The 55,720-nt window shown below is 73.7% G+C and carries 53 protein-coding genes and 1 pseudogene (1 of these 54 cut by a window edge); 24 read left to right on the forward strand and 30 right to left on the reverse strand.

What is annotated here, in order from left to right; all coding sequences use genetic code 11:
• Positions 1–429: 429 nt before the first annotated feature.
• Entirely contained in the window at positions 430–1,266 is an 837-nt protein-coding gene (locus tag K1Y72_RS27285) for a nitroreductase family protein (protein ID WP_308287251.1), read from the forward strand.
• On the opposite strand, the gene K1Y72_RS27290 is transcribed toward K1Y72_RS27285, so the two are convergent.
• Positions 1,207–2,031, reverse strand: coding sequence for a putative RNA methyltransferase (locus K1Y72_RS27290; RefSeq protein ID WP_220169346.1), 825 nt, complete (start codon positions 2,029–2,031; stop codon positions 1,207–1,209). The genes K1Y72_RS27285 and K1Y72_RS27290 overlap by 60 nt on opposite strands.
• A gap of 30 nt (positions 2,032–2,061) precedes the next feature.
• Positions 2,062–2,415, reverse strand: coding sequence for a thioredoxin family protein (locus tag K1Y72_RS27295; protein WP_220169347.1), 354 nt, complete (start codon positions 2,413–2,415; stop codon positions 2,062–2,064).
• A 132-nt stretch (positions 2,416–2,547) separates the two neighbouring features.
• Between K1Y72_RS27295 and K1Y72_RS27300 the strand changes: the two genes are divergently transcribed.
• On the forward strand, positions 2,548–3,552 hold the full coding sequence (locus tag K1Y72_RS27300; RefSeq protein WP_258573919.1) for a sigma-70 family RNA polymerase sigma factor: 1,005 nt from the start codon (positions 2,548–2,550) through the stop codon (positions 3,550–3,552).
• A 132-nt stretch (positions 3,553–3,684) separates the two neighbouring features.
• Positions 3,685–5,034, forward strand: coding sequence for a class II 3-deoxy-7-phosphoheptulonate synthase (locus K1Y72_RS27305; protein WP_220169348.1), 1,350 nt, complete (start codon positions 3,685–3,687; stop codon positions 5,032–5,034).
• Positions 5,035–5,098: 64 nt separating this feature from the next.
• Here the strand turns inward: K1Y72_RS27305 and K1Y72_RS27310 are convergent, their stop codons facing one another.
• The 3 genes from K1Y72_RS27310 to K1Y72_RS27320 all read right to left on the reverse strand — a co-directional run bounded on the left by K1Y72_RS27310 (position 5,099) and on the right by K1Y72_RS27320 (position 8,106).
• The gene (locus K1Y72_RS27310) at positions 5,099–5,467 is read right to left on the reverse strand and encodes an ATP-binding protein (protein ID WP_258573921.1); all 369 of its coding nucleotides are present in this window, start codon (positions 5,465–5,467) and stop codon (positions 5,099–5,101) included.
• A gap of 76 nt (positions 5,468–5,543) precedes the next feature.
• Positions 5,544–5,864, reverse strand: a complete 321-nt coding sequence (locus K1Y72_RS27315; RefSeq protein ID WP_258573923.1) for an STAS domain-containing protein — start codon at positions 5,862–5,864, stop codon at positions 5,544–5,546.
• Between the two features lie 43 nt (positions 5,865–5,907).
• Entirely contained in the window at positions 5,908–8,106 is a 2,199-nt protein-coding gene (locus tag K1Y72_RS27320) for a SpoIIE family protein phosphatase (protein WP_258573925.1), read from the reverse strand.
• Positions 8,107–8,412: 306 nt separating this feature from the next.
• On the opposite strand from K1Y72_RS27320, the gene K1Y72_RS27325 reads away from it, so the two are divergent.
• The 3 genes from K1Y72_RS27325 (at position 8,413) to K1Y72_RS27335 (ending at position 14,382) form a co-directional block, all read left to right on the forward strand.
• Positions 8,413–12,612, forward strand: coding sequence for a HAMP domain-containing protein (locus tag K1Y72_RS27325; RefSeq protein ID WP_258573927.1), 4,200 nt, complete (start codon positions 8,413–8,415; stop codon positions 12,610–12,612).
• A gap of 30 nt (positions 12,613–12,642) precedes the next feature.
• Positions 12,643–13,296, forward strand: coding sequence for a response regulator (locus K1Y72_RS27330; protein ID WP_220169352.1), 654 nt, complete (start codon positions 12,643–12,645; stop codon positions 13,294–13,296).
• Positions 13,297–13,410: 114 nt separating this feature from the next.
• The gene (locus K1Y72_RS27335) at positions 13,411–14,382 is read left to right on the forward strand and encodes a sulfite exporter TauE/SafE family protein (RefSeq protein ID WP_220169353.1); all 972 of its coding nucleotides are present in this window, start codon (positions 13,411–13,413) and stop codon (positions 14,380–14,382) included.
• Positions 14,383–14,388: 6 nt separating this feature from the next.
• On the opposite strand, the gene gltX is transcribed toward K1Y72_RS27335, so the two are convergent.
• Both gltX and K1Y72_RS27345 read right to left on the reverse strand, forming a co-directional pair.
• The gene (gene gltX, locus K1Y72_RS27340; RefSeq protein WP_220169354.1) at positions 14,389–15,783 is read right to left on the reverse strand and encodes a glutamate--tRNA ligase; all 1,395 of its coding nucleotides are present in this window, start codon (positions 15,781–15,783) and stop codon (positions 14,389–14,391) included.
• 76 nt (positions 15,784–15,859) lie between these two features.
• Positions 15,860–16,438, reverse strand: a complete 579-nt coding sequence (locus K1Y72_RS27345) for a TIGR03086 family metal-binding protein (RefSeq protein ID WP_220169355.1) — start codon at positions 16,436–16,438, stop codon at positions 15,860–15,862.
• A 99-nt stretch (positions 16,439–16,537) separates the two neighbouring features.
• Here K1Y72_RS27345 and K1Y72_RS27350 point away from each other — a divergent pair, with 99 nt between their 5' ends.
• Positions 16,538–17,167, forward strand: coding sequence for an NUDIX hydrolase (locus K1Y72_RS27350; protein ID WP_220169356.1), 630 nt, complete (start codon positions 16,538–16,540; stop codon positions 17,165–17,167).
• On the opposite strand, the gene K1Y72_RS27355 is transcribed toward K1Y72_RS27350, so the two are convergent.
• Both K1Y72_RS27355 and K1Y72_RS27360 read right to left on the reverse strand, forming a co-directional pair.
• Positions 17,164–17,925 (reverse strand): SDR family NAD(P)-dependent oxidoreductase, encoded by a 762-nt coding sequence (locus K1Y72_RS27355; RefSeq protein ID WP_220169357.1) that lies wholly within the window; start codon positions 17,923–17,925, stop codon positions 17,164–17,166. The two genes, K1Y72_RS27350 and K1Y72_RS27355, sit on opposite strands and share 4 nt — an antisense overlap.
• 81 nt (positions 17,926–18,006) lie before the next feature.
• On the reverse strand, positions 18,007–18,507 hold the full coding sequence (locus tag K1Y72_RS27360; protein WP_220169358.1) for an HAD domain-containing protein: 501 nt from the start codon (positions 18,505–18,507) through the stop codon (positions 18,007–18,009).
• A 119-nt stretch (positions 18,508–18,626) separates the two neighbouring features.
• Here K1Y72_RS27360 and K1Y72_RS27365 point away from each other — a divergent pair, with 119 nt between their 5' ends.
• Entirely contained in the window at positions 18,627–19,445 is an 819-nt protein-coding gene (locus K1Y72_RS27365) for a PIG-L family deacetylase (protein ID WP_220169359.1), read from the forward strand.
• Between the two features lie 9 nt (positions 19,446–19,454).
• On the opposite strand, the gene K1Y72_RS27370 is transcribed toward K1Y72_RS27365, so the two are convergent.
• From K1Y72_RS27370 to K1Y72_RS27390, 5 genes are all read right to left on the reverse strand, one after another.
• On the reverse strand, positions 19,455–20,618 hold the full coding sequence (locus K1Y72_RS27370; protein WP_220169360.1) for an ARPP-2 domain-containing protein: 1,164 nt from the start codon (positions 20,616–20,618) through the stop codon (positions 19,455–19,457).
• Positions 20,615–22,069: a hypothetical protein gene (locus K1Y72_RS27375; RefSeq protein ID WP_220169361.1), complete on the reverse strand. Its 1,455-nt coding sequence runs from the start codon at positions 22,067–22,069 to the stop codon at positions 20,615–20,617. Before K1Y72_RS27375 ends, K1Y72_RS27370 begins: the two co-directional genes overlap by 4 nt.
• A gap of 163 nt (positions 22,070–22,232) precedes the next feature.
• Positions 22,233–22,586: a VOC family protein gene (locus K1Y72_RS27380; RefSeq protein ID WP_220169362.1), complete on the reverse strand. Its 354-nt coding sequence runs from the start codon at positions 22,584–22,586 to the stop codon at positions 22,233–22,235.
• 67 nt (positions 22,587–22,653) lie between these two features.
• Positions 22,654–23,307 (reverse strand): TetR family transcriptional regulator, encoded by a 654-nt coding sequence (locus K1Y72_RS27385; protein ID WP_220169363.1) that lies wholly within the window; start codon positions 23,305–23,307, stop codon positions 22,654–22,656.
• Positions 23,304–24,596, reverse strand: coding sequence for an acyl-CoA dehydrogenase family protein (locus K1Y72_RS27390; protein ID WP_220169364.1), 1,293 nt, complete (start codon positions 24,594–24,596; stop codon positions 23,304–23,306). Before K1Y72_RS27390 ends, K1Y72_RS27385 begins: the two co-directional genes overlap by 4 nt.
• A 110-nt stretch (positions 24,597–24,706) precedes the next feature.
• Here K1Y72_RS27390 and K1Y72_RS27395 point away from each other — a divergent pair, with 110 nt between their 5' ends.
• Both K1Y72_RS27395 and K1Y72_RS27400 read left to right on the forward strand, forming a co-directional pair.
• Positions 24,707–25,777: a phosphotransferase family protein gene (locus K1Y72_RS27395; protein ID WP_220169365.1), complete on the forward strand. Its 1,071-nt coding sequence runs from the start codon at positions 24,707–24,709 to the stop codon at positions 25,775–25,777.
• A 124-nt stretch (positions 25,778–25,901) separates the two neighbouring features.
• A complete protein-coding gene (locus K1Y72_RS27400; protein WP_220169366.1) occupies positions 25,902–26,501 on the forward strand; it encodes a hypothetical protein in 600 nt (199 codons plus the stop codon).
• 44 nt (positions 26,502–26,545) lie between these two features.
• Here K1Y72_RS27400 and K1Y72_RS27405 read toward each other — a convergent pair whose 3' ends face one another.
• From K1Y72_RS27405 to K1Y72_RS27440, 8 genes are all read right to left on the reverse strand, one after another.
• Positions 26,546–27,190 (reverse strand): isochorismatase family protein, encoded by a 645-nt coding sequence (locus K1Y72_RS27405; protein WP_308287252.1) that lies wholly within the window; start codon positions 27,188–27,190, stop codon positions 26,546–26,548.
• A 9-nt stretch (positions 27,191–27,199) separates the two neighbouring features.
• On the reverse strand, positions 27,200–28,831 hold the full coding sequence (locus K1Y72_RS27410; protein WP_220169367.1) for a (2,3-dihydroxybenzoyl)adenylate synthase: 1,632 nt from the start codon (positions 28,829–28,831) through the stop codon (positions 27,200–27,202).
• Positions 28,831–29,886: an isochorismate synthase gene (locus K1Y72_RS27415; RefSeq protein WP_308287253.1), complete on the reverse strand. Its 1,056-nt coding sequence runs from the start codon at positions 29,884–29,886 to the stop codon at positions 28,831–28,833. The genes K1Y72_RS27410 and K1Y72_RS27415 overlap by 1 nt, the downstream gene beginning before the upstream one ends.
• 29 nt (positions 29,887–29,915) lie before the next feature.
• Positions 29,916–30,683: a 2,3-dihydro-2,3-dihydroxybenzoate dehydrogenase gene (locus K1Y72_RS27420; protein WP_220169368.1), complete on the reverse strand. Its 768-nt coding sequence runs from the start codon at positions 30,681–30,683 to the stop codon at positions 29,916–29,918.
• 15 nt (positions 30,684–30,698) lie between these two features.
• Complete coding sequence (locus K1Y72_RS27425) at positions 30,699–32,030, reverse strand: lysine N(6)-hydroxylase/L-ornithine N(5)-oxygenase family protein (protein WP_220169369.1); 1,332 nt, start codon at positions 32,028–32,030, stop codon at positions 30,699–30,701.
• 216 nt (positions 32,031–32,246) lie between these two features.
• Complete coding sequence (locus K1Y72_RS27430) at positions 32,247–32,861, reverse strand: RlpA-like double-psi beta-barrel domain-containing protein (RefSeq protein ID WP_220169370.1); 615 nt, start codon at positions 32,859–32,861, stop codon at positions 32,247–32,249.
• A 632-nt stretch (positions 32,862–33,493) separates the two neighbouring features.
• Positions 33,494–33,907, reverse strand: coding sequence for a hypothetical protein (locus K1Y72_RS27435; protein ID WP_220169371.1), 414 nt, complete (start codon positions 33,905–33,907; stop codon positions 33,494–33,496).
• 150 nt (positions 33,908–34,057) lie between these two features.
• Positions 34,058–35,554 (reverse strand): MFS transporter, encoded by a 1,497-nt coding sequence (locus K1Y72_RS27440; RefSeq protein ID WP_220169372.1) that lies wholly within the window; start codon positions 35,552–35,554, stop codon positions 34,058–34,060.
• A 131-nt stretch (positions 35,555–35,685) separates the two neighbouring features.
• Between K1Y72_RS27440 and K1Y72_RS27445 the strand changes: the two genes are divergently transcribed.
• Both K1Y72_RS27445 and K1Y72_RS27450 read left to right on the forward strand, forming a co-directional pair.
• Positions 35,686–36,594 (forward strand): LysR family transcriptional regulator, encoded by a 909-nt coding sequence (locus tag K1Y72_RS27445; protein WP_220169373.1) that lies wholly within the window; start codon positions 35,686–35,688, stop codon positions 36,592–36,594.
• Between the two features lie 88 nt (positions 36,595–36,682).
• Positions 36,683–37,771: a winged helix DNA-binding domain-containing protein gene (locus tag K1Y72_RS27450; protein WP_220169374.1), complete on the forward strand. Its 1,089-nt coding sequence runs from the start codon at positions 36,683–36,685 to the stop codon at positions 37,769–37,771.
• Between the two features lie 13 nt (positions 37,772–37,784).
• Here K1Y72_RS27450 and K1Y72_RS27455 read toward each other — a convergent pair whose 3' ends face one another.
• Complete coding sequence (locus K1Y72_RS27455) at positions 37,785–39,359, reverse strand: long-chain-fatty-acid--CoA ligase (RefSeq protein ID WP_308287254.1); 1,575 nt, start codon at positions 39,357–39,359, stop codon at positions 37,785–37,787.
• Positions 39,360–39,537: 178 nt separating this feature from the next.
• On the opposite strand from K1Y72_RS27455, the gene K1Y72_RS27460 reads away from it, so the two are divergent.
• Positions 39,538–39,795, forward strand: coding sequence for a hypothetical protein (locus K1Y72_RS27460; RefSeq protein WP_220169376.1), 258 nt, complete (start codon positions 39,538–39,540; stop codon positions 39,793–39,795).
• Between the two features lie 257 nt (positions 39,796–40,052).
• Positions 40,053–41,231 (forward strand): DUF2786 domain-containing protein, encoded by a 1,179-nt coding sequence (locus tag K1Y72_RS27465; RefSeq protein ID WP_220169377.1) that lies wholly within the window; start codon positions 40,053–40,055, stop codon positions 41,229–41,231.
• A gap of 10 nt (positions 41,232–41,241) precedes the next feature.
• Here the strand turns inward: K1Y72_RS27465 and K1Y72_RS27470 are convergent, their stop codons facing one another.
• From K1Y72_RS27470 to K1Y72_RS27480, 3 genes are all read right to left on the reverse strand, one after another.
• Entirely contained in the window at positions 41,242–41,454 is a 213-nt protein-coding gene (locus tag K1Y72_RS27470; protein WP_220169378.1) for a helix-turn-helix domain-containing protein, read from the reverse strand.
• Between the two features lie 274 nt (positions 41,455–41,728).
• Positions 41,729–42,577 (reverse strand): class II glutamine amidotransferase, encoded by an 849-nt coding sequence (locus tag K1Y72_RS27475; protein ID WP_220169379.1) that lies wholly within the window; start codon positions 42,575–42,577, stop codon positions 41,729–41,731.
• Positions 42,578–42,983: 406 nt separating this feature from the next.
• Complete coding sequence (locus K1Y72_RS27480) at positions 42,984–43,397, reverse strand: hypothetical protein (protein WP_220169380.1); 414 nt, start codon at positions 43,395–43,397, stop codon at positions 42,984–42,986.
• Between the two features lie 166 nt (positions 43,398–43,563).
• Here K1Y72_RS27480 and K1Y72_RS27485 point away from each other — a divergent pair.
• Positions 43,564–43,761: pseudogene (locus K1Y72_RS27485) on the forward strand (IS5/IS1182 family transposase); the annotation flags it as partial.
• Between the two features lie 336 nt (positions 43,762–44,097).
• Here K1Y72_RS27485 and K1Y72_RS27490 read toward each other — a convergent pair.
• On the reverse strand, positions 44,098–44,871 hold the full coding sequence (locus tag K1Y72_RS27490; protein ID WP_220169381.1) for a hypothetical protein: 774 nt from the start codon (positions 44,869–44,871) through the stop codon (positions 44,098–44,100).
• Between the two features lie 105 nt (positions 44,872–44,976).
• Between K1Y72_RS27490 and K1Y72_RS27495 the strand changes: the two genes are divergently transcribed.
• The 3 genes from K1Y72_RS27495 (at position 44,977) to K1Y72_RS27505 (ending at position 48,729) form a co-directional block, all read left to right on the forward strand.
• Complete coding sequence (locus K1Y72_RS27495) at positions 44,977–45,906, forward strand: aldo/keto reductase (protein WP_220169382.1); 930 nt, start codon at positions 44,977–44,979, stop codon at positions 45,904–45,906.
• A 493-nt stretch (positions 45,907–46,399) separates the two neighbouring features.
• On the forward strand, positions 46,400–47,683 hold the full coding sequence (locus K1Y72_RS27500; RefSeq protein ID WP_220169383.1) for a citrate synthase: 1,284 nt from the start codon (positions 46,400–46,402) through the stop codon (positions 47,681–47,683).
• A 167-nt stretch (positions 47,684–47,850) separates the two neighbouring features.
• On the forward strand, positions 47,851–48,729 hold the full coding sequence (locus K1Y72_RS27505) for a hypothetical protein (protein ID WP_220169384.1): 879 nt from the start codon (positions 47,851–47,853) through the stop codon (positions 48,727–48,729).
• 288 nt (positions 48,730–49,017) lie between these two features.
• Here K1Y72_RS27505 and K1Y72_RS27510 read toward each other — a convergent pair whose 3' ends face one another.
• The gene (locus tag K1Y72_RS27510) at positions 49,018–49,638 is read right to left on the reverse strand and encodes a DUF4291 domain-containing protein (RefSeq protein WP_258573937.1); all 621 of its coding nucleotides are present in this window, start codon (positions 49,636–49,638) and stop codon (positions 49,018–49,020) included.
• 623 nt (positions 49,639–50,261) lie between these two features.
• On the reverse strand, positions 50,262–50,567 hold the full coding sequence (locus K1Y72_RS27515; protein WP_220169385.1) for a hypothetical protein: 306 nt from the start codon (positions 50,565–50,567) through the stop codon (positions 50,262–50,264).
• 260 nt (positions 50,568–50,827) lie between these two features.
• Here K1Y72_RS27515 and K1Y72_RS27520 point away from each other — a divergent pair, with 260 nt between their 5' ends.
• From K1Y72_RS27520 to K1Y72_RS27535, 4 genes are all read left to right on the forward strand, one after another.
• Entirely contained in the window at positions 50,828–51,733 is a 906-nt protein-coding gene (locus tag K1Y72_RS27520; protein WP_220169386.1) for a Sco1979 family transcriptional regulator, read from the forward strand.
• Positions 51,734–51,791: 58 nt separating this feature from the next.
• On the forward strand, positions 51,792–52,193 hold the full coding sequence (locus tag K1Y72_RS27525) for a nitroreductase family deazaflavin-dependent oxidoreductase (protein ID WP_220169387.1): 402 nt from the start codon (positions 51,792–51,794) through the stop codon (positions 52,191–52,193).
• A gap of 94 nt (positions 52,194–52,287) precedes the next feature.
• The gene (locus tag K1Y72_RS27530) at positions 52,288–53,298 is read left to right on the forward strand and encodes a phosphotransferase enzyme family protein (protein WP_220169388.1); all 1,011 of its coding nucleotides are present in this window, start codon (positions 52,288–52,290) and stop codon (positions 53,296–53,298) included.
• Between the two features lie 9 nt (positions 53,299–53,307).
• Positions 53,308–54,198 carry an NAD(P)-dependent oxidoreductase gene (locus tag K1Y72_RS27535; protein ID WP_220169389.1) on the forward strand — a complete coding sequence of 297 codons (891 nt, stop codon included), beginning with the start codon at positions 53,308–53,310 and terminating at the stop codon, positions 54,196–54,198.
• Here K1Y72_RS27535 and K1Y72_RS27540 read toward each other — a convergent pair.
• A complete protein-coding gene (locus K1Y72_RS27540; protein ID WP_220169390.1) occupies positions 54,150–54,812 on the reverse strand; it encodes a histidine phosphatase family protein in 663 nt (220 codons plus the stop codon). The two genes, K1Y72_RS27535 and K1Y72_RS27540, sit on opposite strands and share 49 nt — an antisense overlap.
• Before the next feature lie 83 nt (positions 54,813–54,895).
• Here K1Y72_RS27540 and K1Y72_RS27545 point away from each other — a divergent pair, with 83 nt between their 5' ends.
• Positions 54,896–55,285: a VOC family protein gene (locus K1Y72_RS27545; RefSeq protein ID WP_220169391.1), complete on the forward strand. Its 390-nt coding sequence runs from the start codon at positions 54,896–54,898 to the stop codon at positions 55,283–55,285.
• Between the two features lie 43 nt (positions 55,286–55,328).
• Positions 55,329–55,720, forward strand: the start of a protein-coding gene (locus K1Y72_RS27550; RefSeq protein WP_220169392.1) for a hypothetical protein. 400 nt of this gene lie beyond the right edge of the window; the window shows 392 of its 792 coding nt (coding positions 1–392); its start codon is at positions 55,329–55,331; its stop codon lies off the right edge, out of view.

Genomic DNA, 55,720 nt, shown 5'->3' on the forward strand with positions numbered 1-55,720 from the left:
GTCTTGACTCTGCCTGTCAAACCGACCTTCGTGCGATCGATTTCGAGCGACCGAGCTTCGACAGATCCCGCGCATCAGCGATCGAAACGACCGAAGGCCGATCGACTGCGATTTGCCGGGAGTGTGCCCATCGGGCCGGCCACCTGGCGGTGTCCTGCATCCCGTTCCGGGCTGACCAGCTCATCGTACAGCAGTCCGGGAGTGACCCGAACCGGTTTTCCGAGCTGGTTCCCTTCGGGCCGTCCGCCTCTCCGGCGTCCCGCATCCCTTGGGGCGAGGAAGACATTAGGACCCCTGCGCGCGACCGTCAAATCACCGCCGGTCCAGAGAACCGTATCCGTGCAGTTCAGGTACTACGTGCCTCAGCTCACAGTGCGGTACGGTTCGCTCAGTCGCGTCCCGTTCACGCAGATCGCAGGTGGTTCTCGCGTGGACGACGTCGAGGGGACGCCGGCCGTGGCGGTTCCGGGTGCCGTTCGGGCCCGCGCCAGGAGGGACATCCCCATGAGCAGCTCATCCGTCCTCGGGCAGGCGGCCGCGCGGCTGGTGATCGCCGGGACCATGGGTCCGACCGTCCACGACGTGCACGCCTGGCGGTTGAAGGTCGTGGACGGGCTCATCGAGGTGCACGCCGATCCCGAGCGGTTCCGCGCGATGGGCGATCCGGCGGGCCGGGGTCTGCACATCAGCTGCGGGGCGGCGCTGGTGAACCTCCGCCTGGCGGCCGCGCAGATCGGGCGGGACGCCGTAGTGCGCCTGCTGCCGGACGCCGCGCGTCCCGCGGTCCTCGCGACGGTCCGGCTCGCCGCGGGGCGGCACAAGGTGAACAAGGACGATCGGCTCCTGTACGCCGCCACGCTGACGCCCTTTCCCGCGCGCCGCTCCCCTGTGGGGACACCGCCGTCCCTGCCGGTGGTCAACGTTCTCGCCGAGGCGGCGCGGTTGGAGGGCGCGACCCTGCATCTGCTGCCCTCGGCCGATCCGGACGAGCCTGCCGAGGGGCCCCGGCAGGCCGTGATCACGACGCCGGGGAACGGGCCGGCCGAGTGGCTGCGGGCGGGGCAGGCCTTGCAGCGGGTGCTGCTCACCGCGACGACGAAGGCGGTGGCCGCCTCGTTCCTCTATGAGCTGGTGGACGTTCCGGGCGTCGGCGGTCTGGCCGAGGCCGGGGACGTGCCGCAGGTCGCGCTGGAGCTCTGCCAGGCCCTAAAGGGGCCGGTACTGCGAGATGACGAACGACAGGGGCACCGGGAACGGGTCGGGTAGCGCGCCGATGCGGCGGCGCAGTTCCGCCGCGTCGATGTGGTGGGCGCTCGGTCCCATTCCGACCAGCGTTTCGATCTCCGCGTGCCCGAGGGGCTCGCGGGTCTCCAGTTCCTCCCGGTCGGTGAGGGCGAAGTCGCCGGCGAGGGTGCGGTCGGTGCGGTCGGTCTTCGCGGCGTCCACGCTGATCAGGCCGAGCTCGCCGACGAGCGGCCCGAAGTGGCGGGGTGTGGGCGTCACGGTGCAGAGGACGCCGCCGGGAGCGAGCACGCGCCGGTACTCGGCGGCGTTGCGGGGCGCGAAGACGTTGAGGACGGCGTGCATCGAGCCGGTGCGCACGGGCAGCGGGCGCCACAGGTCGGCGACGATGGCGCCGATGCGGGGGTGGGCGCGGGCCGCGCGGCGGGCGGCGTGCTTGGAGAGGTCCAGCGCGATGCCGGCGGCGCCGGGCGTGCCGTCGAGGACGGCCGCCAGGTAGTGGCCGGTGCCGGCGCCGGCGTCGAGGACGGTGGCGCGGCCGGTGAGGAGCGTCGCGATCCGCCCGGTGAGCGCGTCGAAGCGGCCGGCGCCGAGGAAGGTCTCGCGGGCGGCGACCATCTCCGGGGTGTCGGCCGTCCCGGGCCGGGCGCCGCCCGGCAGGAGGTTGGCGTAGCCCTGCCGGGCGATGTCGAAGGCGTGCCCTTCGGGGCAGCGCAGGCCGCGGCCGGTGATGGCGAGGCCGGCGCCGCAGACGGGGCACACCAGGTGGTCGACGACGTCGGGCAGCATCGGTCCATCATCGGCCATCGCCGTCCGGGGTCAGGACGACATGCGCTTGCGGACGTCGTCCATGTCGAGCTCGCGGACCTGCTCGATGACGTTCTCCAGCAGCGGCTCGGGCAGCGCCCCCGCCTCGGAGTACACGATCACGCCGTCGCGGACGGCCATGAGCGTCGGGATGGAGCTGATGCCGAAGCGGGCCTGCAGCTCGGGCTCGGCCTCGGTGTCGACCTTGCCGAAGACGATGTCGTCGTGCTTGTCGGACGACTTCTCGAAGACCGGGCCGAAGCGGCGGCAGGGGCCGCACCAGGCGGCCCAGAAGTCGACCAGCACGATGCCCCCGCCGCGGGCGACCTGATCGAAGTTGTCCGCCGTGAGTGTGACCGTCGCCATGTCGTTTTCTCCTCGGTGTGGGTATCAGATCGATAGAGCGGCCCGCGGACCCGCAGTATTCCTCAAGCGGGAATCACAGAGGGGTAATTAGGCGTTGACGTCTTAGGGAGATCGCACCGGAGAAGGGTCAGGATGGCTGCAACCCGAACCAAGGGCACCAGGATCGACGCCCCGGACAAGGATCTCGTCGGGGCGTACCTCGACCGGATCGGTCGTTCGCCGCTGCTGGACGCGGAGGCGGAGGTCGATCTGGCCAAGGCGATCGAGGGTGGCCTGTACGCCGAACAGCTGCTCGACGAGGGCAGGGTGCCCGAGGGGGCGTCGCGCGACGAGCTGGCGGAGGTCGTTGCCGAGGGGCTGCGGGCCAAGCAGCGCTTCGTCGAGGCGAACCTGCGGCTCGTCGTGTCCATCGCCCGCAAGTACCCCACCGATTCGCTGCCTCTGATCGACCTCATCCAGGAGGGCAACCTCGGGTTGATGCGCGCGGTGGAGAAATTCGACTACCGCCGCGGTTTCAAGTTCTCCACCTACGCGACGTGGTGGATCCGGCAGGCGATCGGGCGCGGCCTCAGCCACACCGCCCGCGCCATCCGGCTGCCCGTCCACGTGGAGGAGGAGCTGTCGCGGCTGCGCCGGGCGGAGCGGCAGCTGAGCCGTGACCTCGGCCGCGAGCCGAACCGGGACGAGCTGGCCGAGGCGGTCGGCGCCGAGCCCGAGCACGTCGACGAGCTGCTGCGCTGGCGGCGCGACCCGGCGAGCCTGGACGCGACCGTGGACGACGCGGGCGAGACCCCCATGGGCGACCTGCTGGAGGATCCGGACGCGGTGACGCCGGAGGCCGAGATCATGGCGCTGGACGACCTGGAGGGCCTCGGCCGGCTGCTGGAGCGGCTGCCCGAGCGCGAGGCGGCGATCCTGCGGGCCCGGTTCGGGATGGACAGCGGGCAGCCGCTGTCGTACGCGCAGATCGGTGCCCGGTACGGCCTCAGCCACAACCGGGTGCGACAGATCACCGACCGGTCGCTGCGGCGGCTCCGGCAGCTGGCGACCGAGACCGACCTGTCGGGCCGGCGGACGCTGGCGGCGGCGGCCGAGGCGCTGCCCGAGCGCGAGACCGCCGGACGGCGGGCCGCGTAGGCGCGGCCGGGACGGAGAGCACGGTGCGATGCGCGGGGCGGGCCCTGGGGCCCGCCCCGCGGCCGTTTACCGAGACCGGCTGCGCCGTACTGCTAGTACCGGGCGGCCGGATGTGCCATAGCCTTGGGGACCGTGAGTACTTCTAGCGTCACGGGGGCGCTCGACGCCTGGCGCGGCCTCCCCGCCCTGCAGCAGCCCGATTGGGCCGACCCGGCCGAGCTGGCCGCGGTGACCGCCGCGCTCGCCAAGCAGCCGCCGCTCGTCTTCGCCGGCGAATGCGACCAGCTCAAGCAGCGGCTCGCCGAGGTGTCGCGCGGCGAGGCGTTCGTCCTCCAGGGCGGCGACTGCGCGGAGACCTTCGAGGGGTCCAACGCCGACGCCGTCCGCAACAAGCTGAAGACCCTCCTGCAGATGGCGGTCGTGCTCACCTACGCGGCGAGCGTCCCCGTGGTGAAGATCGGCCGGATGGCGGGGCAGTTCGCCAAGCCGCGCTCCAAGCCGACCGAGAGCCGCGACGGGGTCGAGCTGCCGGCGTACCGGGGCGACGCGGTCAACGGGCTGGCGTTCGACCCGGCGTCGCGGCGCAACGACCCGCGGCGGCTGATGGACGCCTACCACGCGTCGGCGGTCACGCTGAACCTCTGCCGGGCGTTCACCAAGGGCGGCTACGCCGACCTGCGGCAGGTCCACGCCTGGAACCAGGACTTCGTGGCGCAGTCGCCGGCCGGGCGCCGCTACGAGCAGCTCGCCGGGGAGATCGACCGGGCGCTGACGTTCATGAAGGCGTGCGGGGTGCACCCCGACGAGTTCCACAGCGTGGAGTTCTACTCCAGCCACGAGGCGCTGCTGCTGGAGTACGAGCGGGCCCTCACCCGGATCGACTCCCTCAGCGGGCGGCCCTACGACGTGTCGGGGCACTTCCTGTGGATCGGGGAGCGCACCCGGCAGCTGGACGGCGCGCACGTGGACTTCCTCAGCCGGATCAGCAACCCCATCGGGGTGAAGCTCGGCCCGACGACGTCGGCCGACGACGCGCTCGCGCTGATCGAGCGGCTGAACCCCGACAACGAGCCGGGGCGGCTGACGTTCGTCACCCGGATGGGGGCGGGCCGGATCCGCGAGGCGCTGCCGCCGCTGATCGAGAAGGTGCACGGCAGCGGCGCCGCGGTCGCGTGGATCTGCGACCCGATGCACGGCAACACCTTCGAGGCGCCGAGCGGGCACAAGACGCGGCGGGTCACCGACGTGCTGGACGAGGTGGCCGGGTTCTTCGAGGTGCACCGGGCGCTCGGCACCCATCCCGGCGGCATCCACATCGAGTTCACCGGCGACGACGTGACCGAGTGCGTCGGCGGCGGCCACGAGATCGTCGAGGACGACCTGCCGCAGCGCTACGAGACGGCCTGCGACCCGCGGCTGAACCGCAGCCAGTCGCTGGACCTGGCGTTCATGGTGGCCGAGCTGTACCGGCACAACGCCTGACGGTCGCATACAACGAGGGGGCCGCGCGATCCGCGCGGCCCCCTCGTCGTGTGCGCCGGGCGGGTCAGAGGGCGACCTCGGCCCAGACGACCTTGCCGCCGGTGACGGGGTCGGCGCCCCAGGTGGTGGCGAACCGGTCGACGATGAACAGGCCCCGGTGCGACTCGTCGAGCGGGCCGGGGACGGTGAGCCGCGGCATCTGCACGGCGCGGTCGCGGACCTCGACCCGCACCCGGGCCTCGCCGCGCAGGAGCCGCAGCTCCAGCGCGGTGCCGGCGTGCCGGACGGCGTTGGCGACGAGCTCGGCGACGATCGCGGTCACCAGCTCCTCGCGCTCCAGCAGCGACCAGGTGCGCATGGTGCGCGCCGCGAGGCGGCGCGCGTACTCGACCGCCTCGGTCTGCGGCGCCGCGCGGAGCGTGGTCTCGGTCATCGGATCGGTCACCCGGTCCCGCCCGCCGCGGCCGGGGCGGGCGCGGGAGCGGCGCCCGCGCCGGACGTGACATCGATCATGAACCCACCCCTTCGCCGGCCGCTCCCCCGATGAGGAACCGGTCGAGTCCGGTCGTGCGCAGGACGTTCTCGACGCGCCCGTAGGCCCCGGTGACGCTGAGCGTGGCGTTCTGCGCCCGCGCGTGCTTGTAGGCGCGCACGAGCACGTTCAGGCCCGAGGAGTCGCAGAAGTCGACGGCGGTCAGATCGACCACGACCTCCCGTTCGCCCGCGTCCACCAGCTCGGTGAGCCGCGCTCGCAGCTCGTCCGAGGAGTGCAGGTCGATAGAGCCGCGCGCGGAGATCGTCGCGCGGCCGTCCTGTCGTGTCGTGTGCAAGGCCAGCCCCACGCCACCCCACCTTACCGATTGTTGAGCTTCATCATGACGCCCGCAGAACGATGAGGGCAACGTCGTCGTTCGAGGGCTCGGGTCCGAAGTCGCGCACCGCCCGCTGGACGCGGGCGGCGACCGCGCCGGCCGACAGGCCGGTGCAGCCGGCGAGGATGCGTTCCAGGCCGTGGCCGTCGCCGAGCAGGCGGCCGCCCGCCCGGCGCTCGGTGACGCCGTCGGTCACGCAGAGCATCACCTGGCCGCGCTTCAGCTGAAGGGTGTCGGTGGTGAACTCCACACCGTCGAAGACGCCGAGCAGGGCCTGCGGCGTGGCGGCCTCGTGCACCTCGCCGTCGGGGTCCAGGACCAGCGGCAGCGGGTGCCCGGCGCTGGTCAGCTCGATGGTCACGCCGTCCCGCCGGGGGCGGGGGGTGATCTCGCCGTGCAGGAGGGTGAGCAGGCGGGCCCGCTCGCCCTCGCCGAGGATCAGCCGGTTCAGCCGGTTCAGGACGCCCGGGACGCTCATGTCCTCGGCGGCCAGGATCCGCAGGGCGTGCCGGGCGAGGCCGGTGACGGCGGCGGCCTGCGGGCCGGTGCCGCACACGTCGCCGATGGCGAAGCGCCAGCGGGCGGCGGTGCCGGACGGGGTGCGCTCGCCGGTCTCGAACACGTCGTAGAAGTCGCCGCCGACCTCGCTGCCCTCCCCCGCCGGCTCGTACACGACCGCGACCTCCAGGCCGGGGATGTCGGGGACGCCGGGCGGCAGCAGGCTGCGCTGCAGGGCGCTGCTCATGGCGGTCTGCTCGGAGTACAGGCGGGCGTTGTCGACGGCGAGGGCGGCGCGGCGGCTCAGCTCCTCGGCGAGGTCCAGGGCGCTGCGCGGGAACCGGTCGCCGTGCGGGCGGCCGATGACGATGGAGCCGATGCGGCGGCCGCGGGCGATCAGCGGGAAGGCGTACGCCTGGTCGCCCGCGGTGTCCCCGGCTGCGTCGCGGACGTCGGCGGGGACGTCGGCGAAGCCGTGCCAGGGACCTGGGGCGTCCATGGGCGGGGCGGCGGCGTGGTCGAGCAGGTCGCGCAGCGCGTCGGCGTGGTTCTCGTCGGCGTGCCAGACGTAGGCCGGGCGGGCCGTCTCGCCCTCGCCGGCGGCGAAGACCGCGCACCAGGTGGCGAGGCGCGGCACGACGAGCTGGGCGACCAGCGCCATCGTCCGCTCCTGGTCCAGGGTGCCGGCGAGCAGGTCGCTGGCCTCGGCGACGAAGCTGAGCCAGCCCCGCCAGGACCGTTCCAGCTCGCCGATCCGGGCCTTCTCCAGCGACAGCGACACCTCGTCGGCGAGGCGGCCGAGGCGGGCGCCGGCGGCCTCGTCGAACCGGCCGGGGGCGGCCGCGACCGCGACGACCAGGCCGGTCAGGTGACCCTGGGCCTCCAGCGGAGCGGCGGCCAGCGAGCGGGCGCGCAGCGCGGCGGCGATCGGGTCGGCGGCGTCGCCCGACACCCACGGGGCGCCGGTGCGGGCGTCCGGGCCGAGGCCGGCGGTGGACAGGTCGCCGAGGGACAGGTCGGCGGGCAGGCCGACCGAGGCGCCGAGCACGAGGCGGCCGTCGCGCTCGGTGAGCAGCACGGCGGCGGCGTCGGCGTCCAGCACATCGCGGACGGTGCCGACGGCGGTCTCCAGCGTCTGGCGGGCGGCGGGCGAGCGCAGCAGCCGGTCGCCGGCGCCGGGGACGCCGTCGGACGCGGCGGCGCGGGCGCCGGCGGCGGGGCCGGACCCGTTGGCGGCGGGCGTGGCGGCGGAGGCGCGGGTGCCGGCCGGGCCGGCGGTGGCGCCGGGCTCGTCGTCGAAGGCGCGGGCGGCCGGGGAGCGGCCGGTGCCGGGACGCGGCAGGCGGAACCAGACGCCCTTGGTGCGGCGGTCGTAGGTGACGCCCCAGGAGGACGCCAGGCGCGCCACCGAGGGCAGGCCGCGGCCGCCGGTGGCGTTCATGCCGGGCATCGCGAGGGCGCGGGTGGGGTGCAGGTCGCGGACCTCGATCCGCACCTGGCCGTCGGCGAGGCGGCAGGCGACCTCGAAGGACGTGCCGGCGTAGGTGACGGCGTTGGTGGCGAGCTCGCTGGTGGCGAGCACGGCGTCGTCGGCGCTCGCCTCCATGCCCCAGTCGGCCAGGACGCGCCGGACGAAGCGGCGCGCGTCCGCCACCGAGGACGCGGCGGACGGGAAGGTGGCCGACACCGTCTGCCGATCCAACAGTCGTTCCCTTGTTCGAATGCCTGCTTGCCGGGCCCGGCTATCGTGGCAGACCGGGCGGCCGCCGTGCCAGGACGGTCCCCGGCGCGGTCCGCCCGCCGGCGCGGCGCCGCGGGTCGCGGTTCGTCCGCGCAGCCCCGGCACGACCGACCGTAACACGAAGACTACGAGGACCACGTGCCCGCGTGCCGTCCCGTGCCCGCATCGCCGGGTCGGGGACGGCACGGCGACGTAGAGTACAGGGAGCGGCCCGAAGGAGGTGTCCGCCGTCCCGGATACCCCGTTCGGGCCAGGAGGATGGAGAGCATGACCGCAACCTCGTCCCGTTCCCGGCCGAACGGCCGCCCCGCCGGGGGCGCCTCCCGGGACGACACGCCCCGCTACAGCGACGCCGACCTGGAGCCACTGCTCAAGGCGCTGGCCGCCGTCCGCGACGGGCGGCTGGCCGCCGAGGTGGCGGTGCCCGGCGAGGGCGCGGTGGCGCAGGCGGCGGAGATCCTGGAGGAGATCCGCGGCAACGGCGAGCAGCTCGCCGGGCAGCTCGCCCGGGTCCGCCAGGAGATCGGCCGCGACGGGCAGCTGTTCGGGCGGCTCAGCTCGGGTCCGATGAAGGGCGCCTGGGCGGGCGCGGTCGAGGACGCCAACGCCATCCTGATCAAGCTGACGGACCTGTCCACGGGCATGCACCAGGTGGTCGAGGCCGTCGCCAAGGGCGACCTCACCCAGCGCGTCGACCTGCGGGTGCACGGGCGGCCGATGCGCGGCGAGCTGCTCCGCATGGCCAAGTCGGTGAACTCCATGGTCGAGCTGCTGGACGGCTTCACCTGGGAGGTCACCCAGTTCGCCCGCGAGGTCGGCACCGAGGGCCGGCTCGGCGGCAAGGCGTCGGCCAAGGGCATGACGGGCCGCTGGCGCGACGTGACGGCCGCGGTGAACGTGATGGCCGACCGCCTCACCTCCCAGGTCCGCGACATCGCCGACGTCACGACGGCGGTGGCGCGCGGCGACCTCACCCGCAAGGTGACGGTCGAGGCGACCGGCGAGCTGCAGGAGCTGAAGCTCACCGTGAACACGATGGTCGACCAGCTGTCGGCGTTCGCCGACGAGGTGACGCGCGTCGCCCGCGAGGTCGGCACCGAGGGCGAGCTCGGCGGGCAGGCCAACGTGCGCGGCGTCAGCGGGGTCTGGAAGGACCTCACCGACAACGTCAACGCGATGGCCAACAACCTGACCAGCCAGGTCCGCAACATCGCCCAGGTCACCACGGCCGTCGCGGACGGCGACCTCGGCAAGAAGATCACCGTGGACGCGCAGGGCGAGATCCTGCAGCTGAAGCTGACGGTGAACCAGATGGTGGACACGCTGTCGGCGTTCGCCGACGAGGTCACGCGCGTCGCCCGCGAGGTCGGCACCGAGGGGCGCCTCGGCGGCCAGGCCCGGGTGCCGGGCGTGAGCGGCGTCTGGAAGGACCTCACCAACAACGTCAACGGCATGGCGTCCAACCTGACCTACCAGGTCCGCAACATCGCCCAGGTCACCACGGCCGTCGCCGAGGGCGACCTCGGCAAGAAGATCACCGTGGACGCGCAGGGCGAGATCCTGCAGCTCAAGGACACCATCAACACGATGGTCGACACGCTGTCGGCGTTCGCCGACGAGGTGACGCGCGTCGCCCGCGAGGTCGGCACCGAGGGCCGCCTCGGCGGCCAGGCCCGCGTCCCGGGCGCCGGCGGCATGTGGAAGGACCTCACCGACAACGTCAACGGCATGGCCAACAACCTGACCACCCAGGTCCGCGGCATCGCGCAGGTCACCACCGCCGTCGCGCAGGGCGACCTGACCAAGAAGATCTCGGTGGACGCGCAGGGCGAGATCCTGCAGCTCAAGGACACCATCAACACGATGGTCGACACGCTGTCGTCGTTCGCCGACGAGGTGAGCCGGGTGGCCCGCGAGGTCGGCACCGAGGGCCGCCTCGGCGGCCAGGCCCGCGTCCCGGGCGCCGGCGGCATGTGGAAGGACCTCACCGACAACGTCAACGGCATGGCGTCCAACCTGACCTACCAGGTCCGCAACATCGCCCAGGTCGCCACCGCCGTCGCGCACGGCGACCTCACCCGCCGCATCGACGTCGACGCCCAGGGCGAGATCCTGGAGCTGAAGACCACCCTGAACACCATGGTGGACACGCTGTCGTCGTTCGCCTCGGAGGTCACCCGGGTGGCCCGCGAGGTCGGCAGCGAGGGCCGGCTCGGCGGGCAGGCCGAGGTCGAGGGCGTGTCGGGCACCTGGAAGCGGCTGACCGAGAGCGTCAACGAGCTGGCGTCCAACCTCACCACCCAGGTCCGCGCGATCGGCGAGGTCGCGAGCGCGGTCGCCACCGGCGACCTCACCCGCACCATCACCGTCGAGGCCCGCGGGGAGGTCGCCGAGCTGAAGGACAACGTCAACCTGATGGTCGCCACGCTCCGCGAGACCACCCGGGCCAACGAGGAGCAGGACTGGCTGAAGACCAACCTCGCCCGGATCGGCGGCCTCATGCAGGGCCACCGCGACCTCATGCAGGTCGCCGACCTGATCATGCGGGAGCTGACGCCGACGGCCAGCGCCCAGTACGGCGCGTTCTACCTGGCCGAGCAGACCGCCGGGGAGACCGAGCTGGTGCTGCTCGCCGGGTACGGGGTGAAGCAGGGCCGGGCCGGCAGCGTCCGGTTCTCCCTCGGCGAGGGCCTGGTCGGGCAGGCCGCGCAGGAGCGGCGGCCGCTGCTCATCGCCGACGCCCCCGAGGGCTACGTCAAGATCCGGTCGGGGCTCGGCGAGGCCGCCCCGGTCAACATCATCGTGCTGCCGATCGTGTTCGAGGACAGCGTGCTCGGCGCGATCGAGCTGGCGTCCTTCGGCCGCTTCTCCGACGTGCACCTGGCGTTCTTCAGCCAGCTCATCGAGACGATCGGGGTCACCCTCAACGCGATCCGCGCCAATACCCGCACCGAGGCGCTGCTCGGCGAGTCCCAGCGGCTCGCCCAGGAGCTGCAGGAGCGCTCCGACGAGCTGCAGCGCCAGCAGGGCGAGCTGCGCCACTCCAACACCGAGCTGGAGGAGAAGGCGGCGCTGCTGGCCCAGCAGAACCGCGCCATCGAGATCCAGAACTTCCAGATCGAGCAGGCCCGCCGCACCCTGGAGGAGCGCGCCGAGCAGCTGGCGATCTCCTCGCGGTACAAGTCGGAGTTCCTGGCGAACATGTCGCACGAGCTGCGCACCCCGCTGAACAGCCTGCTGGTGCTCGCCAAGCTGCTGTCGGAGAACCCCGGCGGCAACCTCACCGACAAGCAGGTGCAGTTCGCCCGCACCATCCACGAGTCGGGCACCGACCTGCTGGAGCTGATCAACGACATCCTGGACCTGGCCAAGGTCGAGGCCGGGAAGATGGACCTGCACCCGCAGCGGCTGCCGGTCCCGGCGCTGGTGGAGTTCGTCGAGTCGGCGTTCCGGCCGCTGTCGACCGACAAGGGCCTGGAGTTCGCGGTCGAGGTCGGCGCCGACGTGCCGGGGGTGCTCTACACTGACGAGCAGCGCCTCCAGCAGGTGCTCCGCAACCTGCTGTCCAACGCGGTGAAGTTCACCTCCGAGGGCGAGGTGGCGCTCCGCGTCGAGCGGGCCGGCGACATCGACTTCACCCTGCCGGCGCTGTGGAACACCCCCGACGTGCTGGCGTTCCGCGTCGTCGACACCGGCATCGGGGTGAGCTCGGACAAGCTCCAGGTGATCTTCGAGGCGTTCCAGCAGGCCGACGGCACCACCAGCCGCCGCTACGGCGGCACCGGCCTCGGACTGTCGATCAGCCGCAACATCGCCCGGCTGCTCGGCGGCGAGATCCAGGCCGAGAGCACCCCGGGCGAGGGCAGCGTGTTCACCCTCTACCTGCCCGCCCAGTTCACCGAGGACGACGGGCGGCGGCGGGCCGCGGCGCTGGACGAGCCCGCGGTGCCGGTCGCCGGGGGCGCGGTGGACGGCGCGCTGCCCGCCGAGGTCGGCGCGGGCGCCGAGCACGGCGGCGACGACGAGCGGGTCATCACCGGCCTGGTGGCCGAGCCGCCCGCCGACTTCCTGGACACCGCGCTGTCGGGCCGCAAGGTCCTCATCGTCGACGACGACGTGCGCAACGTGTTCGCCCTCACCAGCGTGCTGGAGGGCTACGGGATGGAGGTGCTGTACGCCGAGGACGGCCAGGCCGGCATCGACGTGCTGCACCGCAACCCCGACATCGCGCTGGTGCTGATGGACGTGATGATGCCGGGGCTCGACGGGTACGCCACCACCGCCGCGATCCGGGAGATGCCGCAGTTCGCCGAGTTGCCGATCGTCGTGATCACCGCCAAGGTCATGAAGGGCGACCGGGAGAAGAGCCTGGCGGCGGGCGCGTCGGACTACGTGCCCAAGCCCGTGGACGTGGACCATCTCCTGGAGGTCATGCGCAGCTGGCTGAAGCCGTCGAGCGCCGGGTGACCGGCGCCGCGGGGACCGGAAAGGGCACGTGTGGACGACAAGGCCAAGATCCTGCTGGTGGACGACCGCGAGGAGAACCTGATCGCGCTGGAGGCGATCCTGTCCTCGCTGGACCAGGACCTGGTCCGCGCCCGCTCGGGTGAGGAGGCGCTGAAGGCGCTGCTCACCGACGAGTACGCGGTCATCCTGCTGGACGTCGTCATGCCCGGCATGGACGGTTTCGAGACGGCGCGCGACATCAAGCGCCGCAAGAAGACCCGCGACCTGCCGATCATCTTCCTGACGGCGGTGAACAGCGACCCCGACTACGCCTTCCGCGGCTACGCGGCGGGCGCGGTCGACTTCATCTCCAAGCCGTTCGACCCGTGGGTGCTGCGCGCCAAGGTGTCGGTGTTCGTGGAGCTGCACAACAAGAACAAGCAGCTCCGCGACCAGACCGCGCTGCTGCGCGAGCAGGCGGCGCTGCTGCGCGACCAGGCCGCGCTGCTGCAGGGGCGGCCCGGCGAGGGCGGGGCGCCGCCGGTCCCGCCCGCCGCGCTGGACCGGCTGACCGAGGTGCTGGAGCAGCTCACCGTCGTCGGCAAGCGGATCCCGGCGGGCGCCGAGGACGACTTCGCCGAGCTGGACCGGCGGATCGCCGCGCTGCGCACCGCCCTGACCAGCGCCGGGGGCCGGGACGCCTGAGCGTCCATGACCGGGCGGGCTGAACTGTCGCCCGCCGCGGTCACGCACGGCTTCCCTCCGGTAACGCTTGGGCGCGCGGCCGCGCGGAAACGGTCTCGCGGCGGAGGTGGGGCCATGGACGCCGCCGCATTGCTGGCCGCCGGTGCCGGGGCCGGGCTGCTGGCCGGAGCGACCTCGTGCGCCGCCGTCCAGCTCGGGCTGCTGGCGGGCGCGGTGCGCGGGACGGCGCGGCCGCTCCGGCCCGTCGCGGTGTTCCTTGCCGCCAAGCTCGCCGGGCACGCCGCGCTCGGCGCCGTGCTCGGCCTCGCCGGTTCCGCCGTCCAGCCCGGCCCGCAGGTGCGCGGGGTGCTCCTCGCGGCGGCGGCGGCGACGCTCGCGCTGTTCGCCCTCGACCTGCTCGGCTTCGGGCCCGCCCGGCGGCTCCTGCGGCGCGGCCCCGCCGCCGGGGACGCCCACTGCGCGCCTCCGCCGCCGCGGTCGCGGCGGCCCGCCCTGCTCGGGCTCGCGACGCTCGCCGTGCCGTGCGGCCTGACGCTCTCGGCCGAGCTGCTCGCGGTGACGTCGCGCTCGCCGCTCGGCGGCGCCGCGGTGATGGCGGGCTTCGTCGCCGGCACCGCACCGGTGTTCGGGCTGGTCGGCCTCACCGTGGGCCGCACCATGGCGCTGCTGCGCGGCCGCCTCAGCGCCGTGCTCGGCGTCGCGCTGCTCGCGGTGTCGGCGTGGACGCTGATGTCGGGGCTGCGGCTCGGCGGCTGGCTGCCCGCGGGCGGCGGCACCGCCGCCGCCGACTCGGCGCGGTTCGTGCGCACCGACGCCGCCGGCACCCAGATCGTGACGGTGTGGGCGCTCGACGAGGGCTACCGGCCCGCGCTGCTCGACGCGCGGGCCGGCGTCCCCACCGTGCTGGAGCTGCGGACCCGCGGCACCCGCGGCCACACCCGCGCGTTCACGATCCCCGCGCGCGGCGAGGACGTCGTCCTGCCGGTCGACGGCACCATCCGCGTCGACCTCGGGACGCCGCGGGCGGGCCGGCTCCGCTTCGTCTGCGCCTCCGGCCACTTCCCCGGCGCGATCACCTTCCGCTGAGCGGGGTCAGCCCGCCAGGCGGGCGCGGGCGGCGGCGATACGGGCGAGGGTGCGGTCGCGGCCGAGGATCTCCAGGGACTCGAACAGCGGCAGGCCGACGGTGCGGCCGGTCGCCGCGACGCGGACCGGCGCCTGGGTCTTGCCGAGCTTCAGGCCGCGCTCGGCGCCGACGGCCTCCAGCCGCGTCTTCAGCTCCTCGGCCTCCCACGGCGCGTCGGCGTAGGCGGCCTCGGTGGCGGCGAGGATGTCGTCCGCGCCGTCCTTCATGGCCTTGCTCCACGACGCCTCGTCGAACGGCGGCTCGGCCAGGAACGCGAAGTCGACCATCGGCACGATCTCCGACAGCAGCGCGACGCGCGTCTGGGCGAGCGGGGCGAGCTCGTCGAAGACCGGGAGGTCCACCTCGAACGGCGCGTCCTCCAGGAACGGCAGGCAGGCGGCGACGAACTTCTCCACCGGCAGCGCCCGGATGTACTCGCCGTTGATCGCGCGGAGCTTCTTGACGTCGAAGAACGCCGGGGAGGTGTTGACGTCCTCGATGCGGAACTCGGCGACCATCTCCTCCCACGGCACGATCTCGCGGTCGTCCGACGGCGCCCAGCCGAGCAGCATCAGGTAGTTGCGCATCGCCTCGGCGAGGTAGCCCTCGTCGCGGTAGTCCTCCAGGGCGACCTTGTCGCGGCGCTTGGACAGCTTCTGGCGCTTCTCGTTGACGATGACCGGCAGGTGCGCCCACACCGGCGGCTCGTGGCCGAGCGCCTCCCACAGCAGCTGCTGCTTCGGGGCGTTCGACAGGTGCTCCTCGCCGCGCACCACGTGGGTGATGGCCTGGCTCATGTCGTCCACGGCGTTGGCCAGCAGGAACGTCACCGACCCGTCGGCGCGGGCGATGACGAAGTCCTCCAGGACGGCGTTCTCGAACACCGGCTCGCCGCGCAGCAGGTCGACCACGACCGTCCGGCCCTCGTCGGGGGTGCGGAACCGCAGCGCGCGGCCGGGGCCGGGCTCCAGGCCGCGGTCGCGGCAGAACCCGTCGTAGCCCTTGTGCTGGTCGCCGGTGCGGGCGATCACGTCGTCGCGGGTGCAGTCGCAGTAGTAGGCGAGGCCCTTGTCGCGCAGCGTCCGCGCCGCCTCGGCGTGCCCGTCCGCGTTGGCCGACTGGAAGTAGGGCCCCTCGTACGCGCCGCCGTCCATGCCGAGCCAGGCGAACGCGCGGATGATGCCCTCGGTCCACTCGGGCTTGTTGCGGGAGGCGTCGGTGTCCTCGATCCGCAGCACCAGCGTGCCGCCGGACTGCTCGGCCATCGCCCAGTTGAACAGGGCGGACCGGGCGCCGCCGACGTGGAACATGCCGGTCGGGGACGGCGCGAAACGTACTCGGATCGAAGATGAGGATGCCATGCGCCCAGCCTAGAGCGCCGCGGGCCCCGCTCGTGCCCGGACCCGCGCCCGCGGCGCCGCCTCGTCCCCGCTCCGGTCAGGGCTTCCAGTGCGGGTCGCGCCCGGTCGCCCCGAGCAGCCGGTCCAGCACGGGCGCGTCCTCGGGGACGGCGATCTCGGGGCCGAACGCCTCGTACTGGCGCGCCATCTCCGCGATCGGCAGGACGCCCGCGTAGGCGACCTCGACGAGGGCGGGCGCGGGCACGGCGTCCTGGCCGGTGGCGCGGGCCAGGTCCCAGCCGTGCAGGATCCACTCGCCGAAGACCATCCCGCCGATGACGGCGGCGGGCATGCCCGGCGACGCGCCGGTCAGGCTGGTGTCGCCGTCCCAGGCGGCCGCGTCGTCCCAGGCGCGGGCGGTGCGGAGCGCCTGGGCGGCGAAGGCGTCCGCCCAGCCGTCGCCGACGGTGAAGTCGTGCTCCTCCCCCGGGCCCTCGGGCGCGCGCTTGCGGGCGGCGTCCTCGCCGCGCCCGCTCCACAGGATCAGATGGTTCAGCAGGGTCCGCACGTCCCAGTCCCCGCAGGGCGTGGGCGCCTCCATCAGGTCAGCGGGCACGCCCCGCACGATCCCGGCCGCGTATTCGGCGCCCGGCGCCATCGCTTCTCGCAGTTCCATCGCCGCCTCCTCGATCGCGTGTTCGGCTGTTTCCACGGTAGGAGCGCGGCGCGTCGCGGGTCTTGAAGAAACGCGCCGGGCGCCTGAGAGGATCGAGCCATGACCGGCCCCCTGCTGCACGATCTGCCCGCCTTCCGCGAGACCGCCGCGGCGCGCCTCGCCGCCTTCCCCCGCACGGCCGTCCCGGACGCGCCGGGCCTGCGCCGGGCGGGCGTGGTGATCTGCGTGACGCCGCACCCGGGCGGTCTCGCCGCCATCCTGATCAAGCGCGCGTACCGGGGCCGCAACGCCGGCCAGTGGGGCCTGCCCGGCGGCGTCCTGGAGGACGGCGAGACGGCCGCGCAGGGCGCGCTGCGCGAGCTGGACGAGGAGCTCGGGCTCCGCCTGGAGCCCGCCGAGGTGCTCGGCGCGCTCGACGACTTCCCGGCCTCCTCCGGCTTCGCGATCTCGCCGATCGTCGTCGCGCCCGCCGATCCCGGCCCGCTGCGGCCGAGCCCCGACGAGGTCCACTCGGTGCATCACGTGTCGCTGGAGCGGCTCGCCGCCGACGACACCCCGCGCTGGGTGCCGCAGCTGGACGGCGGCGAGCTGCTCCAGATGCGGCTCGCGCCCGGCTGGGTCGTGCACGCCCCGACCGGCGCGATGCTGTGGCAGTTCCGCGAGGTCGTCCTCCTCGGCCGCCACGCCCGCGTCGCCGGCTTCCTGCAGCCGGACTGGACGCGCCGCTAGAAGGTGCCGCCGTCCACGACGATGCGCTGGTCGGTGATGTAGGAGGCGGCCTCCGACACCAGGAAGCCGACGACGTCGGCGACCTCCTCGGGCGAGCACACGTGCCCGTAGGGCGAGTGCGCGTCGCGCTCGCGGATGTCGTGCACGCCCATCGCGGCGCGGACGAGGCGGCGCCCCATCTCGGTGTCCACGACGCCGGGCGCGACGATGTTGACGTGCATGCCGTTGCCGCGCTCCTCCTTGGCCAGGGTGCGCGCGAGGGCCTCCATCGCGGCCTTGCCCATGCCGTAGGGGGCGCCGAAGGGCGGCATGTGGTCGGTGACGACGCTGGAGACGAAGACGACGTCGGAGCGCGCGGCGCGGCGCAGCAGCGGGAGGAGGAGCTGGGTGATGCGGTGCGGGCCGAGGGCGTGCACCGCCATCACCCGGGCGAGCTCGGCCGGGTCGGTGTCGGCCACGCTCTGCCCGCGGCTGGCGATGCCGGCGCAGTGCACGAGGATGTCCAGGCGCCCGTGGTCGGCGGTGACGCGCTCGGCGAGCGCCGCGCAGTCGCCGGGGTCGTCCACCGAGGCGCGGATCGCGTGCGCGCGGCCGCCCGCCGCCTCGATGGCGGCGACCGCCTTGGCGGCGGAGTCCTCGTCGCGGCGGTAGACGAGGACGACCTCCGCTCCGTCGGCGGCCAGCCGGTCGGCGATGGCGCGGCCGATGCCGCGGTTGCCCCCGGTGATCAGGGCGAGGCGGCCTTGCGGAGTGGTCATGGCGGGCTCCTTCTGGCTCGGGCGTGCCCGTCCATGGTGCACGCCGCCCCGCCGCCCGCGGTAAGCGACCCCTGACAAGGGTCAGCGCGCCAGCGCCTCGATCCACTCGGCGGCGCGGTCCAGGTGGTGGGCGGCGAGGCCCTCCATCGGGTCGACGGCCACCAGCAGGTGCGGGGGGACGCCGTCCTCGCCGGCGAGCCGCTCGGCGGCGTCGAGCTCGTCCTCGAACCACACGAACGGCCGGTCGCCGACCCAGGCGGCGACGTGCCGGACCTTCCACGCCCCGAGCGAGACGCCCTCCTCGGCGCCGGGGAACTGCGGGATCGGCACGTACGGCAGCGCCGGCAGGCCGACGCGCGGCGCGATCCACTCGTTGGCCTCCTCGCACCAGTAGCTGGCCCAGGCGATCTCGGCGCCGGTGCGCTCGGCGAGGTCCAGCAGCATGCGCCCGTGCCCGGCGTTCAGCCAGAGCCGGAAGGTGACCCCGCGCGGCGAGCAGCGGTGCCGGTGGTACTCCTCGCCGGGCCGCTCGAACGGGTTGAGCACGCCGTCCACGTCCAGCAACACCAGCGGCGACCCCATCCCCGGACCGTACGTCATGCCCGGCTTGCGAGTCGACCCTTTCCGGACGGCGCCCCGGATCGGATACGGCCCGGGGCGCGGGCGCGGGAATGTCGCACCCGGACCGTAGAGTGGCCGGAATGGAGCATCCCCTGACCTTGATGGCGGTCCACGCCCACCCCGACGACGAGGTCCTCGGCACCGGCGGGCTGCTGGCCCGCGCGGCCGCCGAGGGCGTCCGCACCGTGCTCGTCACCTGCACCAACGGCGAGCAGGGCGACGACGAGGGCGGCGCCAAGCCCGGCGATCCCGGCCACGACGCCGAGGGCGTGGCCCGGCGGCGCCTGGAGGAGCTGCGCGTGTCGGCGGACCTGCTCGGCGTCGAGCACCTGGAGCTGCTCGGCTACCGCGACTCCGGCATGGACGGCTGGGACACCAACCACGCCCCCGAGGCGTTCGCCAACGTGCCGCTGGAGACGGCGGCGGCGCGCGTCGCCGAGCTGATGGAGCGCTACCGGCCGCAGGTCGTGGTGACCTACGACGCCAACGGCGGCTACGGCCATCCCGACCACATCCAGGCGCACCGCGTCGCGGTCGCCGCCGCCGAGTCGACCGGCATCCCCGACAAGCTGTACTACACGGCGGTGCCGCGCAGCTGGATCAAGGAGATGATCCAGCGCGCCGAGGACGCCGGGCTCGACCTCGGCTTCGAGCCGCCGGACGACTTCGGCACCCCCGACGAGCTGATCCACGCCGTCGTCGACGTCTCCCCCTACGTGGACCGCAAGCGCAAGGCGCTGATCGCCCACGCCAGCCAGGGCGAGAACATCTTCCTGCTGCGCCTGCCCGAGGAGGCGCAGGCCGCGGCGTTCTCCGCCGAGGCGTTCACCCGCGCCTCCAGCAGGATCCCGGTCACCGGCGTGGAGGACGACCTGTTCCACGGCCTGCGCGACCGCTGACCCGCGCGGTCAGGCCCGGCCCCGCCGGGCCTCCGCGCGGTAGAGGTCCAGCACGTCCGGGCGCAGCAGGTCGCCGAACCCGGCGCGGTCCAGGCGGAGCCCGAACGCCGCCTCGGTCTGGCCGAGGTCGGCGGCGGCCGCCTGGACGTGCCAGTCGTTGCGGGCGAGCGTGCGCAGCAGGTGGCCCCGCCGCACCTGCGCCTCCGACAGGCGGAAGCTCTTGAAGTAGGCGATGCGGCCGTCGTCGTGGGAGATGGACTCGCTGATGTGGTTCTCCCGGCCGGGCACGAACTCCGGCAGGTGCCGTCCGAGGGTGAACTCCTCCAGGTACTGCACGGTCCGGTACTCGCCGCCGTAGGTCAGCACGCCGCCCGCCATGACCTCGTCGTGGAAGTCGGCCCACTCGGCGCGCAGGCGCCGCGTCTCGGCGCGCAGGTCGGCGAGCGAGCGGACGGCGGCCGCGTCGATCCGCCCCGACAGGTCCCCGGTCGAGGGCATCAGCAGCGCGTAGTGGTAGATCAGCTCGCCGAACATGTCCTCCAGGAGGGTGGCGTGCAGCGCCCGGTAGTCGTCGGGGTGCGGCACGATGAACACGCTCGCGAGCGAGTCGGCGGCGTAGACGCACACCCCGCACTGGCCCGGGTGGATCTCGAAGATCCGCAGCGCGTCCTCCAGCCCGGCCACCTGCAGCCCGAGCACGGCCTGCTCGGCGCGCGGCGACAGGCCGCCCGCGACGACCCGCCGCGACAGCCGCTCCCACACGATCTCGGGGCCGCCGAAGTGCAGCGCGAGGTAGCCCTCGACGGCCAGGTGCAGCGGCAGGAACCGCAGCCGGTCGCGGCCCCGGCGCCGCGCCATCCGGCGGAGGGCGCCGAACGCCATGCGCTCGGGCTCGGCAGCCCTGCCGGCAGCGCCCATCCGCGTCCCGTAGCTGGCGGTGCCGGCGTCGTCGTCGCCGTAGGTGGCGACGAAGGCGTGCGGGATGTAGGCGACGTAGCGCGACCCGTCGCCGACGTCGACCGCGCGGACGCCGCCGTCGTAGACGCTGCGGTGCAGGCGGAGACCCTCGACCGGCGCGTCGCGGAGGAGCGGCACGATCCGGACGGCGCCCCAGGACTGGGGCGGGCCGGTGCGCAGGCCGTCCAGGCGGAACGGCGCGCTGCCGGGGATCATCGGGGCGCCGCCAGGAAGCGGGCGACCTGCTCGTCCAGGTGGGCGCGCAGGTCGGCGAGGCCGAGCCGCCCCTCGGCGAAGCGGGCCAGGCCGGTGAGGGTGGCGAGGTCCTCGGCGTCGCGGATGCCGGCCGTGGGGACGGCCGGGCTGAGGCGCCGCACGTCGAAGTCGGCGGCGTCGTAGACGGGGTTGAGGTGGGTGACGGCGACGGCCCGCCCGGGGTCGAGGCGGGTCCGCCAGACGCGCAGCACCTCGCCGGCGAGGCCGGGCGGGGCGTTGTCGAACCCGTCGGAGACGATGACGAGCTGCTCGGGCCCGGTCTCCAGCGCGTCCAGGACGCGCTCGCCCAGCGGCGTCGGGCCGTAGGGGTAGAGCAGCAGCGCGTCGGTGCGGCCCGACGTCCAGAGCGGGGTGTAGGCGCCGGGGGCGGCGAGCGCCTCCAGCAGGTGGTGCGCGCCGAGCGCGACGGCGAGGGGGCGGCGGCGCTTGGCGCCGGAGCCGAGCGTGGAGTGGCTGTCGTCGAGGACGGCGGCGACGCGGCCCCACGTCCCGGCGGCGGCGCCCGCGGTGCGGCGGGCGGCGGCGCGCAGCGCGCCGGTCAGCTCGGCGCGGCGGGCGGCGCGGTCGTCCAGGGAGAGGCCGAGGACGTAGGAGGCGAGGCGGGTCAGCCCCATCGCGGCGAGGTCGGCGTGCTCGTTGACGGCGGTGACCTTCTTCATCGCGCGCGTGCTCTCCTGGAGGCGGAGCCGCTCCAGCCGGGTCATCCGCGGCTCGATGCGCTGCAGGAACACGCCGCGCGGGACGCCGTGCTCGGCGGCGAAGCCCTCGGCGACGGTGTAGGGCAGGTCGTACAGCGCGTCCGCGGCGAAGTGGGCGCGCCGCCAGGACTCGAACAGCGGGGTGGTGAAGCGGCCCGCGGTGGCGCGGGTGAACAGGAAGGCGCCGAGCTCGCCGTCCGCCTTCAGGTGCGCGTGCCGCATCGCGTCGCGGACCCCGGCGCGGTACTTGACGGCGTCGAAGGCCGGGTCGCGGCGGGCGGCGAACCAGTCGCGGGCGATGGCGCGGGTCCGCCGGTTGTTGACCTTCGCGCGGCGCAGGGCGCGGAACACCCCGTGCACGCGGTGCTGGGGCATGCGCTCCAGCCGCCGGGCGATGAGGGCGCCCTCGGCGCGGCGGCGGTCCGGCGGGACGTCGGCGGCGTGCCGCAGCAGCCCGACGATGATCGTCGCGGCGTTGTGGTCGTTGACGCCGAGCGCGAGCGCGGCCGCGTAGAGCTCGCGGTAGTTCGTCCGCACGTACTCGTGCAGGAAGTCCAGCGAGAGGCGCTGCTCGGCGGCGCCGTGGTGGAACTCGCGCTGCCCGGTGGAGGTGATCGCGGCGGTGACGAACATCAGCACGTCCTCGCAGGCGATCAGGTCCGCGAACGTCTCGGTCGCCGCCTGCTCGGTCATCGCCGCCTCGGGCCTCGGAGGGTGGTCGGGGCCGGCCGGGGAGAGGGGGCGCGAACGGCGAATTCTCGCGGTAGAGGCGGGTTCCGGAAGTCGCACCTGAGTCCCGCGGCCGGCACCGGAACGGTAGCACCGGCCCGGCCGCGGGCCCGCCGGGTTTTCCGCGTCAGGGACGGTAGGTCCCGAAGTGCCAGGCGTGGCCCTCCAGGTCCCGCGCCGAGTAGTCGCGCGACCCGTAGTCGGTGTCGTGCGGCGGGCGGGTGATCTCGGCGCCCGCCGCGCGGGCGCGGTCGTGGTGCGCGTCGGGGTCGTCCACCGCCACGTAGACCTCGCCGCCCGCCTCGGGCCGGCAGCCGATCATGACGAGGCCGCCGTCGGCCTCGATCTCGGCGTGCACGACGCGGCCTTGCCCGTCGGTGTGCACCTCGCGGGAGGCGAAGCCGAACGCCTTCTCCAGCCAGGCGATCGCGGCGATCGGGTCGGCGTAGCCGAGGATGGGGTACACGGTGCGGCGCGTCATGGCTCCTCCTGGTGCCGGCCGCGGCCCGGTGCCGCGGCGCGTGCCGCCAGTCTGCGCGGCGCCCCGGTCAGCCGTCTTGGACGTTCGGGAACCCCCGCGCGGCGTCGCGCTCGGCGGCGAGGCGGCGCGTCTCGGCCGAGACGGGCGCGCCGAGCACGGCGGCGATCACGTCCACCAGGTGGCCGGTGAACAGCCGGTCGTCGGTGTGCGGGCCCGAGCGGGCGCGGCGGGCGAGCTCGATCGAGGCGTACAGCATCGCGGTGAAACGGCGGTGCAGGCGGGCGGCGTCGGGCGCGAGCAGCGGCTCGACGGCGGTCCGCCAGCGGCACAGGCTGCCGCCGGGCGGCGGGTCCTCGGGGATGAAGGGCCGCGGCCGGTTCAGCGCGTCCGCCCACACCTGGAGGTACTCGCGGCCGCCGGGGGTGGCCAGCAGCGCGGCGGGCGGGCGGACGAGGGCGCCGGCGAGGGCGCGCAGGTCCGGGGCGTCCGCCGCGTCGCAGGCGTCCAGCAGGGCGTGCCGGCGGGCGTCCACCTCCGGGCCGTGCCGCTCGACGATCGCCCGCACGACGCCGGCCCGGTCGCCGAAGTGGTACTGCACCGCGGTGACGTTGCGGCTGCCCGCCGCCTGGTTGATCTCGCGCAGGCTGACGGCGTCGACGCCGCGCTCGGCGAACAGCCGCTGCGCGGCGTCGAGCAGCCGCTCCCTGGTCGCGCTCGTCACTGGTCGCCGACCGCCCGTTCCAGGGCCTCGGCGTAGCGGGCGCGCGCCGCCTCGCGGCGGGTCGGCAGGTGCCCGCTCGGCCAGAGGCCGGGGACGGGCTCGCGGTCGCGCAGCAGCTGCCGGGCCACCGTGATCTTGTGGACCTCGGTCGGGCCGTCGGCGATGGCGAGCGCCTGCGCGCCCATGAGCATCGCCGCGAACGGCATCTCGTTGGACACCCCGAGCGCGCCGTGCAGGTGCATGGCGCGCTGCACGACGTCGTGCATGACCTTGGGCATGGCGGCCTTCACCGCGGCGATGTCCTTGCGGACGCGCTTGTAGTCCCGGTGCTTGTCGATGAGCCAGGCGGTGCGCAGCACCAGCAGCCGGAACTGCTCGATCTCGATCCAGCTGTCGGCGATCTTCTCCTGGGTCAGCTGCAGCCGGGCGAGCGGCCCGCGCCGCGTCTCGCGCGACACCGCGCGCTCGCACATCATGTCGAACGCCTTGCGGACCTGGGCGATGGTGCGCATCGCGTGGTGGATCCGGCCGCCGCCGAGGCGGGTCTGGGCGATGGCGAACGCGCCGCCCTCCTCCCCCAGCAGGTTCTCGGCGGGCACCCGCACGTCGGTGTAGCGGAGGTAGCCGTGCGAGCCCTCGCGCTCGCCGCCGACGCCGACGTTGCGGACGATCTCCAGGCCGGGGGCGCCGGCCGGCACGATGAACATCGACATGCCCTGGTAGGCGCTGACGTCGGGGTTGGTCACCGCCATCACGATGAGGAACGCGGCGTGCCGGGCGTTGGAGGAGAACCACTTCTCGCCGTTGATGACCCAGCCGTCGCCGTCGCGGACGGCGCGGGTGGTGAACAGCGTGGGGTCGGCGCCGGCGTGCGGCTCGGTCATCGAGTAGGACGAGGAGATCGCGCCGTCCAGCAGCGGCGCGAGGTAGCGCTCCTTCTGCCCGGCGCTGCCGAAGTGGGCGAGGATCTCGGCGTTGCCCGAGTCGGGCGCCTGGCAGCCGAACACCGACGGCGCGTAGCGCGAGCGGCCGAGGATCTCGTTCAGCAGCGCCAGCTTCACCTGCCCGTAGCCCTGGCCGCCGAGGTCGGGGCCGAGGTGGCAGGCCCACAGGCCGCGCTTCCGCACCTCCTCCTGGAGGGGGCGGACGAGCGCGGCGAAGCGGGGGTCGGACTTGTCGTAGGGGTCGCCGAGCACGAGGTCGAGCGGCTCGACCTCGTCCCGGACGAAGGCGTCGGCCCAGTCGAGCAGCTCCTGGTAGGCGGCGTCGGTCTCGAAGTCCCATGCCATGGCGGCCTCCTCGGGGGGTGCCCGCCGATCATGCAGGTACCTGAAGCATTCATGCAAGCGCCTGACTGTTACTCTCCGAAACAGAGATGTATCCGGAAGGGGAGCCCGCCATGCCGCAGCCCGCCCAGCTCGATCCCGCGCTCGTCGACTTCGGCGTGCTGGGCGCGTGGATGGACCGCGAGGGGCTGCCCGGCGGGCCGTTCGAGGACGTGGCGCCGCTCGCCGGCGGCACCCAGAACGTGCTGGTCGGCTTCTCCCGCGGCGGCCGCGACTACGTGCTGCGGCGCGGCCCGAAGCACCTGCGGGCCCGCACCAACGAGGTGCTGCGCCGCGAGGCGCGGGTGCTGGCCGCCCTGGACGGCAGCGGCGTCCCGGCACCGCGCGTCATCGCCGCCTGCCCGGACGAGAACGTCATGAACGGCGCGGTGTTCTACCTGATGACGCCGGTGCGCGGGTTCAACGCCTCGGTGACGCTGCCCGAACCGCACGCCTCCGACCCCCTCATGCGCAACGCGATGGGCCTGCACGCCGCGACGGCGCTGTCGGCGCTCGGCGCGGTGGACCACGAGGCCGCCGGGCTCGGCGACTTCGGCAAGCCCGAGGGGTTCCTGGAGCGGCAGGTCGGCCGCTGGACCGCCGAGCTGGACTCCTACGGCGAGCTCGCCGGCTACCCCGGTCCCGACATCCCCGAGCTCGCCAGGGTCTCCGCCTGGCTCCAGGACAACCGCCCGACGACGTGGCGGCCCGGCGTCATGCACGGCGACTACCACCTGGCGAACCTCATGTACTCCTACGACGGGCCGCAGGTCGCCGCGATCGTCGACTGGGAGATGTGCACGATCGGCGACCCCCTGCTGGACCTCGGCTGGCTGCTCGCCACCTGGCCCGAGCAGGGCGACGAGAGCGCGCTGCTCGCCGGGCCGCTCGGGGAGGCCGGCGGCCTCCCGCCCGCGGGCGAGCTCGTCGCCGCCTACGCCGAGCGCGCGGACGCGGTCGCCGGCCGCGACCTGTCGGCGATCACCTGGTACGCGGTGCTCGCCTGCTTCAAGCTCGGCATCGTGCTGGAGGGCACGCACGCGCGGGCGTGCGCGGGCAAGGCGCCGAAGGAGACCGGCGACCTGCTGCACGGCATCACCCTCGGCCTGTTCCGGCGCGCCACCGCCTTCATCGCCGCGTCCTGACCGGCGGCGCGTCCCGCCCTCCCCCGTCCGGCGGACCCCGCCTACGGGTTTTCCCGGATGGCGGGCGGGCCCCGGCGGCGCGATGATGCGGGTGGGCGCGCCGCGGGCGCGCGGAGGGACGGCGATGAACGGCACACCCGCCGGGCCGGGCAGGGCGCTGCGGACCGGGACGACGCTGCTGGTCTCGGCGCTGATGCTCGCCACCTGCGCCCCCGACCTGCGAACGGCGCCGCGCGTCCGGCAGGCCGCGGCCGTCGCGGGCCACGGCCCGGCCCGCCCGGTCGCCGCGCACGCGCGCACCTTGTCGCTGCCCCTGATCGGGACGCTCACCGCGCGGTTCGCCGCGTCCGGGCAGTGCGGCGGGGGCGGCTGGCGTCCCGGGCACACCGCCGTCGACGAGCCCTACCGGTCGCAGACCCTCGACGCCCGCGGCTACCACTGCGCGCACGAGCCGGACGCCGTCACGCCCGGCGGCGAGCAGCAGGCCCTCTTCCTGGTCTTCCGCACTTCCGCGCAGGCCCGCGCCTACGTGCGGGCGCAGGCCGCCCTGGCCGTCCAGGCCGTCGGCTACCTCCAGGACCGGCAGAACGTGCTGGAGATCGACGCGGCCCGCCTGCCCCTGGACCGGATGCGCCTGCTCCGCGACGTGCGGGACGCCTGCGGCGGCTGCGGCACCCTCACCACCTCCTGGGAGGCGTCCGGGCAGGCCACCGCGTCCCGCTGAGCGGCCCCGCCCGGCCGGCTCCGCGCGCCGGCCGGGCGGCCCGCTCAGGCGGCGGGGACCGGGGCGAGGTCGGCGAGCAGCGCCTCGGTGGTGGTGACGGCCGCGCAGCGCTGCGCGGCGAAGGTCACCGCGTCGCGGTGGTGCTCGCCGGAGAAGTCGGCGACGGCGTCGGCGACCAGGAACGGCCGCACGTCACGGCTGAACGCCTCGACGGCGGTCGCCTGGCAGCCGATGTGGGCGTAGACGCCGGTGACGATGAGCTGGTCGCGGCCGGCGGGCAGCAGCCGGTCGGCGAGGTCGGTGCGGATGAACGCGCTGTAGCGCCACTTGGTGAGGACGGTGTCGCCGCCGGCCGGCGCGAGCGCGTCGACGATGCGGCGGTCGCGCGGGGCGGTGCCGATCCCGGCGCCCCAGAAGTCGGTGAGCAGGCCGCGCTGCTCGGGCGTCTGCCCGCCCGGCTGGGCGGAGTAGACGACCGGGACGCCGGCGCGGCGGGCGGCGTCGCGGAGCAGGCCGATGTTGGCGAGCAGGGCGGGCAGCGGGTCGCCGGCGAACGCGTCCAGGAAGTAGTTCTGCATGTCGTGGATCAGCAGGACCGCGCGGGCCGGGTCGGGGCGCCAGTCCACCCGCGCCGGCGGCAGCTCGCCGGCGGCGGGCATCGGATAGGGGGCGATGGCGGGGATGGGCACGGTTCCTCCTCAGGACGGCCGTTCGGGGGCGGCGGGGCGGGTGAGCTCGCGGGCGACGGCGGCGCGCAGGTCGCGCTTGCTGACCTTGCCGACGCCGGTGTGGGGGAAGGCGTCGGCGAGGACGACCCGGTCGGGGATCTTGTAGTCGGCGATGCCGCGGCCGCGCAGGAACGCCCGCAGGTGGGCGGCCTTCGGCGGGTCCTCGCGGGCGGCGGGGCGCAGGATGACGAAGGCGCAGGTGCGCTCGCCGAGCATCGGGTCGGGGACGGCGACGACGGCGGCGTCGTGCACCGCCGGATGGGCGAGCAGGTGGTTCTCCACCTCCTCGGCGGCGATCTTCTCGCCGCCGCGGTTGATCTGGTCCTTGGCGCGGCCCTCCACCACCAGGTTCCCGCCGGCGGTGCGGCGGACGACGTCGCCGGTGCGGTAGAAGCCGTCGGCGGTGAAGGCGGCGGCGTTGTGCTCGGGCGCCCGGTAGTAGCCGCGGATCGTGTAGGGGCCGCGGGTGAGCAGGTGGCCGGTCGCGCCGGGCGCGACGTCGCGGTCGGCGTCGTCGACGACGCGGACCTCGTCGGCCGGGGAGATCGGGCGGCCCTGCGTGGTGACGCGCACGTCCTCGGGATCGTTCGGGCGGGTGTAGTTGACCAGGCCCTCGGCCATCCCGAACACCTGCTGCACGTCGCAGCCGAGGACGGGCCGGACGCGGGCGGCGGCCTCGGCGCTGAACTTGGCGCCGCCGACCTGGAGGATCCGCAGGCTGGACAGGTCGTGCGCGGTCGCGGGCGCGGCCGCCAGCCAGACGAGCGCGAGCGGCGGGACGAGGCCGGTGATGGTGACGCGCTCGCGCTCGATGAGCGGGAACGCCGCGTCGGGGCTCGGCACGGGCGCGAGGACGACGGTGGCGCCCGCCGACAGCGTCCCGAGGACGCCGGGCGAGCTCATCGGGAAGTTGTGCGCGACGGGCAGCGCGCACAGGTACACGCTGTCGGGGGTGAGGCCGCAGATCTCCGCGCTCGCCACGACGCTGTAGAGGTAGTCGTCGTGGGTGCGCGGGATCAGCTTCGGCGTCCCCGTGGTGCCGCCGGACAGCTGCATGAGCGCCACGTCGGCGGGGTCGGGGTCGGGCAGCGCCGCCGGGGCGCCGGCGTCGAGGTCGGTGAGGGCGGTGAACTCCTCGGCCTCGCCGGCCACGACGACGCGGCGGGCCTTCACCTCGCGGGCGAGCGTCCGGTAGTCGAAGTTCGCGTGCCGGTCGGGGATGACGTAGGCGGCGGCGTCGGCGTGCTCCAGGAAGTAGCCGATCTCGGTGGCGCGGTGCGCGGGCAGCGCGAACACCGGGATCGCGCCGAGCCGGAACAGCGCGAACGCCACCTGGAGGAACTCGGCGACGTTGGGCAGCTGCACGACGACGCGGTCGCGCGGGGCGACGCCGATGCGGCGCAGCCCGGCGGCGAGCCGGTCGGCGCGCTCGTCCAGCTCGGCGTAGGTCCAGCGCGTCTCCCCCGCGACGACGGCGGTGCGCGCGGGGTGCGCGGCGGCGACCTCGCGCAGCATCGCGCCGAAGGTCCGGCCCTGCCAGTAGCCGGCGGCGCGGTAGCGGGCGGCGGCCTCCGGGGGCCAGGGGACGGCTCCGGGCAGCATCAGCGGCCCTCCCCGTCCAGGCCGAGGGCGCGCAGCATGGTGCCGAACTTGGCGGTGGTCTCGGCGAGCTCGGCGGTCGGGTGCGAGCCCGCGACGATCCCGGCGCCGGCGAACAGGCGCAGGCCGTCGCCGCCGGTCTCGGCGCAGCGGATCGCGACCGCCCACTCGCCGTCGCCCGCCGCGTCGCACCAGCCGACCGCGCCGCCGTACAGGCCGCGGTCGAAGGGCTCCAGCTCGCCGATCAGGTCGCGGGCGGCGGCGGCCGGGGTGCCGCAGACGGCGGGCGTCGGGTGCAGGGCCCGCGCCAGCGTGAGGGCGGTCACGCCGGGATCGGCGAGGCGGCCGGTGATGCGGGTGCCGAGGTGCCACATCGTCGCGGTGGCGACGAGCGACGGCTCGGCGGGGACGTCGAGGTCGGCGCAGTAGGGGCGCAGGCCGTCGGCGACGGCGCGCACGACGTAGGCGTGCTCGCGCAGGTCCTTGGCGGAGGCGAGCAGCGCGTCCGCGCGGCGCCGGTCCTCGGCCGGGTCGGCGCTGCGCGCGGCGGAGCCGGCGAGCGGGTGGGAGGCGACGTCGCGGCCGAAGCGCGAGACCAGCAGCTCGGGGCTCGCGCCGACGAGGGTGCGGCCGGGCCCGGACGGCACCGCGTACACGTGGGCGTGGGGGTCGTGGGCGGCGAGCCTGCGCAGCAGCGCCGCCGGCTCGACGGGGGCCGGGGTGTCGATCCGCAGGGTGCGGGCGAGGACGACCTTGTCCACGTCGCCGTCGCCGAGGCGGACGAGGGCCTTCTCCACGGCGAGCTCGTACTCGGCGGGCGACGGCTCGGGGACGGCCGCGGCGCCTCCGGCGGGCAGGGCGCGGCCGGGCCCGCCGGGGGGCGCCGGCGGATCCCAGGTCACGTCCGTCGCCTCGGTGAGGGCGTCCGGGGCGCCGGCGGCGAACGGCAGCGCGCCCACGGTGACCGCGCCGGGGCCGGGCTCGGGCCCGTCCCAGGGGCCGCGGGCGAGGATGGTGCGGCGCGGCGAGGAGAAATAGAAGCCGGCGGCGGTGCTCACGAACGGGCCTTTCTTCGGGGGCAGGGGGTTCAGCCGCGCAGCGAGGCGCCGCCGTCCACGTACAGGTCGTGCATGGTGATGTGGCGGGCGCGGTCGGACAGCAGGAACGCGACGGCGTCGGCGACGTCCTGCGGGTCGGCGACGCGGCCGAGCGGGATGCCGGTCCGGTAGGAGCCGGGGTCGCCGTCGACGGCGGCGCGGGCCCCGGCTTCGGGGTCGGCCCACAGGTCCCGCTGCATGGCGGTGTCGGTGGAGCCGGGCGAGACGACGTTGCAGCGGATGCCGTGCTCGGCCAGTTCCAGGCCGAGGCACTTGGTGAACTGGACGGCGGCGGCCTTGGACGCGGCGTAGGCGGCGAGCCGGGTGCGCGGCACGCGGGCGGCGTTGGAGGCGACCGTGACGATCGCGCCCGCCCGTCGGGCGACCATCCGGCGGGCGACGGCCCGGCCGGCGTTCATCACGCCGGTCGCGTTGACGGCGAAGTGGGCCGCCCAGTCGTCGTCCGACAGCTCCAGCACGCCGCCGGGCCGCAGGACGCCGGCGGTGCTGACGAGCGCGCCGATCGGCCCGAGCTCGTCCTCGGCGCGGGCGACGGCGGCCTCCACCGCGGCGGGGTCGGAGACGTCGGTCGCGCAGCCGATCGCCGGGCCGGGCAGCGCGCTCGCGGCCTCCTCGGCGCCCGTGCGGTCCAGTACCGCGATCCGGAAGCCCGCGGCCGCCAGCGTGCGGGCGACGGCGGCGCCGATCCCCCGGCCGCCGCCCGTGACGACGGCGGTGGTGGCCTGCGCTTCGGCCATGACCGTCCTCCAATCTCAGCGGGCCGCGACGGCCCCGGCGCGGGACGCGCGGGCGGTCAGCACCGAGTCGAGGATCTCCCCGGCGCGGACGGCCCCGTTGGACAGCAGCGAGGAGGTGATCCCGTGCGTGTGCTCGGTGCCGCCCTGGAGGTAGATCCCCGCGGTGAGCCGCGGGTCGGTGGCGACCCGGTAGTCGCGCTCGACGACCGGCCGGCCCTGCTCGTCGCGCAGGCAGAGGCCCCCGGCGGCGCCGAGCAGGCCGAGCGCGTCGAACGGCCGGTAGCCGGTCGCGCAGACGACGATGTCGGAGTCCAGCACGGCCCGCTCGCCGGTCGGCGTGAACTCGTAGGTGGTGCGGGCGCCGCCGGGCACCTCGCGGACGTCGAGGACGCGGCAGGCGTTCAGCATGTGCAGCCGCCGCGCGCCCGTCACCTTCTCCTGGTAGACCCGCCGGTACAGCTCCTCGATGAGGTCCGTGTCCACGACCGAGTAGTTGGTGCCGCGGTGGTAGTCGAACAGCTGCCGCTTCACGTGCTCGGGCGCGCCGTGGAACAGGTCCACCGCCTCCGGGTCGAAGATCCGGTTGGCGAACGGGCTGTCGTCGGCGGGGCTGTAGCCGTAGCGGGAGAAGACCGAGTACACCTCGGCCTCGGGGAAGGCGCGGTGCAGGTGGTCGGTGACCTCGGCGGCGCTCTGCCCGGCGCCGACCACCGTCCAGCGCTTCGGCTCGGGCCCGGTGCGGGCGGCGAGGTTGGTGAGCAGGCCGTGGTTGTGCCAGACGCGCTCGGACTGCTGGACGCCGGCCGGCATCGACGGCTGCAGGCCGCCGCTGACGACGAGGTTGCGGCCGCTCACGGTGCGGCCGTCGGCGAGCTCCAGGGCGAACCCGCCGATCTCCTCGCAGCCGTCGCCGAGCGGCGCGACCGACGCGACCTCGCTGCCGTAGGAGGCCATGTGCGCGACCTTGCCGGCGGCCCAGGAGAAGTAGTCGTGGAACTCGGTGCGCGTCGGGAAGAAGGTCTTGTGGTTGATGAAGTCGACCAGGCGTCCCTTGTCCTGGAGGTAGCAGAGGAAGGAGAACCCGCTGGCGGGGTTCCGCATCGTCGCCAGGTCCTTGAGGAAGGAGACCTGCATGGTGGCGCCCTCGATGAGCATGCCGCGGTGCCAGCCGAAGCGGGGCTGGCGCTCGGCGAACAGGGCGCTCACCCGGTCCCCGGGCGCCGCGGCGGCGTTGTGCTCCTCGATCGCGACGGCCAGGGCGAGGTTGGCGGGGCCGAAGCCGACGCCGACGACGTCGTACACGGACGGCTCCTTGTCGATGGTGCGGGCGGGCCGGTCGCGGCGCACGGATCCTCCAAGTTAGGCAAGCCTAAGTTTGCTTAGGTGAGGCTTAGCTAAGCATCGAGAGATCGAACGGTCAACGCGCGGGGGCGCCGGGACGCCAAGAGCGATCCAGGCCACAATCGCCCCGCGCGGACCCGGCGCGGAAACGGCGAAGGGGGCGCCCCACCGTGCGGTGGAGCGCCCCCTTCGCCTTCGGCGCCGTCAGTCGCGGCGCGCGGTTCAGGAGCCGAACGGGACGGGCTTGCCCTTCGTGCCGGCGCCCGAGCCCCACTTCAGGACCTCGTACTTGACGCCGCTCAGGTGGCCCTCGCCGGTGCCGGCGTTGTACTTGCTGGCCGGCTTCTTGCCGTCGAGCAGGTAGCGGAAGGTGTAGGTGTCCAGGTCGAGCATCACCCCGCGGGTGGAGGGCTCGCCCGGGCCGCGGTCGCCGACGAAGCCGGTGATGGTGCGGCCCTTGTAGGTCACCTTGACCTTGGTGTTCATGGGCCAGCTCGGGCTCGCGAACAGGCCCTTCTGCATGGCCTTGCCGCTCGCGGGGGCGCCGGTGTCGCCGTTGACGCCCGAGCCGTCGTCCCAGAAGTAGGACGCGGTGGTCGTGCCGGTGACCAGCGCCTTGGCGGCGCGCTTCTTGGTCGCGGCCTTCTTGCCGGCGGCCTTCTCGTCCGCGGCCGCGCCCTTCTTCGCGATCTGCTGCTGCGCGGCCGCGGGCTCCTGCGACTGCGCGGTCTTCGGAGCGTTGTCGTCGCTGGCGGCCGCCACACCGGCCACCAGCATCCCGGCGAGGGCGGTACCGGTCACCCCGGTGAGGACGACGTTCATCGCTCGCTTCTGCATGGAAATCCTTTGTTCGGCTGACAGGACGGCCGTTCGAGCCCAAGGACGAGGGTGCTCGGATAAACGGCTCCAGGGCGTGGCGCCCGGAATCGCCGTCGTGGCAGGACCCGCGTGGCGGCCCGTTCAGGCAGGACCGTCCGGGCTCGCTGTCCGCCGCCGGGCCGAGGTGCGGCCGGGCGGGAGTGCGAGCGTCAAGAGCGGGGAAAGTGCCGAGCGGAGGCTTCGCTGAGCGGCTCCGTGGCGGGCGACGTGCATGGACGCCCGTGGTGTTCGGCGGAAGGTCCCGCCTGGCGGGCGGGTCACGACGGCTCTCACAAGAGGCGGGTCAAGAGGTTCTTGACCCTTGCCTGACATCGACTATATGTGCTTTTACCCGAAGTTAGGCAAACCGCCGGATTCTTTACCTTTCACAAGGTAGATCGTTTCCCCTCGAACCTTCGAAAGGGCTTATCCCATAAGGGTTTCAGCGCGTTCGACAGGGAGGGGACCACGTCATGGAAACACCAAAAAGCGCGCCGACGGCGGCGTCGGCGCGCGATCGGCCCGGGGGCCGCGGGGCCGCCCGGCGAGGGCGGCGGAGCCGTCGGGCCCCTGCTGTCAGGGGCCCGCGGCGGTCGTTCGGTCTCCGGCGGTCAGCGGCCGGGGAACGCGGTGGGGAGGAGGGGCTGCGGTCCGGTCGTGTATCCGGGCGGAGCCGCGACGGGGTGCACCGGCTGCATCGGATGCATCGCCGAGACCGGTGGGCCGGCCTCGTAGGGCCCGCCGCCGGCGTAGGGCTGCCCGGGGGGCGGCACCGTGCCGTCGGCGCGGCGTCCTTCGGGCGCCGCGGCGGGCTGGTCGAAGCGCCGTTCACCGATGACGGCCATGAGGGCCCGTGCTGTCTCGGCGTCCATGCGCATCAGGACGGAGGGGCGGCCGGCGGGGTCGACGAAGGGGGAGACCGAGGGGGCGGCCGCCTGCTGCGGCAGCGCGCGCCGCAGTTCTTCGCGCAGGTCGTGGGCGAGGCGCAGCGCCTGTCGGTCGCTGTCGCTCAGGTGTGCGGTCATCGCGATCTCCGGGGAGTTCACGTGCGGGGGAAGGGCGGAGGGTCTTGGTCATCCTGCTAAAGATGGCGTGCAGGTGCAAGATCCGATGCACGTGCATTTGCAAGAATTTTCGCGTATCGCCCGCCCCTCCGCCCGCCCGCTCCCGCTGTTTCAGCGCGCTTCCCGGCCGCCCGCACCCGCGACCGCGGCCAGTCCCAGCACGAGCACCACGACCGCGACCACGCGGAACCCGGTCGCCATGGCGCCGGTGAACGCGGCGACGACCTCGTCATGGCCCGTTCCGGCCGCTCGGGCCGCGGCCAGCGCCTCCCCCACCGAACGCGTGCGGCCGGCGAGGGCCGGTGGCAGCCCTGCGGACAGGCGGCTGCTCAGCACGGTGCCGAGGGCGGCGACGCCGAGCGCGCTGCCGATCTCGCGGGCCGCGCCGTTCAGCCCGGATCCGAGGCCCGCCCGGCCGGGCGGCAGGGCCGCCATGACGCCGACCGAGAGCGCCGGGACGCACAGGCCCATGCCGGCCGACATGACGACCAGGTAGATCGCGTACAGCGGGTAGGGCGTCGCGGCGTCAGCGGTGGACAGCAGGCCGAGCCCGGCGGACAGCGCCACCACGCCCGCCCCGATGACGGCGCGCGGCCCGAACCGGTGCGTCAGCGCGACGCTCCGCCGGGAGATCGCGAACATCCCGATCACCAGCGGCAGGATCGCCAGACCGGTGTGCAGCGGTCCGTACCCCTTAGCGTACTGGAGGTACTGGGCGTTGACGAAGAACAGCGCGAACAGGCCGAAGAAGGCGGCGCCGATGCCGAGGGCGCCCGAGCGCAGGCGCGCGCCCCGGAAGATCCGGGGATCGAGCAGGGGGTGCTCGGCCCGCAGCGCGTGCCAGAGGAAGGCGGCGAGGAACGCGGTCGCGCAACCGAACCCGGCGAGGACCTCGGCCGACGTCCAGCCCTCCTCGGGCCCCTCGATGATGCCGAACAGCAGGGCGAACAGGGCCGCGGTGAGGAGCGCGGCGCCGGGCAGGTCCAGGGCGGCGTCGTGGCGCTCGCCGCGCGGAGCCGTCCGGGCGACGGCGAGGGCGAGCAGCAGGGCGACGGGTGCACCGCAGAGGAACAGGCCCTGCCAGGGCAGCCACTGCAGGACCGCGCCGCCCGCGACGTTGCCGGCCGCCCCGGCCGCGCCGGTGGCCGCCGTCCAGGTGGCGATGGCGTGCGGCCGGCGCGGCGGCTCGGTGACCTGGAGCAGCAGCGACAGCGTCGCGGGCATGATCAGGGCGGCCGCGACGCCGGTGAGCAGCCGCCCGGCCAGCAGCACCGGGACGGTGGTGGCGGCGGCCGACAGCAGGCAGCCGGCGGCGAACAGGCCGAGCCCCGCGAGGAGCGCGCCCTTGCGGCCGAAGCGGTCGCCGAGCGCGCCCGCCGGGATCAGCAGGCAGCCGAAGACCAGGACATAGGAGTCCACGATCCACAGCAGCTCGGTCGCCGTGGGGGCGACGGCGCTCGCGGCGAGCTTGGGGACGGCCAGGTTGATCGCGGCGACCATGGCCACGACCAGCACCACGCACGCCGACATGAGAAGCGGCATCGCGCGGCCGGGGGCCGGTCCGGCACCGGCGTCGGCGGGCGCGGACCGGCGGACAGCATTGATCATCTCGGTTCCTCGGGCAGGGGGAAGGAGGGCGGAGAGGGGGATCCGGTCGCGCGCGCCGCCTCCGTGCCCTCACCGTAGGCTGGCCCTGACTTGCTTTCAAATGCATCTTCTGCACTTGAGGAGTGCACAACGTGCAATCCAGAATCGATCTCAACCTCCTCGTCGCGCTGGACGTCCTCTTGGAGGAGCGCAGCGTCACCGGCGCCGCCGCCCGGCTGCACCTGTCGGGACCGGCGATGAGCCGCACCCTCGGCCGGATCCGCCGGGCCGTCGGCGACCCGGTGCTCGTCCGCTCGGGGCGCGCCCTGGTCCCGACGCCGCGGGCGCTGGCGATCCACGCCGAGGTGCACGAGCTCGTCGTCCGGGCCCGGGACCTGTTCGAGGGCGGCGCGGAGTTCGACCCCGCCTCCCTGGAGGGCTCCTTCGCCCTCCAGGCCGAGGAGGGCACGGTCACCGCGATCGGCGGGCGGCTGCTCCGCCGGGTGGCCGCCGAGGCGCCCGGCCTCACCCTGCGCTTCCTCGCCGAGGGGTCGCAGGACACCCACGCGCTGCGCCGCGACGCGGTGGACCTGGAGCTCGGGGTCATCGATGCCCGCACCCCCGAGACGCGGGTGGAGCCGCTGCTGGACGACGCGATCGTCTCGACGGTGCGGCCGGGCCACCCGCTCGGCGCCCGGCTCGCCGAGCTGGACGGCTGGCTGGAGGCCGACCACCTGGTGTTCTCCCGGCGCGGCCGCAGCACCGGACCGATCGACGAGGCGCTCGCCGCCCTCGGCCGGACGCGCCGCACGATCGGGACGGCGCCGTCGGTCACCGCGGCCCTCGCGATCGCCATGGACACCGACCTGGTGGCGTTCTCCACGGCCCGCCTCCAGCGCCCCCTGGTCGACCGCCTCGGGCTGGTGTCCCATCCGATCCCGCTGGAGCTGCCGCCGCTGCGCTTCGCCCTCGCCTGGCACGCCCGCTACGACAACGACCCCGCGCACGCGTGGCTCCGGCGGCAGGTGAGGGACGTGGTCGCCGAGGTCGCGGGCGCATGACGCGCGGGGCCGGCGCCTGCTGGCAGAATTCCGGCGACCGGGCCTTCCCCGAGGCCGCCCGGAGCCGCAGGGAAGAGAGCCGGAACCGATGAGCGACATCCTGTCCGTACGGGACCTGAACCGGGCGACGCTGGCGCGGCAGCTCCTGCTGGAGCGAGCGGACGTCCCCGTGGCGGACGCCGTCGGCCGGCTGGCGGGCCTGCAGGCGCAGGAGCCCAAACCGCCCTTCCTCGGCCTGTGGTCGCGGCTCGCCGGATTCACCGGCGACACGCTGCACGCCGCCCTGCACGACCGGTCGCTCGTCCGGGCGACGCTGATGCGCGGCACCCTGCACGTCGTCACCGCCGGCCACTACGCCGCTTTCCGCGGCCCGCTCCAGCCCGTGCTCGACTCCGGGCTGAAGGCCCTCGGCGACCGCGCCGACGGCCTCGACCGCGACGCCGTCCTCGCCGCCGCGCGGGAACTGCTGGAGGACGGGCCGCTCACCTTCACCGAGCTGCGGGCCCTGCTCCAGGAGCGCTTCCCCGACGTCGACGAGCGCGCGCTCGGGTTCGTCGTGCGGATGTGCCTGCCGCTGGTGATGGTCCCGACCGAGGACCGCTGGGGTTTCCCCCGCACGGCCCGCTTCACGTCGGCCGGCGCCTGGCTCGGCGCCGCCCCTGATTCCGGGGCGTCCGCCGACGCGCTCGTCCTCGCCTACCTCGCCGCGTTCGGGCCCGCGACGGCCGCCGACGCCCAGACCTGGTCGGGACTCCCGGCCGCAGAGGCGCTGGAGCGGCTCCGCCCGGACCTCGCCGTGTTCGCCGACGACAAGGGCCGCGAGCTGTTCGACCTCCCGGACGCGCCCCGTCCCGGCGGCGACGTGCCCGCCCCGGCGCGCTTCCTGCCCGAGTTCGACAGCCTCGTCCTCGCGCACGCCGACCGGCGGCGGATCATCGCCGACGCGCACCGGCCCGGCCTCACGACCCGCAACCTGCGGGTCCGCGCGACCTTCCTGTGGGACGGCTTCGCCGCCGGGACCTGGGAGATCGAGCGCAAGCGCAGGACCGCCACGCTCCGCCTGCACCCGTTCGAGGAGCTGCCGTCCGGAGCCGCCGCCGGGCTCACCGCCGAAGGCGGGGCGCTGCTCGCCTTCGCCGAGCCCGACGCCGCCGAGACGGCCGTCGAGCTCGGCTGAACCGCCGGGTCCCCTAGCCGATCGAGCGGCCGCGCCCCGCCCAGTACGGCGCCCGCAGGTCCTTCTTCAGGATCTTGCCGCTGGGGTTGCGGGGCAGCGCGTCCACGAGGTCCACCGAGCGCGGCCGCTTGAACCCGGCGAGGCGCTCGCGGGCGTACTCCAGGAGCTCCGCCTCGGTCGGCGCGGTGCCCGGCCGCGGCACGACCACGGCCTTGACGGTCTCGCCCCAGCGCTCGTCGGGCACGCCGATCACCGCCACGTCGGCGACGGCGGGATGGGCGGCGAGCACCTCCTCGACCTCGATCGGGTACACGTTCTCCGCCCCGGTGACGATCATGTCCTTGATCCGGTCGGTGAGGAACAGGTAGCCCTCCTCGTCCAGGTAGCCGGCGTCGCCGGTGCGCAGCCAGCCGCCGCCGGGCAGCAGCCGCGCCGTCTCGGCGGGCCGGTTCCAGTAGCCGGGCGTGTTCTGCGGGGAGCGGACCAGCACCTCGCCGACCTCGCCGGCCGGCACCTCGCCCTCCCCCGCCGGGTCGGCGATGCGGACCTCCACCCAGGCGTAGGGGCGGCCCGCCGACCGCATCAGCCGGCGGCGCGGCCCCTGCGGGTCGTGGTCCTCGGGTTCGAGCTGGACGATCGCGCCGGTCGTCTCGGTCATCCCGTAGAGCTGGAACAGCGGCGCCCCGAAGGTCTCCAGGGCGCGGCGCAGCACCTCGGAGGTGATCGGGGAGGCGCCGTAGGTGATGGCGCGGAGCGCCGAGTAGTCGCGGCCCGCGGCGCCGGGGACCTCGCACATGAACTGCAGGACCGCCGGGACGATGAAGGCGTTGCTGATCCGCTCGCGCTCGAAGGTGTCGACGAGGGCGGCCGGGTCGATGTCGCGGACCAGCACCTGCCGGCAGCCGGCGAACAGGCCGGCGAGCGCCCAGCCGGTGCCGCCGATGTGGAACAGCGGCATCGGCACCAGGCTGACCGACGTCGCGTCCAGCCGCCAGCGCTCGGCCATCCGCTCGCCGACCGAGAAGTTGGTGTTGCTCAGCTGGACGCCCTTCGGGACGCCGGTGGTGCCCGAGGTGTAGAGCTGGACGACGATGTCGTCCGGCGCGCCGACGAAACCGGGGTCCTCGGCGGGGTGTCCGGCGAGCCAGTTCTCGTAGTCGTCGCCGGTGAGGACGACCTGACCGGGAAGGGCCGCGGCGAGGCCCGCGAACTCGGCGTCCACGACCGTCAGCGCCGCGCCCGCGTCCTCGACCACCGCGACGATCTCCGCGGGGGTCAGGCGCCAGTTGACCGGGGCGGTCACGGCGCCCAGCTTGGCCGCGCCGAACAGCAGGTCGAAGAACTCGGGGGCGTTCTTGCCGACATAGGCCACCCGGCTCCCGGCGCCCGCCCCGGCGGCCCGCAGACCCTGGGCGAGCCTGCTGGAACGCTCGTCGAGCTCGGCGTAGGAGAACGTCCGGCCGTCACCGCTCACAGCTGGAGATGCTCCGCGCAGACGGGCATGGTCGCGGACGATCGACACCACCCGGTAATCCACCCGCACTCCCTCCGAATGATGTTCGGTTCGTTGCCGTGACCCTACCCACACCGCTCCGACCTGCGGAAGGGCGGAAGCGGGCGGCGTCGGTCGCGATGACTGCGCGCGCGTGATCCGCTCCGAATAGTGATCTATCCGATACCTGGGTTCGTTGAAAGATCCACGGATTCAGCGCAAGCTGTCTCCGACGCCCGCCCCGCCGTGCAACCGACCGCTGACAGGACGCGCCATGTTCGAGATCTGGGAGACGAGCGAACCCGCCCGCCTCATCAGCGACGCCGGGACGCTGAAGGTGGCCCTGGAGAAGGTGGACACGATGTGCCGCCTCCGGCACGACCAGGCGGTGGCGCACATCGAGGCGCCGGGCGACGGCTACCACTTCGAGATCCGCGACGAGGGCGGCAAGCCGCTGGCGAGCCTCACCTACGTCCCCGACACCACGCGCGACTACCGCAGCGTCGTGAACGCGGAGCTGCGCGGCGACTGACCCGCGACACGCGGATCCTCTCGACCCGAACCCCTTTCCATCAGGCTCTCTCCATCGGACCTTCTCCGCCGGACCCTGTCTGCCGGCCTCTCTTTCCGCCGAGCCTCTCTCACCAGGCGCCAGATTCACCGATCCCTGAGGGGCGACCGGCCAGGTCGCGCGCCAGCTCCGCTACTTCCGCCGCGTCCGCTCCGCCCACCGCACTCGTTGCACCGGAGCTCCCGCCCGCCCCTGCCCGCTCCAGGCGGCTCCGCCCCATGCCGACGCGCCGCCGCGACATCCGTCCTGAGGGCCATGTCGGCCGGTTCATGGAAGGATCGGACGACGTCCTGGCGGGTGGCAGGCGTCCTGACGGGGAGGCGGATGTGAGTCACGGCGGCCGCTCGGCCGACGATCTGATCGCCGAAGCGCTGCACGAACGGGGCGGGCCCGGCCCGGATCCGGACGTGTGGCCTCCCGAGGCGGAGGCCAGGCTCGCCGCGCATCTCCACGGCGCCCTCGCCGAGGCCGAGCGGCGCGGATGGCGGTCAGCCGACCTGGACTCCTACGTCCTGCGCATGCTGTCGGCGCGGCACCTGCGTCTTCTGCGCGGTGGGCGCGGCCTTCGCGGTGGCTCCCGGACGACGTGCATCTCCGGCGCGCTGGACCTGCTGCGCCTGCTTCGGTCGCTTCCTCGCCTGCCGAGCCTCAGCGCGCTGGCCGCCGCACCGGGGGCCGATGCGGGTGTGGACGTCCGCGTCCTCGGTCGGGTCAGGGCCCTGCTCGCCAAGGCCGAGTCCACCGAGTTCCCCGAGGAGGCCGAGGCGCTGAGCGCCCGCGCGCAGCAGCTCATGGCCCGGCACAGCATCGACCGGGCGCTGCTGTCGGCACGGACCGGTACCGGCGACGCTCCGTCGGGCCGCCGGGTGGCCGTGGACAATCCGTACGACGGCCCGAAGGCCGCACTGCTGACCGTGGTGGCGGACGCCAACCGCTGCCGGGCCGTCTGGCACCGGGAGCTGGGGCTCGCCACCGTGCTGGGCTTCCCCGCCGACCTCGCCGCCGTCGAGGTGCTGTTCACCTCGCTGCTCGTCCAGGCCACGGCGGCGATGCTGCACGCCGGTCCGCGCCGCGACGCGCTCGGAAGGTCCCGGACGCGTTCGTTCCGGCACGCCTTCCTCAACGCCTATGCGGCGCGTGTGGGCGAGCGTCTGCGCGAGTCCGCGGGAGCGGCGGTCGCCGAGGCGGGCGGGAAGGATCTGCTTCCCGTGCTCTCGCGCCGAGATGAGGCCGTGCGCCAGGCCGTGGACTCGTTGTTCCCGAATCTCTCCAAGGGCCGGGCCAGGACCGTTTCGAACCATGAGGGCTGGGCTGCCGGGCGGGCGGCTGCCGACCGCGCCAGCCTGGACGGTCTTGCGGCGGTGGCCGGACCGTCCCGAGTCCCCCCGGGGGGCTAGGGGGACCCGGCTAGTCCTTCTTGCGACGCGTGTTGCCGCCTCGCCCGCGCAACGGGACGCCGGCCTCCTTCAGCACGTTGTAGATGAACCCGTAGGAACGGCCGGTCTCCGCGGCCAGGTCGCGGATGCTCTCGCCCGAGGCGTAGCGCGGGGCGAGCTCGGCGGCCAGCTGCGTGCGTTCGGCCCCGGTCACCCGGGTGCCCCTCGCCAATGTGCGGCTCACGTGTACCTCCTAGGTCGGCCGGGCTGCGGATCAACTCCGCAGCTCACAGCACTGTTGATCTACCCAACGTACACATTGCCCGCAAATACACCGCACCTACCACGGTAAACGGCACAAGATCGGCCGAAGTCGGTCGATTTCACGGTTCACCGTGTGTCGGCACTGGACAGATCGGCCTGGTCATGATTCCGTCACTCACGGTCAACGCCCCCGGCATCCTCCCTGGTGAGAGCGCGCCTCATCGACACAGGTCGGCCGACATGGACACGGAGCGTCACAAGATCGGCATCGGCTCCACCGCGGTCTCCTGCGATGCGGCCTCGCGGGCGGTCAGATCCGATCGCCGCAGGGCGAAGCGGGGCGGGTCGAAGGGGAGCAGGGACCGCTCCTCAAGGCCGTCGACGATGAGCAGCTCACCGGGTTCCATGAGGCGCCAGCCGGGGTGGTCGTCCATGGGCTCGCTGGCGATCACGACGGCCGGGACCGGGCCGTGGGCGCCCACCGCGCGCCCCGGGCCGCTGACGCCGCCCTGCCCGGGGGACAGCACCCACAGCTCGTTGGAGGCCGGGTAGCGCAGAGCCCACAGCCGCCCGGCCTCGGCGATGAGCAGGTTGAGGGCGAACAGCGGCAGTTCGCGGCCGATCCGCCCGACGGCCTCGATGATGCCCTGCGTGGTGTCGCCGGTCCTGCGGATCTGGGCGGTGACGTAGGCGAACACCATCTCGGAGTCGGTCTCGCCGGCCACATGCGCGAGGTCGACGTCGGTCAGCCACGATCGGATGGTCTCCATCCCCTTGACGACCCCGTTGTGCGCGAACAGCCGGTCGTTCATCACGAAGGGGTGGCAGTTGTGCACCGTCAGGCCGCCGACGGAGGCGTCCCGCACATGCCCGACGAAGGTGTGCGACCGCACGTTGCGAGCGTGCAGCGCGAAGTCGAAGCTCTCGAAGGCCGCGATGGGCGCCCGATCGCGCACGGGCTCCCCGCCCAGGGAGAACCAGCCGAGGCCGGCGCCGTGCGGCATGCGGTGGCTCTGCGCCCGCAGACTCTGCGAGGCGTCCAGGAGCCAGTAGGCGGCGCCGACGCGCGGCCCACCGGTACTCATCGCGAACAGGCGGCACATGCGCCGTCACCTCTCTGTCACCTTGAAGCCGACTCATCTCCGGCCCGGGAGCACGGGAGGTTCCGGGCGGAAGCCGTACCGCCCACCGGCGGCAGGCCCGAACCCGCCGGGCGGCCCCGCGACGGACGCCACGCCTTAACAACGGGTGATGGCAAATTTACCCTACGTTGTTTCTCCTGTCCGACACTTGCGACGAGAACCCTCTGAGCACGAGATCGGCCACAAGACCACCGACTTCCCTCCAAGCGCCCCCTCTCCCCACCCCCACACCACCATTCCGCCGCCGACTCCCCCGCCAAGCCCAACCCCCGTCCCGTCCCGCCCTGCCCTGCCCTGCCCACCGTCGCACCCCGCCGCGCTACTTCCTCGCGCTGAGCGCTGTCCCGTGATCCCGCGAGGCCGAGGGTCATGCCGTGTCCGGGTCGGCGCCGATGGCGCCGACCGAGCGAAGCGAACGCCCCAGGTCTCCGGTCAGGATGCGAGGATGGTGCCGCCACCACCACAGGTCGGGGCCGGGCAGCCTGTGGAACTCATCGAGCGCTCGGCCGTCGTCGTGGATGCTCGCGGCCTTGAACCGCGCGTCCAAGGCTTTGATCCGCGGGGTCCAGAGCTGGACGAGGTGTTCGTCCAGCAGGAGCCACGCCTCGTGAAGCCAGTTCCGGCAGTAGAGGTCGTTGGCGTACTCGTCCACGTCGTCCCCATAGCCGTGCTCGATGGCGCTCACCAGCGCGGCCCACGCGTTCACCCTCTCTGCGACCGTGAACGCCGTCCTCCAGCCGCGCTGGCACAACAGCTCCCCCACCTGGGTTTCAGTAGCCACGGACGTGAGGCTCTCATGACGCATCCGTTGGGCGACCGAGGGGCGTCCAGGCAGAAGCCGGCGATCCCGAACCATGACCAAGTGGGGCGATCTCCCGGTGATGGTGCGATCACAGCGTCGGAGCCTTTCTGGACAGCCCCACTCAGCGGACCGAGCCCGAGGCGCTTCGAAGAACCACCGGCGCTCCACCGACCACCAGGTCGCCATCGACGCCGACACCCGCCTGGTCATCGTGGTCGGCCGACCGCTCACCGGACACCGCAACGACTGCAAGGCATGGGACGAACCTGGCGCCAAGGCCGCCGTGGCAGCACCGTTACGTTCGCCGGCGGCGGCCACCCGAGGCATCGGACTCGTCATCCCGCGCATCCCCTCGCCGCACGCCATGCACCAAACCCCGTGCCCCATGCACCACACCCCGCGTGCCGCACGCCGTGCGCCGCCGTCAACACAACGGGCGTTGCATCTCATGTCAGCCGTTGGCGCGTTTGCATCTCGTGCCGCATGTCGCTTCTACGCATGAGGCACCCGGGTCCTTGGATCTCGTCCTACACGCGCCGCAGGCTGCTTCTGCGCATGAGGCGATGGGCGTCCTTGCTTCTCGTACTGCGTGCTTCGCGTTCGGTGGTTCGTGCGGGACCTTCGTGGGGGCTCCTTGGGGTGGTATGGGGTCGAGGGCTAGATAGACGGTCGTCCTTGCTCACGGGGGCGGGTCGGTCAGCAGTTCCCTCAGTTCGCTGCGCGCTCCGGTCAAGGCGCGGAGGGCCCGGCGTCCCTCAGATATCTCGGGCGGCTCGTCCACGGTCGTTTCGAGGTAAGCGGTGCAGCAGATCAGCCACTCGCGCAGGATCCTCGTGCACTGTCCCTCACGTTCGCGAGCCTTGGTGAGGGCGATGGCGCGGTGTTCTTCGGTCACCCGTGCGCGCAGTTCGGAGTTGTCGGCCAGCGCGCGGACCTCGGCCGATGAGTAGCGTCCGAGCTGGTCCACGGCCAGGCCCCGCTCGTCCGCGACGCGCTCGAACAGTGCCTTGGGCCAAGCCAGGATGCGTGCCGCTCCGGCGGCGTTGACGGTGTCCAGCAGCGGCCCCTTGCGGGCTCCGACGACCTCGGTGACCGTCTCGCCGTCCAGGTCGTCGATGTCGCGCAGGAGGTAGACGGGATTGCTCTGGTAGGTCCCGGCCACCGCGAGGTCGCCCCGGGCCACCAGCACCTCGATGTCGGACCTCTCGACATCGGTCCGCACCCGCGCCGCGAGACGCTGCGCCGCCTTCTCCGCCCCGATCGGAGGGACGTCGCCGAACCGGCCGACGATGTCGGCCGCCCTGTCGGCGAAACGATCGGCCGCGGACCCGGTCCAGCGGCCCGTCGCCGGGTCCGGCGGAGGGATCAGGTCGTGCTCGCGCGCGAGGCGGAACTGCCAGGGGGCGAGACCGAGGCGGTCGGCGAGGCGGCGGGCGCCGTAGATCTCGTTCATCGGAACTCCTTCGGGTAGGTGTCGCCGTTCTCACCAGGGTCGGCGGACGCCGACCCGCCCGAAAGTGGAATCGTGTTCTGTGGATAACCCGGCCAGGCTCGTGCCATGACGACGTTCGGTCTCGGGCTGGCGGCACTCGGCAGGCCCGCCTATATCAATGTGGGACGCGCGGAGGCGCTGCCCGCGGAGCGCAGCGTGGACGCGATGCGGGCGGCCTCCTGGGCCGTCCTCGACAGCGCGTACGACAGTGGGGTCCGATGGGTGGACGCCGCGCGCTCGTACGGTCTGGCCGAGGAGTTCCTCGCGGGATGGTTGGATCGGCGAGGCCACCGGGACGTCACCGTCTCCAGCAAGTGGGGCTATGCCTATGTGGGCGGCTGGCGCCTGGACGCCGAGGTCCACGAGGCCAAGGAACACAGCCTGGCGCGCTTCCGGCGGCAGTACCGGGAGAGCCGAGAGCTGCTCGGCGGGCACCTGACCGTCTACCAGGTGCATTCCCTCGTCCCCGACAGCCCGCTCTTCGAGGACGGACCGCTTCTGGAGGCGCTCGCCGCGGCCGCCGCCGACGGCGTGCGCATCGGCTTCTCCACCTCGGGCCCCGGACAGGCGAGGACGATCCGGCGCGCGCTCGACGTGGAGGTGTCCGGCCGCCCGCTGTTCTCAACGGTCCAGTCGACGTGGAACCTGCTGGAGCCCTCGGTCGGGCCGGCGCTCGGCGAGGCCCGCGCACGCGGCCTGCACGTGATCGTCAAGGAGGGGCTGGGCAACGGCAGGCTGGCCGTCGAACCGCCGGCGGCACTGCACCGGCTCGCCGACCGCCTCGGCGTGACGGCCGATGCCGTCTCCCTCGCCGCCATCGCCGCACAGCCCTGGGCCGGCACCGTGCTCAGCGGCGCCGCGGACCCCCATCAGCTGATCTCCAACCTGCGTGCCGGCTCCCTCGCCTTGGGCCGCGGCGACCTCGACGCCCTTTCTTCGCTGTCCATGGACCCCGAGCGCTACTGGGCCGAACGCGGGCGCCTCCCGTGGTCGTGACCCGAGGATCGATCGCGGGATCGGGCCGGCGGAGTCGTCGAACCGCACGGCTGCGGATCGCTGAGATCCTTCTCACTTGCCTTCCCGGCTCGTGTCTCGTCGCCGAAGGCCCGATCACCGCTCTTCGCATGCCGCACGGGTAAAGCGCGCCGTCCGCTGCCGTTTGTCCTTCGGCTCGGGGCCGGGCGAGCATGGGGCATTTCTCAAGATCCCTTGACAGAAGGCGTCTTTCCCCGTTGACGACCTGTGAGACAAGTCATGAACCGGGGGTCGGCTTTCGTTTCCTGCCGGCTTTCGCCGCCTCCATCAAGGACCCGGCGTTCTCCCAGAGGCCGTCTCACCTGGGCGCTTTTGCCGGTGAGCCATGTCACTCGCGGCGGCCTCCCTGTTCCACGCCGGGGCCGGGGCCGCCGGATCCACCCGCATGATCGCGCGGATACGATGAAAGGCGGAACGTCTACGCAGGTGTGGACGGAGTTGGGAGCGAGCGAGTATGTCCGATTTCGAGCTCAACCACGCGGGCGGCCGGATGCCCCTCGAGGTGACTCAGGCGAGCGAGGGACCAGCGGGTCTCGGCATCGCCAGCCTGCTCAAGGAGACGGGCAACGTCACCCTCGACCCGGGCTTCACCAACACCGCGTCCACCACGTCGGCGATCACCTACATCGACGGCGAGGCGGGGATCCTCCGCTATCGCGGATACCCGATCGAGGAGCTCGCGGAGAAGTCGTCCTTCCTGGAGGTCGCCTACCTGCTCATCTACGGTGAGCTGCCGACCTCCGACGCGCTGTACGCCTTCAGCGACAAGGTGCGCCACCACACGCTCCTCGACGAGAAGTTCCGCGCCTTCTTCTCGGCCTTCCCGCGCCGCGCGCACCCGATGGCCGTGCTGTCCTCGGCGGTCAGCGCGCTGTCGACCTTCTACCAGGACAGCCTGGACCCCTTCGACGACGAGCAGGTCGACCGCTCCAGCGTCCGGCTCATCGCCAAGCTGCCGACCATCGCCGCCTACGCCTACAAGACCTCGATCGGCCAGCCGCTGCTCTACCCGGACAACTCGCTCGGGTACGTGGAGAACTTCCTGCGGATGACCTTCGGGCTGCCCACCCAGTCCTACGAGATCGACCCCGAGATCGTCCGGGTGCTGGACATGCTGTTCATCCTGCACGCCGACCACGAGCAGAACTGCTCGACCTCGACGGTGCGCCTCGTCGGCTCCAGCCAGGCCAACCTGTTCTCCTCGGTGTCGGCCGGCGTGGACGCCCTGTTCGGCCCGCTGCACGGCGGCGCCAACCAGGCCGTCCTGGAGATGCTGGAGAACATCCACGAGAACGGCGACGACGTGGACTCCTTCGTCCGCCGTGTGAAGGACAAGGAGCCCGGCGTCAAACTGATGGGCTTCGGGCACCGGGTCTACCGCAACTACGACCCGCGCGCCGCCGTGGTGAAGAAGGCGACGGGCAAGGTCCTGGAAGCGCTCGGCAAGTCCGACCCGCTGCTGGACCTGGCGATGCGCCTGGAGGAGGTCGCCCTCAGCGACGACTACTTCGTCGAGCGCAAGCTGTACCCGAACGTCGACTTCTACACCGGCGTGATCTACAAGGCGATGGGCTTCCCGACCAACGCCTTCACCGTCCTGTTCGCGCTCGGCCGGCTGCCCGGCTGGATCGCGCAGTGGCGCGAGATGATGAACGACCCGACCACCAAGATCGGGCGCCCGCGCCAGGTCTACACCGGTCCGACGGAGCGGCACTACACCGACCTGTCGGGGCGCTGACCGACCGACCTCACCGGGGCCGGGCACCTTCGCGGGTGCCCGGCCCCGGTGTTCTCCGTTCGGTGACGACTTCCACACTCCGAGTTATCCACAGAACGTCGTTCTACTGTTCTCGCACCGCCGGCGACCGCACCCTGGATTCGTAACCCCCGGACCGAGGAGGCGGAATGTCCGACACCATCACGCTGACCGTTCCCGACCTGGCGGCGGCCCACTTCGTGGTCGAGACCAGCGCGGCGCGCGTCCCGGCGAAGGCCCTCTCGGCCCTCGGCGCACCGTTCTCGGCCGAGGCCGGCCGGCGGCTCGGCACCGCCCGTTTGTCGATCTCCGAGTATCCGGTGGGCGAGTCCCCGTGGCGCATGCCGCGCACCGGCCTGCCGGGCGCCACCCGGCACGTCGCCGTCAGCGCCGTCCTGCGCGGGGCCGACCGGCCGCTCGGGCTGCGCCTCGCGCGGGCCCTGGCGCGCGCGATCGCCCTGCACACCGACGGCGTCGCGGTCGACATCGACAGCGGCGCCGTCCTCGCCCCGCATCCCGAACGCGCGGTCTTCGCCCTCGCCGACGAATGGCTCGGCGTCGACCTCCCGCCCTACCGCGCCGGCGGGCGGTGCACCGCCGACGAAGAGGACGCCGACGGATGCTCGTGCGTGGAGCTCACCACGACGGGGCTGCGCCGCTTCGGCCTGCCCGAGCTCCGCATCTCCGGCGTCTCCTGCCTGCACGATCTCGCGGCCCTGAACCTGCTCCGCGCGGCCGCCCAACGGCTGCTGCCGCTCGCCTCCACGCCTGGCGTCCATGTCCTGCCCGCCGAATTCCCTCTCGGCAGCGACGACTTCGCCGCCTACTGGGGGACGCCCACCGATCCCTGGCGCGGCGGCCCCGTTCCGGTGCGGCTCACCACGCACACGCCCCACCTCCTCGGCATCGCTCCCCCGACGCGGTTCCCCGGATCGCTCAACCGCTGGCTGTGGGACGAACTGCCCTCGCCGCTCTACGACGCCCTCTCCTCCGCACCCGCCCCCGAGCCCCTCCGGGCGGTCGCATGACGCACGCCACCCGCCTACTCCTCTTTCCTTGAGTGCGCATGGCCTCTCTTGAGTGCGCACGGCTTCTCTTGGAGGTGCGCAGCACAGACTTTCAGTTCGCTGCTGTGACTACCGCCGCGTTCACTCGGTTGTTGCAGGACTCAGTAGCCATGACCTTCTGCTGCTAGCAGGTGCCGGCGTTCTCCGGGGTTCGTCTGGAGGTCAGAGCATGGCTCGATTCATACTCGTTCTGGCTGCAGGTCGTTGGAACCGCGATCCCAGGAGGAGGACGGTGTCAGACCGGGTGCATCATCTGGCGGGCTCGGATTTATCGGCTGTGATGTGGTCGGCCAAGGCCGGAGGCAAGGGGTACGGGCTTTCTGCCGGCAGGAGTGCCCTTGCCCGGGTGATCTTTCCGTCCTGGAGGAGGCGGTGGATTCTGCGGGCGAGAGGGGTGAGGTCTTCGATCGCCAGTGTCCATTCATCGACGTAGGAGGCGACGATGTGCCGGCTCAGACCCACCTGGATGCTCCGCTCCTCCAGTTTCGCGCCGCGCAGGGATCGCTCCGGGTCCCACTGGATGCGCACGGGGGCCTCTCTCACGGCCCGCCTCCATTCGGAGGTGTCGGTGTAGCGGCGGCGATCCGGATGGCTCAAGGCCGCTTGGGAAAGGGCTTCCTCCCACCCGGTACGGGTGATGCGGATCGCGAGGATCATTTCCTGGCCCGGCTTGCGGGCCCAGCCGCTGCGCGCCATGAGCCACAGGAAGGACGGCTTGATCCAGGTCATGCGGGACCGGGAGAAAGGCGGGATGAAGTGGCCCGCGGCCACGGCCGGCTCGGCAATGGCGGGAGCGTACGCCTGATAGACGGTGATGGACTCGCTGTCGTACCGGGCTCGAATCGTGTTCGTCATGGCACGGACGAGCATCGGGGACACAAGAGCTCTACCTCAACGGGTTTTGGAGGGAGCGAAGGCGCACAGAGTGGCGGTGGCCTACCGACGCGGGGCCAAGGCGAGGGGAGCGCGGCGGCGCGTTGAAAGCGCGTCGGCTCGAAGAAGTAGGGGCGAGGTGACAGGTCGAGGCTTGAGCGAGAGCGAAGCATGAGCGCATTGGGCACGCGCCGGCTCGATGGAGTGCAGCGAGGTGCGGGCACGACGCCACAAGAGACACAGCGGTGCAAGGGGCGCGGCGACACGAGGGGACTTCACGACACGAGGGGACTTCACGACACGAGGGGGCGCGGCGGCGCGAGGAGGAATGCGGAGGCGCAAGGAGGAGTGCGGCGGTGCGAGGAGATGCCTGGCGCTGTAGGGGCGCGGTGGCGCGTATGAGTTCGGGCGGGGAGAGAAAGAAGGGGTAGAGGGAGCGGTGAGGGAGGGGCGGGGTTAAGGGTGGTGTTTGTGGGGGTGTGGGGTTTTCGGAGGGGTGCGGGAGGGGGGTGACGTCTGGGGCGCGTTGGGGTTGGCACGGGAATTTGGCCGGGATCGGCCGTGGTGGCTCCGCCGCGGCCCGTGCGGGCCGCGGCGGAGCCGGTCTCCGGGCCGCTGGGTCAGCTCGCCCGCAGGTAGGCGGTGCGAACGGTCAACCGTTCGCGCATCCGGGCGATGGCCTCCGGCAGGTCGGGCGCGGCGGCCTGGGCGCGCAGGCGGCGGCCCTCGACCTCGACGACGGCCTGCGCGAGCGCGGGTTGCGGCAGGTCTCCGCCGGGCACCACGCTCAGCGTGACGCGGACGGCGTCCACCTCGGCGTCGGTGCCGTGCAGCGCCTCGCGGACGGCGCGCTCGGCGGCGGCGCGCTCGCCGTCGCCGACGTCGCCCGAGGTCAGGAAGCCGATGTCGGGCAGGATCGCATTCATTGGTCCCCCTTGTCAGTCTTCGGCAGGCGGGTGGCGCCGGAGTCCCCGGCGCCTACAACGTTGACTGCCGAGCGGCTCCCGCGGTTGCCCCCGAACCGGGTAACCTCCATCACGAGGCCCGCGTCACAGGGTTCCGCGCGGCGCCCGAGCCCGGTCCTCCCACAAGTACGGCGTGATCCTCTAGCATGGACGTGCCGTTTCCGCCCATGGCGGTCCCACCGACTGGCTGGTGAACCTTGCCCCAGGATGCAGCTCTACCGATGCCTCCGTCCGATGACGGGCCCACCGGCCGGTTGATCGACTACCCGCGGCGCGGCGGGCCGACCGTGCTGCGCATCCTGCTCGGCGCCCAGCTGCGGCGGCTGCGCGAGGCGCGGGGCATCTCGACCGAGCAGGCGGGCTACGAGATCCGCGGCTCGCACTCCAAGATCAGCCGGATGGAGCTCGGCCGCGTCGGGTTCAAGGAGCGCGACGTGTCCGACCTGCTCACCCTGTACGGGGTGAGCGACACCGGCGAGCGCGCGGCGCTGCTGGAGCTGGCCCGCGAGGCCAACACCCCCGGCTGGTGGCACCAGTACGGCGATGTGCTGCCGCAGTGGTTCGAGACCTTCCTCGGTCTGGAGGAGGCGGCCTCGCTGCTGCGCAACTACGAGCTGCAGTTCGTGCCCGGCCTGCTGCAGACCGAGGAGTACGCGCGGGCCTGCGTGCGCCTCGGCTTCCCCGACGCCGGCGACGAGGACGACGTCGAGCGGCGCGTGAGCGTGCGGATGACCCGGCAGGCCCGGTTCACCTCCCCCGGCGCGCCGACCACGCTCTGGGCGGTCGTGGACGAGAGCGTCGTGCGGCGCCCCCTCGGCGACGCGCGGGTGATGCGCCGCCAGCTGGAGCACCTCGTCGAGATGTCGGAGCTGCCGAACGTGACGCTGCAGGTCGTGCCGTTCGGCGCGGGCGGCCACGCGGCGGCCGGCGGCCCGTTCACGATCCTGCGGTTCGCCGAGCCGGGCCTGTCGGACGTGGTGTTCCTGGAGCAGCTCACCAGCGCCCTGTACCTGGACAAGCCGACCGACGTCGACACCTACATGCGGGCGATGAACAACCTCTGCATCACCGCCATGCGCCCCGACCACACCGTGGCGTTCCTCAAGGAACTGCTGGCCGATTATTAGCCGCCGCCCCGCTGGGCAAGGATCCGGTGAAGATCCGCAGCCGAGCGAGGGAGGACGCATGCTGTTCGGCAGGGAGCACGTCGAGCGCTACCAGGAGACCGGCGGCGCCGAGGGGCACGACTGGCAGGGCACGACGGTGCTGCTGCTCACCACGACGGGGCGCCGCAGCGGCGAGCCGCGCACCACGCCGCTGATCTACCAGGAGGACGGCGACGACCACGTCGTCGTCGCGTCCAAGGGCGGCGACCCGAAGCACCCGCTCTGGTACGAGAACCTGAGCGCCGACCCGAAGGTGCGGGTGCAGGTCCGCGACGAGGTGTTCGACGCGCGGGCGCGGACCGCGACGGCCGAGGAGCGGCCGCGGCTGTGGGCGAAGATGGCCGCGACGTGGCCCGCCTACGACGAGTACCAGGCCAAGACCGACCGGGAGATCCCGATCGTGGTGCTGGAGCGCGTCTAGCGGCGCGCGACTTCCGCCCGCCGGGCCCGGACGTGTAGCGTCGTGTGGGAACATTCGTTCGACCGCTGTCCGTCCGAGGCCCCGAGGTGCTGTGGTGCCGGAGTCCCAGAGCGTGTGCGCCACCGATCCGCCCCCGCCCGCCCTGCTGCGCCGGTGGGGGCTGGCGGGCGCGGAGGCGACGGCGCCGGGACGCTGGCGGGCGCGCGGGGCGGGCGCGGAGTACCTCCTGCGCCGCCATGCCGCGCCCGACCGCAAGCGCATCGTGTTCCGCCACGGCCTCACCGCGGCGCTGGACGCGTCGGGGCTGCCCGTGCTCGCGCCCGTCCCGGCGCGCACCGGGCGCACGCTGGTGACGAGCGGCGGCGCCGGCTACGAGCTGTTCCCGTGGGTGACGGGGCGCCGCCGCGAGGGCCTGGAGCTCACCTACGGGCAGTGCGAGCGGCTCGGCGAGCTGCTCGGGGCGTTGCACGTCGCGCTGGACGAGCACACCCCGCCCGTCCAGCAGACGATGCTCCTGCCGACGCCCCGCGCCGCCGACGCCGTCGCGCGCGCGGAGGAGCTGCTCGGGGCCGTGCCCGACGACGGCACCGACTTCGCCGCGCTGACCGCCCGGCGGCTCCGCGAGCGGCTCGCGCTGCTCGCCGAGTTCGCCGACTTCCGGCCGCCCGAGCTCGACTCCAGCCTGGTCGGGCACCTGCACGGCGCGTTCGGCCCCGGGTGCCTGCGCTACGGCGGGTCGGGCAACGTCACCGCCGTCCTCGGCTGGGACGGGCTGACGACCGGTCCCGTCGCCGGCGAGGTGGTGCGCGCGGCCGTCGCGCTGTTCGCCGCCCCCGACGAGCGGGGCCTCGACGCCGAGCGGGTGCAGGCGTTCGTGCGCGGGCACCGGTCGATGTTCCCGCTGGACCCCGAGCAGCTGCAGTCCGCGGTGCACCGCACCTGGTGGGAGCTGCTCTGCGACGTGGCGCCGCTGCGGCACCGCGCGCCCGGCGGACGCGGCGCGGCGGCGCTGGCGGCCTGGTGGTCCGAGCGGCTCGACCTCACGCTGGAGCTGTTCCCGGCGCCCTACACCGCGCCCCCGGTGGAGAGTCCCGCCTACGGGTAGGGTGGCGAAATGATCTCTGTGGCACTGCTGGGCACCGGCATCATGGGCACCGCGATGGCGCCCAACCTGATCAAGGCCGGGCACGCGGTGACCGTGTGGAACCGGACGGCCGAGCGGGCGGCGCCGCTCGCCGCGCACGGCGCCACGGTCTCCACCTCGCCCGCCACCGCCGTCTCCGACGCCGACGTCGTCCTCACGGTCCTGAGCGACGGCGACGCCGTCCTGGAGACCATGCGGGCCGCCGCCGCGGGCCTCCGCCCCGGGCAGGTGTGGGCGCAGATGAGCACGGTCGGCGTCGCCGCCGTCGAGCCGCTCGCGGCCTTCGCCGCCGAGCACGGCCTGACGTTCGTGGACGCGCCGGTGCAGGGCACCAAGGCGCCCGCCGAGCAGGGCAAGCTGATCATCCTGGCGGCGGGGCCGCAGGACGCGCGCACGGCGCTGGAGCCGGTGTTCGGCGCGCTCGGGCAGCGGACGCTGTGGCTGGACGAGGACGGCGCGTCCGGCGCCGGCTCGCGGCTGAAGCTGGCGGCGATCTCCTACGCCGTCTCGTTCACCGCCGTCATCGGCGAGGCCGTCGCGATCGCCGAGGGCCTCGGCCTGGATCCGGCGCTGTTCGGCGAGGTGGTGTCGGGCGGCCCGCTCGACAACGGCTACCTGCAGACGAAGATGAAGGCGATCCTGAGCGGCGACCTGGAGCCGAGCTTCACCGTCCGCAACGCCGAGAAGGACATGCGGCTGGTCGTGGAGGCGGGCGAGGCCGCCGGGTTCCGCGCCGACATGGCCGAGGCGACGCGCGCGCGGCTGCGGCGCGCGGACGAGCAGGGCCACGGCGGCGAGGACATGGCCGCCGCCTACTTCGCCAGCCGCCCCGAAGCGGGCCCGTCCACCACCACCGCGTAGCCCGACCGGCCGCCCGGCCGCAGCTCCACGACGGCGCCGTTGGGGATGAGCAGCGTCCCGCCGAGCCGCTCGTAGGTGCGCATGTCGGCGGCGGACGGCTCGGCGGTCCCCGTCGCGAGCGTCCAGATGACGGCGCGGATGAACATCGCGTGGCTGAACACCGCGACCGGGCCGTCGGCGGGCAGGGCCGCGAGCCGTTCGAGCATCGCGCGGGCGCGGCCGATCAGGTCGCGGAACGACTCGCCGTCGCCGCCCTCCACCAGGTCGGGGTCGCAGCGCCGCCAGTACGCCTCGGCGAACGGGCGGCGCTGCTCGACCGTCGTCTGCGGGCCGTGCAGGGCGCCGAGGTAGGTGAACTCCTGGACCGGCCACTCCTCGCACGGGACGTCGGGGAACCGCGCGATCGTCGGTGCGGCCGTCTCGCGGGCGCGCCGGAACGGCGACACGGCGATCAGCGCGGGCGGGGCGTCGAACCGGGCCGCGACGCGCCGCGCCTCGGCGTGGCCGAGCTCGGTGAGCGGTGCGGCGCCCGGCCCGTTGGTGGGCAGTCCCGCGTTCGACTCGCTCTGCCCGTGGCGGATCAGCCAGGCCCGCGGCCCCGTGTCCCCCGTCATGGGGTGTCCCCGATCATGACGTCCAGGCTCGCACGCGGGCGCGCCGCCGTCGAACCCCGGCGCCGGGACGCGAGGATGGCGGCATGGAGGTACTCAGCAGCCGCGTCCTGCTCCGCCCCGACGACGCCGGGAAGAGCCAGCGGTTCTATCGCGACGTCCTCGGCCTCGCCGTCTACCGCGAGTTCGGCCCGCCCGACGCGCCGGGGATGGTGTTCTTCCTCGGCTCGGGGTTCCTGGAGGTGTCCGGGCACGGCGGCGGCGCGCCCGGCGGCACCACGATGCTGTGGATGCAGGTCCGCGACGTGCGCGCCGAGCACGCCCGGCTCGCCGAGGCCGGGGTGCCCGTCGTCCGCGAGCCGCGGCAGGAGCCGTGGGGCCTCGTCGAGATGTGGATCGAGGACCCGGCCGGCGTGCGGATCGTCCTCGTGGAGATCCCCGACGACCACCCGCTGCGCCGCGACCAGCGCGGCTGAGCCCGCGCCGGAACGTCGGTGGCGGCGGCTACCCTCCGGGAGCATGACGCTGGAGGCGGACGCGCTGGAGGCGCGGATCGGCGAGCTGCGCGCCGCCGTGCGCCGGTCCATGGCCGCCGGCGACCGCGCGACCGCGCGGCGGCTCCGCGCCGAGCTGCGCGAGGCCGAACGCTCCTGGGACGCCGCCGTCCTCGGCGGCGGCCCGCCCGCGCGTCCCGGCCCGCAGGTCCGCGAGCAGGCGCTGCGGGCCCTCGACGTGCTCGGCGCGCCCGCCGCCCCGCGGCTGGTCGCGGCGGTGCACGCGGCGCTGCACGGCGGCGACATCACCGGGTCGCGGCTGGCGAACCTGCGGCGCGACGAGGAGCGCGCGTTCCGCTCGGCGCCGCACGCCCGCGCGCACTACGTGTGCGCGGCGCTCACCGCCGACCTGCTGGC

Origin of the sequence: Actinomadura parmotrematis, assembly GCF_019458805.1 — a bacterium.
Classification (GTDB): Bacteria; Actinomycetota; Actinomycetes; order Streptosporangiales; family Streptosporangiaceae; genus Spirillospora; species Spirillospora parmotrematis.

Bases quoted from the DNA above. Each gene is read 5' to 3' on its own strand.
- K1Y72_RS27290 (WP_220169346.1), bottom strand. From the start codon at position 2,031: ATGCTGCCCGACGTCGTCGACCACCTGGTGTGCCCCGTCTGCGGCGCC.
- K1Y72_RS27295 (WP_220169347.1), bottom strand. From the start codon at position 2,415: ATGGCGACGGTCACACTCACGGCGGACAACTTCGATCAGGTCGCCCGC.
- K1Y72_RS27300 (WP_258573919.1), top strand. From the start codon at position 2,548: ATGGCTGCAACCCGAACCAAGGGCACCAGGATCGACGCCCCGGACAAG.
- K1Y72_RS27310 (WP_258573921.1), bottom strand. From the start codon at position 5,467: ATGACCGAGACCACGCTCCGCGCGGCGCCGCAGACCGAGGCGGTCGAG.
- K1Y72_RS27325 (WP_258573927.1), top strand. From the start codon at position 8,413: ATGACCGCAACCTCGTCCCGTTCCCGGCCGAACGGCCGCCCCGCCGGG.
- K1Y72_RS27335 (WP_220169353.1), top strand. From the start codon at position 13,411: ATGGACGCCGCCGCATTGCTGGCCGCCGGTGCCGGGGCCGGGCTGCTG.
- gltX (WP_220169354.1), bottom strand. From the start codon at position 15,783: ATGGCATCCTCATCTTCGATCCGAGTACGTTTCGCGCCGTCCCCGACC.
- K1Y72_RS27345 (WP_220169355.1), bottom strand. From the start codon at position 16,438: ATGGAACTGCGAGAAGCGATGGCGCCGGGCGCCGAATACGCGGCCGGG.
- K1Y72_RS27350 (WP_220169356.1), top strand. From the start codon at position 16,538: ATGACCGGCCCCCTGCTGCACGATCTGCCCGCCTTCCGCGAGACCGCC.
- K1Y72_RS27355 (WP_220169357.1), bottom strand. From the start codon at position 17,925: ATGACCACTCCGCAAGGCCGCCTCGCCCTGATCACCGGGGGCAACCGC.
- K1Y72_RS27360 (WP_220169358.1), bottom strand. From the start codon at position 18,507: ATGGGGTCGCCGCTGGTGTTGCTGGACGTGGACGGCGTGCTCAACCCG.
- K1Y72_RS27365 (WP_220169359.1), top strand. From the start codon at position 18,627: ATGGAGCATCCCCTGACCTTGATGGCGGTCCACGCCCACCCCGACGAC.
- K1Y72_RS27370 (WP_220169360.1), bottom strand. From the start codon at position 20,618: ATGATCCCCGGCAGCGCGCCGTTCCGCCTGGACGGCCTGCGCACCGGC.
- K1Y72_RS27375 (WP_220169361.1), bottom strand. From the start codon at position 22,069: ATGACCGAGCAGGCGGCGACCGAGACGTTCGCGGACCTGATCGCCTGC.
- K1Y72_RS27380 (WP_220169362.1), bottom strand. From the start codon at position 22,586: ATGACGCGCCGCACCGTGTACCCCATCCTCGGCTACGCCGACCCGATC.
- K1Y72_RS27390 (WP_220169364.1), bottom strand. From the start codon at position 24,596: ATGGCATGGGACTTCGAGACCGACGCCGCCTACCAGGAGCTGCTCGAC.
- K1Y72_RS27395 (WP_220169365.1), top strand. From the start codon at position 24,707: ATGCCGCAGCCCGCCCAGCTCGATCCCGCGCTCGTCGACTTCGGCGTG.
- K1Y72_RS27400 (WP_220169366.1), top strand. From the start codon at position 25,902: ATGAACGGCACACCCGCCGGGCCGGGCAGGGCGCTGCGGACCGGGACG.
- K1Y72_RS27410 (WP_220169367.1), bottom strand. From the start codon at position 28,831: ATGCTGCCCGGAGCCGTCCCCTGGCCCCCGGAGGCCGCCGCCCGCTAC.
- K1Y72_RS27420 (WP_220169368.1), bottom strand. From the start codon at position 30,683: ATGGCCGAAGCGCAGGCCACCACCGCCGTCGTCACGGGCGGCGGCCGG.
- K1Y72_RS27430 (WP_220169370.1), bottom strand. From the start codon at position 32,861: ATGCAGAAGCGAGCGATGAACGTCGTCCTCACCGGGGTGACCGGTACC.
- K1Y72_RS27435 (WP_220169371.1), bottom strand. From the start codon at position 33,907: ATGACCGCACACCTGAGCGACAGCGACCGACAGGCGCTGCGCCTCGCC.
- K1Y72_RS27440 (WP_220169372.1), bottom strand. From the start codon at position 35,554: ATGATCAATGCTGTCCGCCGGTCCGCGCCCGCCGACGCCGGTGCCGGA.
- K1Y72_RS27450 (WP_220169374.1), top strand. From the start codon at position 36,683: ATGAGCGACATCCTGTCCGTACGGGACCTGAACCGGGCGACGCTGGCG.
- K1Y72_RS27460 (WP_220169376.1), top strand. From the start codon at position 39,538: ATGTTCGAGATCTGGGAGACGAGCGAACCCGCCCGCCTCATCAGCGAC.
- K1Y72_RS27465 (WP_220169377.1), top strand. From the start codon at position 40,053: ATGCCGACGCGCCGCCGCGACATCCGTCCTGAGGGCCATGTCGGCCGG.
- K1Y72_RS27475 (WP_220169379.1), bottom strand. From the start codon at position 42,577: ATGTGCCGCCTGTTCGCGATGAGTACCGGTGGGCCGCGCGTCGGCGCC.
- K1Y72_RS27490 (WP_220169381.1), bottom strand. From the start codon at position 44,871: ATGAACGAGATCTACGGCGCCCGCCGCCTCGCCGACCGCCTCGGTCTC.
- K1Y72_RS27495 (WP_220169382.1), top strand. From the start codon at position 44,977: ATGACGACGTTCGGTCTCGGGCTGGCGGCACTCGGCAGGCCCGCCTAT.
- K1Y72_RS27500 (WP_220169383.1), top strand. From the start codon at position 46,400: ATGTCCGATTTCGAGCTCAACCACGCGGGCGGCCGGATGCCCCTCGAG.
- K1Y72_RS27505 (WP_220169384.1), top strand. From the start codon at position 47,851: ATGTCCGACACCATCACGCTGACCGTTCCCGACCTGGCGGCGGCCCAC.
- K1Y72_RS27510 (WP_258573937.1), bottom strand. From the start codon at position 49,638: ATGCTCGTCCGTGCCATGACGAACACGATTCGAGCCCGGTACGACAGC.
- K1Y72_RS27515 (WP_220169385.1), bottom strand. From the start codon at position 50,567: ATGAATGCGATCCTGCCCGACATCGGCTTCCTGACCTCGGGCGACGTC.
- K1Y72_RS27520 (WP_220169386.1), top strand. From the start codon at position 50,828: ATGCCTCCGTCCGATGACGGGCCCACCGGCCGGTTGATCGACTACCCG.
- K1Y72_RS27525 (WP_220169387.1), top strand. From the start codon at position 51,792: ATGCTGTTCGGCAGGGAGCACGTCGAGCGCTACCAGGAGACCGGCGGC.
- K1Y72_RS27535 (WP_220169389.1), top strand. From the start codon at position 53,308: ATGATCTCTGTGGCACTGCTGGGCACCGGCATCATGGGCACCGCGATG.
- K1Y72_RS27540 (WP_220169390.1), bottom strand. From the start codon at position 54,812: ATGACGGGGGACACGGGGCCGCGGGCCTGGCTGATCCGCCACGGGCAG.
- K1Y72_RS27545 (WP_220169391.1), top strand. From the start codon at position 54,896: ATGGAGGTACTCAGCAGCCGCGTCCTGCTCCGCCCCGACGACGCCGGG.